This window comes from Bradyrhizobium sp. 153 (genome assembly GCF_023073835.1).
Taxonomy (GTDB): Bacteria; Pseudomonadota; Alphaproteobacteria; order Rhizobiales; family Xanthobacteraceae; genus Bradyrhizobium.
The window spans coordinates 111,976-166,772 of the sequence record NZ_JADPKH010000028.1 but is presented as its reverse complement, the minus strand read 5'-3'; the positions used below and the strand labels follow the sequence as shown (position 1 = coordinate 166,772).

General features: G+C 64.2%; 54 protein-coding genes, 1 tRNA gene and 2 pseudogenes (1 of these 57 running past the window's edge). 27 read left to right on the top strand and 30 right to left on the bottom strand.

Features of this window, described 5'->3' with window-relative positions; genetic code table 11:
• Position 1: 1 nt before the first annotated feature.
• The 6 genes from IVA91_RS07955 (at position 2) to IVA91_RS07930 (ending at position 4,531) form a co-directional block, all read left to right on the top strand.
• Positions 2–76, top strand: a tRNA-Glu gene (locus IVA91_RS07955).
• Positions 77–286: 210 nt separating this feature from the next.
• Positions 287–913, top strand: a complete 627-nt coding sequence (locus IVA91_RS07950) for a PilZ domain-containing protein (protein WP_247281000.1) — start codon at positions 287–289, stop codon at positions 911–913.
• A 97-nt stretch (positions 914–1,010) separates the two neighbouring features.
• The gene (locus tag IVA91_RS07945) at positions 1,011–1,283 is read left to right on the top strand and encodes a hypothetical protein (RefSeq protein WP_247280999.1); all 273 of its coding nucleotides are present in this window, start codon (positions 1,011–1,013) and stop codon (positions 1,281–1,283) included.
• A 238-nt stretch (positions 1,284–1,521) separates the two neighbouring features.
• Positions 1,522–2,562 carry a PrsW family glutamic-type intramembrane protease gene (locus tag IVA91_RS07940; RefSeq protein ID WP_247280998.1) on the top strand — a complete coding sequence of 347 codons (1,041 nt, stop codon included), beginning with the start codon at positions 1,522–1,524 and terminating at the stop codon, positions 2,560–2,562.
• A gap of 71 nt (positions 2,563–2,633) precedes the next feature.
• Positions 2,634–3,212 (top strand): HdeD family acid-resistance protein, encoded by a 579-nt coding sequence (locus IVA91_RS07935; protein ID WP_247417525.1) that lies wholly within the window; start codon positions 2,634–2,636, stop codon positions 3,210–3,212.
• 233 nt (positions 3,213–3,445) lie between these two features.
• Entirely contained in the window at positions 3,446–4,531 is a 1,086-nt protein-coding gene (locus IVA91_RS07930) for a 3-deoxy-7-phosphoheptulonate synthase (RefSeq protein WP_346015470.1), read from the top strand.
• Positions 4,532–4,602: 71 nt separating this feature from the next.
• Here IVA91_RS07930 and IVA91_RS07925 read toward each other — a convergent pair whose 3' ends face one another.
• The 3 genes from IVA91_RS07925 to epmA are packed head-to-tail and all read right to left on the bottom strand — an operon-like array spanning position 4,603 to position 7,044.
• Positions 4,603–4,857 (bottom strand): hypothetical protein, encoded by a 255-nt coding sequence (locus tag IVA91_RS07925; protein ID WP_247280996.1) that lies wholly within the window; start codon positions 4,855–4,857, stop codon positions 4,603–4,605.
• 43 nt (positions 4,858–4,900) lie between these two features.
• The gene (locus IVA91_RS07920; protein WP_247417527.1) at positions 4,901–5,995 is read right to left on the bottom strand and encodes a lysine-2,3-aminomutase-like protein; all 1,095 of its coding nucleotides are present in this window, start codon (positions 5,993–5,995) and stop codon (positions 4,901–4,903) included.
• On the bottom strand, positions 5,992–7,044 hold the full coding sequence (gene epmA, locus IVA91_RS07915; protein ID WP_247417529.1) for an EF-P lysine aminoacylase EpmA: 1,053 nt from the start codon (positions 7,042–7,044) through the stop codon (positions 5,992–5,994). Before epmA ends, IVA91_RS07920 begins: the two co-directional genes overlap by 4 nt.
• A gap of 162 nt (positions 7,045–7,206) precedes the next feature.
• Between epmA and efp the strand changes: the two genes are divergently transcribed.
• From efp to IVA91_RS07900, 3 genes are all read left to right on the top strand, one after another.
• Complete coding sequence (gene efp, locus IVA91_RS07910) at positions 7,207–7,773, top strand: elongation factor P (RefSeq protein WP_027572324.1); 567 nt, start codon at positions 7,207–7,209, stop codon at positions 7,771–7,773.
• 24 nt (positions 7,774–7,797) lie between these two features.
• Entirely contained in the window at positions 7,798–9,420 is a 1,623-nt protein-coding gene (locus IVA91_RS07905) for a M23 family peptidase (RefSeq protein ID WP_247458528.1), read from the top strand.
• An 83-nt stretch (positions 9,421–9,503) separates the two neighbouring features.
• The gene (locus IVA91_RS07900; RefSeq protein WP_247458525.1) at positions 9,504–10,490 is read left to right on the top strand and encodes a DUF808 domain-containing protein; all 987 of its coding nucleotides are present in this window, start codon (positions 9,504–9,506) and stop codon (positions 10,488–10,490) included.
• Between the two features lie 30 nt (positions 10,491–10,520).
• Here the strand turns inward: IVA91_RS07900 and IVA91_RS07895 are convergent, their stop codons facing one another.
• Both IVA91_RS07895 and IVA91_RS07890 read right to left on the bottom strand, forming a co-directional pair.
• On the bottom strand, positions 10,521–11,024 hold the full coding sequence (locus tag IVA91_RS07895; protein ID WP_247458524.1) for a cupin domain-containing protein: 504 nt from the start codon (positions 11,022–11,024) through the stop codon (positions 10,521–10,523).
• A 21-nt stretch (positions 11,025–11,045) separates the two neighbouring features.
• Positions 11,046–11,525, bottom strand: a complete 480-nt coding sequence (locus IVA91_RS07890; RefSeq protein WP_247280990.1) for a carboxymuconolactone decarboxylase family protein — start codon at positions 11,523–11,525, stop codon at positions 11,046–11,048.
• A gap of 54 nt (positions 11,526–11,579) precedes the next feature.
• On the opposite strand from IVA91_RS07890, the gene IVA91_RS07885 reads away from it, so the two are divergent.
• Positions 11,580–12,104: a MarR family transcriptional regulator gene (locus IVA91_RS07885; protein ID WP_247280989.1), complete on the top strand. Its 525-nt coding sequence runs from the start codon at positions 11,580–11,582 to the stop codon at positions 12,102–12,104.
• Here IVA91_RS07885 and IVA91_RS07880 read toward each other — a convergent pair.
• Both IVA91_RS07880 and IVA91_RS07875 read right to left on the bottom strand, forming a co-directional pair.
• Complete coding sequence (locus IVA91_RS07880; RefSeq protein WP_247280988.1) at positions 12,101–12,352, bottom strand: hypothetical protein; 252 nt, start codon at positions 12,350–12,352, stop codon at positions 12,101–12,103. The genes IVA91_RS07885 and IVA91_RS07880 overlap by 4 nt on opposite strands.
• A gap of 60 nt (positions 12,353–12,412) precedes the next feature.
• The gene (locus IVA91_RS07875; protein ID WP_247417539.1) at positions 12,413–12,673 is read right to left on the bottom strand and encodes a hypothetical protein; all 261 of its coding nucleotides are present in this window, start codon (positions 12,671–12,673) and stop codon (positions 12,413–12,415) included.
• 145 nt (positions 12,674–12,818) lie between these two features.
• Between IVA91_RS07875 and IVA91_RS07870 the strand changes: the two genes are divergently transcribed.
• Positions 12,819–14,048, top strand: coding sequence for a lytic murein transglycosylase (locus IVA91_RS07870; RefSeq protein ID WP_247417541.1), 1,230 nt, complete (start codon positions 12,819–12,821; stop codon positions 14,046–14,048).
• A 5-nt stretch (positions 14,049–14,053) separates the two neighbouring features.
• On the opposite strand, the pseudogene IVA91_RS07865 reads toward IVA91_RS07870, so the two are convergent.
• The 3 genes and pseudogenes from IVA91_RS07865 to recJ all read right to left on the bottom strand — a co-directional run bounded on the left by IVA91_RS07865 (position 14,054) and on the right by recJ (position 17,694).
• Positions 14,054–14,844 (bottom strand): annotated as a pseudogene (locus IVA91_RS07865) (aldolase).
• A 92-nt stretch (positions 14,845–14,936) separates the two neighbouring features.
• Positions 14,937–15,746 carry a glucose 1-dehydrogenase gene (locus IVA91_RS07860; protein WP_247417543.1) on the bottom strand — a complete coding sequence of 270 codons (810 nt, stop codon included), beginning with the start codon at positions 15,744–15,746 and terminating at the stop codon, positions 14,937–14,939.
• A gap of 106 nt (positions 15,747–15,852) precedes the next feature.
• Positions 15,853–17,694 (bottom strand): single-stranded-DNA-specific exonuclease RecJ, encoded by a 1,842-nt coding sequence (gene recJ / locus IVA91_RS07855; protein WP_247417546.1) that lies wholly within the window; start codon positions 17,692–17,694, stop codon positions 15,853–15,855.
• 272 nt (positions 17,695–17,966) lie between these two features.
• Here recJ and IVA91_RS07850 point away from each other — a divergent pair, with 272 nt between their 5' ends.
• From IVA91_RS07850 to IVA91_RS07830, 5 genes and pseudogenes are all read left to right on the top strand, one after another.
• On the top strand, positions 17,967–19,046 hold the full coding sequence (locus IVA91_RS07850; protein ID WP_247417547.1) for a methyl-accepting chemotaxis protein: 1,080 nt from the start codon (positions 17,967–17,969) through the stop codon (positions 19,044–19,046).
• A gap of 359 nt (positions 19,047–19,405) precedes the next feature.
• Positions 19,406–19,842 (top strand): annotated as a pseudogene (locus IVA91_RS07845) (hypothetical protein).
• A complete protein-coding gene (locus tag IVA91_RS07840; protein ID WP_247280980.1) occupies positions 19,835–21,067 on the top strand; it encodes a biotin/lipoyl-binding protein in 1,233 nt (410 codons plus the stop codon). The pseudogene IVA91_RS07845 and the gene IVA91_RS07840 overlap by 8 nt, the downstream one beginning before the upstream one ends.
• 204 nt (positions 21,068–21,271) lie before the next feature.
• Positions 21,272–22,015, top strand: coding sequence for an SDR family oxidoreductase (locus tag IVA91_RS07835; protein ID WP_247280979.1), 744 nt, complete (start codon positions 21,272–21,274; stop codon positions 22,013–22,015).
• Between the two features lie 48 nt (positions 22,016–22,063).
• Positions 22,064–22,480 carry a cupin domain-containing protein gene (locus IVA91_RS07830; protein ID WP_247417552.1) on the top strand — a complete coding sequence of 139 codons (417 nt, stop codon included), beginning with the start codon at positions 22,064–22,066 and terminating at the stop codon, positions 22,478–22,480.
• A 59-nt stretch (positions 22,481–22,539) separates the two neighbouring features.
• Here the strand turns inward: IVA91_RS07830 and IVA91_RS07825 are convergent, their stop codons facing one another.
• The 8 genes from IVA91_RS07825 to IVA91_RS07790 all read right to left on the bottom strand — a co-directional run bounded on the left by IVA91_RS07825 (position 22,540) and on the right by IVA91_RS07790 (position 30,385).
• Entirely contained in the window at positions 22,540–23,571 is a 1,032-nt protein-coding gene (locus tag IVA91_RS07825; RefSeq protein WP_247417555.1) for a glycosyltransferase family 4 protein, read from the bottom strand.
• Between the two features lie 125 nt (positions 23,572–23,696).
• Positions 23,697–23,912 carry a hypothetical protein gene (locus IVA91_RS07820; protein ID WP_247280976.1) on the bottom strand — a complete coding sequence of 72 codons (216 nt, stop codon included), beginning with the start codon at positions 23,910–23,912 and terminating at the stop codon, positions 23,697–23,699.
• 129 nt (positions 23,913–24,041) lie between these two features.
• A complete protein-coding gene (locus IVA91_RS07815) occupies positions 24,042–25,046 on the bottom strand; it encodes a 4-hydroxythreonine-4-phosphate dehydrogenase PdxA (protein WP_247417557.1) in 1,005 nt (334 codons plus the stop codon).
• Complete coding sequence (locus IVA91_RS07810) at positions 25,043–26,581, bottom strand: tripartite tricarboxylate transporter permease (protein ID WP_247417559.1); 1,539 nt, start codon at positions 26,579–26,581, stop codon at positions 25,043–25,045. Before IVA91_RS07810 ends, IVA91_RS07815 begins: the two co-directional genes overlap by 4 nt.
• 12 nt (positions 26,582–26,593) lie before the next feature.
• On the bottom strand, positions 26,594–27,076 hold the full coding sequence (locus tag IVA91_RS07805; protein WP_247417561.1) for a tripartite tricarboxylate transporter TctB family protein: 483 nt from the start codon (positions 27,074–27,076) through the stop codon (positions 26,594–26,596).
• A gap of 199 nt (positions 27,077–27,275) precedes the next feature.
• Entirely contained in the window at positions 27,276–28,268 is a 993-nt protein-coding gene (locus tag IVA91_RS07800) for a tripartite tricarboxylate transporter substrate-binding protein (protein WP_247280972.1), read from the bottom strand.
• A gap of 53 nt (positions 28,269–28,321) precedes the next feature.
• Complete coding sequence (locus tag IVA91_RS07795; RefSeq protein ID WP_247280971.1) at positions 28,322–29,581, bottom strand: CoA transferase; 1,260 nt, start codon at positions 29,579–29,581, stop codon at positions 28,322–28,324.
• 9 nt (positions 29,582–29,590) lie between these two features.
• Positions 29,591–30,385: an enoyl-CoA hydratase/isomerase family protein gene (locus tag IVA91_RS07790; RefSeq protein ID WP_247417563.1), complete on the bottom strand. Its 795-nt coding sequence runs from the start codon at positions 30,383–30,385 to the stop codon at positions 29,591–29,593.
• A gap of 116 nt (positions 30,386–30,501) precedes the next feature.
• Here IVA91_RS07790 and IVA91_RS07785 point away from each other — a divergent pair, with 116 nt between their 5' ends.
• A complete protein-coding gene (locus IVA91_RS07785; protein WP_247280969.1) occupies positions 30,502–31,167 on the top strand; it encodes a GntR family transcriptional regulator in 666 nt (221 codons plus the stop codon).
• Positions 31,168–31,371: 204 nt separating this feature from the next.
• The gene (locus tag IVA91_RS07780) at positions 31,372–32,343 is read left to right on the top strand and encodes an MBL fold metallo-hydrolase (RefSeq protein ID WP_247417566.1); all 972 of its coding nucleotides are present in this window, start codon (positions 31,372–31,374) and stop codon (positions 32,341–32,343) included.
• A gap of 64 nt (positions 32,344–32,407) precedes the next feature.
• Here the strand turns inward: IVA91_RS07780 and IVA91_RS07775 are convergent, their stop codons facing one another.
• The 5 genes from IVA91_RS07775 to IVA91_RS07755 all read right to left on the bottom strand — a co-directional run bounded on the left by IVA91_RS07775 (position 32,408) and on the right by IVA91_RS07755 (position 37,438).
• Positions 32,408–33,127, bottom strand: a complete 720-nt coding sequence (locus IVA91_RS07775; RefSeq protein WP_247417568.1) for a haloacid dehalogenase type II — start codon at positions 33,125–33,127, stop codon at positions 32,408–32,410.
• A gap of 163 nt (positions 33,128–33,290) precedes the next feature.
• Complete coding sequence (gene glpX / locus IVA91_RS07770) at positions 33,291–34,292, bottom strand: class II fructose-bisphosphatase (protein WP_247280966.1); 1,002 nt, start codon at positions 34,290–34,292, stop codon at positions 33,291–33,293.
• An 81-nt stretch (positions 34,293–34,373) separates the two neighbouring features.
• A complete protein-coding gene (locus tag IVA91_RS07765) occupies positions 34,374–35,690 on the bottom strand; it encodes a homoserine dehydrogenase (protein WP_247417571.1) in 1,317 nt (438 codons plus the stop codon).
• Between the two features lie 28 nt (positions 35,691–35,718).
• Positions 35,719–36,939, bottom strand: coding sequence for an LL-diaminopimelate aminotransferase (locus IVA91_RS07760; RefSeq protein WP_247417574.1), 1,221 nt, complete (start codon positions 36,937–36,939; stop codon positions 35,719–35,721).
• A gap of 223 nt (positions 36,940–37,162) precedes the next feature.
• On the bottom strand, positions 37,163–37,438 hold the full coding sequence (locus tag IVA91_RS07755) for a hypothetical protein (protein WP_247280963.1): 276 nt from the start codon (positions 37,436–37,438) through the stop codon (positions 37,163–37,165).
• A gap of 256 nt (positions 37,439–37,694) precedes the next feature.
• Between IVA91_RS07755 and phaC the strand changes: the two genes are divergently transcribed.
• Both phaC and IVA91_RS07745 read left to right on the top strand, forming a co-directional pair.
• Positions 37,695–39,515 (top strand): class I poly(R)-hydroxyalkanoic acid synthase, encoded by a 1,821-nt coding sequence (phaC, locus tag IVA91_RS07750; protein WP_247458521.1) that lies wholly within the window; start codon positions 37,695–37,697, stop codon positions 39,513–39,515.
• 64 nt (positions 39,516–39,579) lie between these two features.
• On the top strand, positions 39,580–39,978 hold the full coding sequence (locus tag IVA91_RS07745) for an MAPEG family protein (protein ID WP_247280961.1): 399 nt from the start codon (positions 39,580–39,582) through the stop codon (positions 39,976–39,978).
• Between the two features lie 153 nt (positions 39,979–40,131).
• On the opposite strand, the gene argC is transcribed toward IVA91_RS07745, so the two are convergent.
• From argC to IVA91_RS07730, 3 genes are all read right to left on the bottom strand, one after another.
• Positions 40,132–41,115 carry an N-acetyl-gamma-glutamyl-phosphate reductase gene (argC, locus tag IVA91_RS07740; RefSeq protein WP_247458520.1) on the bottom strand — a complete coding sequence of 328 codons (984 nt, stop codon included), beginning with the start codon at positions 41,113–41,115 and terminating at the stop codon, positions 40,132–40,134.
• Positions 41,112–41,777, bottom strand: a complete 666-nt coding sequence (locus IVA91_RS07735) for an FMN-binding negative transcriptional regulator (RefSeq protein WP_247417583.1) — start codon at positions 41,775–41,777, stop codon at positions 41,112–41,114. The genes argC and IVA91_RS07735 overlap by 4 nt, the downstream gene beginning before the upstream one ends.
• 225 nt (positions 41,778–42,002) lie before the next feature.
• Positions 42,003–42,533, bottom strand: a complete 531-nt coding sequence (locus IVA91_RS07730) for a DedA family protein (RefSeq protein WP_247277201.1) — start codon at positions 42,531–42,533, stop codon at positions 42,003–42,005.
• A 273-nt stretch (positions 42,534–42,806) separates the two neighbouring features.
• Between IVA91_RS07730 and parE the strand changes: the two genes are divergently transcribed.
• The 4 genes from parE to IVA91_RS07710 all read left to right on the top strand — a co-directional run bounded on the left by parE (position 42,807) and on the right by IVA91_RS07710 (position 47,343).
• Complete coding sequence (parE, locus tag IVA91_RS07725) at positions 42,807–44,855, top strand: DNA topoisomerase IV subunit B (protein ID WP_247417589.1); 2,049 nt, start codon at positions 42,807–42,809, stop codon at positions 44,853–44,855.
• Between the two features lie 446 nt (positions 44,856–45,301).
• Positions 45,302–46,132: a porin family protein gene (locus tag IVA91_RS07720; protein ID WP_247277204.1), complete on the top strand. Its 831-nt coding sequence runs from the start codon at positions 45,302–45,304 to the stop codon at positions 46,130–46,132.
• Between the two features lie 222 nt (positions 46,133–46,354).
• Positions 46,355–46,540, top strand: coding sequence for a hypothetical protein (locus IVA91_RS07715; protein WP_247277205.1), 186 nt, complete (start codon positions 46,355–46,357; stop codon positions 46,538–46,540).
• Between the two features lie 32 nt (positions 46,541–46,572).
• Entirely contained in the window at positions 46,573–47,343 is a 771-nt protein-coding gene (locus IVA91_RS07710) for a glucose 1-dehydrogenase (protein ID WP_247277206.1), read from the top strand.
• 111 nt (positions 47,344–47,454) lie between these two features.
• Here the strand turns inward: IVA91_RS07710 and IVA91_RS07705 are convergent, their stop codons facing one another.
• Both IVA91_RS07705 and IVA91_RS07700 read right to left on the bottom strand, forming a co-directional pair.
• Complete coding sequence (locus IVA91_RS07705) at positions 47,455–48,219, bottom strand: outer membrane beta-barrel protein (protein WP_247277207.1); 765 nt, start codon at positions 48,217–48,219, stop codon at positions 47,455–47,457.
• Positions 48,220–48,397: 178 nt separating this feature from the next.
• Positions 48,398–49,615, bottom strand: a complete 1,218-nt coding sequence (locus IVA91_RS07700) for an FAD-dependent oxidoreductase (protein ID WP_247458518.1) — start codon at positions 49,613–49,615, stop codon at positions 48,398–48,400.
• A 27-nt stretch (positions 49,616–49,642) separates the two neighbouring features.
• Between IVA91_RS07700 and IVA91_RS07695 the strand changes: the two genes are divergently transcribed.
• Positions 49,643–49,810, top strand: a complete 168-nt coding sequence (locus tag IVA91_RS07695) for a hypothetical protein (RefSeq protein WP_247277209.1) — start codon at positions 49,643–49,645, stop codon at positions 49,808–49,810.
• 12 nt (positions 49,811–49,822) lie between these two features.
• Here IVA91_RS07695 and IVA91_RS07690 read toward each other — a convergent pair whose 3' ends face one another.
• Together IVA91_RS07690 and IVA91_RS07685 are read right to left on the bottom strand one after the other, a co-directional pair.
• Positions 49,823–50,023, bottom strand: coding sequence for a hypothetical protein (locus IVA91_RS07690; RefSeq protein WP_247277210.1), 201 nt, complete (start codon positions 50,021–50,023; stop codon positions 49,823–49,825).
• A 261-nt stretch (positions 50,024–50,284) separates the two neighbouring features.
• Positions 50,285–51,799 (bottom strand): caspase family protein, encoded by a 1,515-nt coding sequence (locus tag IVA91_RS07685; protein WP_247277211.1) that lies wholly within the window; start codon positions 51,797–51,799, stop codon positions 50,285–50,287.
• 212 nt (positions 51,800–52,011) lie between these two features.
• Here IVA91_RS07685 and IVA91_RS07680 point away from each other — a divergent pair, with 212 nt between their 5' ends.
• Both IVA91_RS07680 and IVA91_RS07675 read left to right on the top strand, forming a co-directional pair.
• On the top strand, positions 52,012–52,989 hold the full coding sequence (locus tag IVA91_RS07680; protein WP_247277212.1) for a helix-turn-helix domain-containing protein: 978 nt from the start codon (positions 52,012–52,014) through the stop codon (positions 52,987–52,989).
• Between the two features lie 297 nt (positions 52,990–53,286).
• Positions 53,287–54,797 carry the 5' portion of a DEAD/DEAH box helicase gene (locus IVA91_RS07675; RefSeq protein WP_247277213.1) on the top strand. 19 nt of this gene lie beyond the right edge of the window, so the window shows 1,511 of its 1,530 coding nt (coding positions 1–1,511); the start codon lies at positions 53,287–53,289; its stop codon lies off the right edge, out of view.

Sequence of the window (54,797 nt, the reverse complement as noted above, 5' to 3'; positions counted from 1 at the left end):
TGCTCCCTTCGTCTATCGGTTAGGACGCCACCCTTTCACGGTGGAGAGAGCGGTTCGATTCCGCTAGGGAGCGCCACGCTCTATCGAGCTCCCGCCTCTTCAGCCTGCCATTTCGGGGCAAGGCGCGCCTGATGGCACGCCGCCTGCACGTCATCAGCCCAATGTCCGACCGATCCGCGCATTTACCGGAAATTTACCCCTGCTCCTGCGCGACGGTATCGTTTGCTTAGAATTTGGCCATTACCGTCGAACTACGGAAATCACCCTGAAACCCCGGTTGGCGTTCATGTCTGTTGCAGAGTTCCTGAGGCAGCGTGCAGTGGAAGTCACCTTGAACGGCAGCTACTCGCTGCCGCGCTGGTATGATTGCGAAGGCAAGCTGCGCAGCTTCGCCTGCCGCACTAAGCGCGTCTCGCCCTTCCGCATGATCGTCGACGTACCGGTGGTCGGAAAAGTCGGCGAGCGCTTGACCTCCTACTTCCAGGATTTCGGCGAATTCCAGTGCACGATCAGCGCGACGCTGAAGTCGGGCTTCCTGATGGAGCTCGAGATGACGCGGGCGCGGCGCGCCTGGATGTCCGAAAAGCTAACCTGGCTCGAGAAAAAACAGAAGGACGCCAGCGTCCAGGAGCTGCGGCAAGACGCGCGTTTCGTTCCGCAAGTCCCGCACACGTTCCTGACGCTTGCCAACGGCAGCACCCATTCGTGCTTCATCATCGACGTCTCCACCGCAGGCGTCGCGATCTCCTGCGAATACGACCCGCCGATTGGAACCCCGCTTGCGGTCGGCGCCTGCGTCGGGCGCGTGATCCGCAAATTCCACCACGGCTTTGCGGTCAAGTTCGCCGAGAAGCAGTCCCGGGACGACCTCGTCCGGCTGATTGTCCGCACGCCCATGCTCCAGTCGGCCTGAGAAGCCGGGCAGATCGCTGCCCTATCGCGGCCCCATTGCGGGATCAGTTTTTGCGGATCCGGATGTCACATTTGCAGACTTGCGATCGGGGGACCGAATGGCAGTCGACAAGATCACGATTGATAAAGTCACAGTTGATAAGATCACTTGGGACAGGGTTGGCCGGGTCACCGAGCCCGGACGCTACATGTATACCTTCGGCTGGCTCACCATCACCGCCGGCGATCTCGAAATCTGGAAGCAATACCCGCAGGCCGCCTTCACGCTGCTGGCGCAACCAGCCGAGCCGGACGATTCCGTTGGCGCGGAATTCCATCTCGGAGCCTTCGATATCGCCCCCAGCGGGCCATCGCCGTTCACCACCCATTGAGCGAACAAACCCACCCATTCGCTTGATCTGATTTATCAATCAGATCCGACGACGGGGCGCGCTGCGACAGGTGACGAGCTGGCTTTGCCATGCAATCGATGATGCTCACATTTGGCGTTGGGCGCCCTGATGAACGCTGGCTGTCGCGCTCGTTAAGCGAGCCGACAGCGAGCGCATGACACATGGTCGCACCGGTGAATGTAGATAAGCTCATCAAGGGAACCTATTTTCGGCGCCGATGTACCTGATTGAAGCGCTACCCACTGTCATCGGAACTGCCGCCGTCGCGCCTGCGCTGCTGATGCTGTGGCTTGTCATCGCCGCCGAGGAGCGCCCGGGCCCGCCCGCCCAGGTCTGGACCGCCTTCCTGCTCGGGGCGGCCAGCATCTCGCTGCTGGGCCTCGCCCGCGCGCCCTTCGCCAGGATGGTCGCAGCGCCCGACGATCCCTGGGCGGCGCTCGCCATGCATTCGGTCTTCGGTGTCGCGCTGCCGGAGGAAGCCGTCAAGGTGATCGCCATCGTGCTGGTCTCCTCGACCAAGCGGCGGACCTTCGCCAATCCGATGGACACCGTGGTCTATGGTGCCGCAGTCGGCCTCGGCTTTGCCGCTTACGAGAACCTTGCGTATCTCGTGCAGCATGCCGAGATGTGGCGCTCGCTGGCCGCCCTGCGCAGCGTGCTGACGGTGCCGTTCCACGGCGCGCTTGGCATCATCGCGGGCGCCTACCTCACCATTGCCCGCGCCGGCACAGCGCTCGGAGCCAACCGCCACCATCGCGACTGGGCCCGCCTGTCCAGCCGCCTGCTGATCTTCGCCGGCCCACTCGCGCTGCATTCGGCGTTCGATTTTCCGCTGCTGACTCTCCAGCGCATGCCGGATCTGGACCCGACGCTGCGGATGTGGCTGGGCGCGGCGAGCCTGTTGATCGGCTTCAGCTCGATCGCGTTCGCCATCCGCCTGGTCCGGCGGGTCGCGCGCCATCACGCGCCCCGGACCGACGTCGCCCGCGAGCGGCTCAGCCAGCTGCGCCGGATGTGGGCGCTGCTGCTTGCCGGCGGCGGCGTCGGCTTCCTGGGCCTCGCCTTCGTGCTGACCTCGCTCCATCACTGGCTGATCAATCCCGAGCGCAATCTGACGCTGGCGCTGATCCCGATCGGCCTCACCTCGATCCTGCTCGGTCTTGCACTTCTGATTGTCACGACCGCGATCTACATTCTCGGCCGCAACCGCATCCGCACCAGCGCCGAAGGTTTTTCCTCGGCGCCCGGCGGGGGATAACCCTCGCGGGATGGCCAGCGCGACATGCACCTAGTAGATTGAGCCCAGCCCTCTCGTCCCGGAGCCTGCCGATGACATCGCCCGAGGAGTTTTCACGGATGCAATCGGCGATGAGCCAAACGGTGAAGGCGCATTGGAAGGCCTTTCTGTTCGAAGGCATCCTCCTCGCCGTTCTCGGCATTGCCGCGCTGATCCTGCCGCCCCTCGCGAGCCTTGCGACCGCGATCTTCCTCGGCTGGATGTTCCTGATCAGCGGCATCGGCGGATTGATCGCGACCTACTGGGCGCGCAGCACGCCGGGGTTCTGGTGGTCGCTGATCTCGGCCGCGCTGGCGGTGCTCGCCGGCGGAATTCTGCTGGCGCGGCCGATCCAAGCGGTGCTGACGCTGACCATCGTGCTCGGTGCCTATTTTCTCGCCGAAGGCGTCACCACCATCATGTACGCACTGGAGCACCGTCGCGAGCTAAGCAGCCGCTGGTCATGGCTCCTGATCTCGGGCCTCGTCGACATCGCGATCTCCTTTATGGTGATCGCCGGACTGCCAAGCTCGGCGGAATGGGCGATCGGCGTCCTGGTCGGTATCAACCTGCTGTTCGGCGGCGCCACCCTGATCGGCATGGCCCTGGCGGCACGCAAGAGCAACACCTGACACGCTCGTTGCGCCGTGTTCTGTTTTGGGGGTGACAACCCGCCAGCGCCGCGCTATATGGCCTGCCATGATCACCGTCGCCACCAGCTATTTTTGGTACTTTAGCTACGACAGCTCGCTGGCGGCGGGAGGATCGCGCTCAATCTGACACATTGCAGCAAACGTCCGAACAAGCCGCCAGACCTGGCGGCTTTTTTATTGGCCGGCAGGTTCTTAACAGACAGGAGCCCGCCGTGCTGAGCACGACCGACGATCTTCGTATCCGCGAACTGAAAGAGCTGAACACGCCGGAAGAGGTGATGCGGGAGGTCCCGCGCACGCTCACCGCGACGCGCGTGGTGATGGCAGCGCGCAATGCCATCCATGCGATCCTCAACGGCCAAGACGACCGCCTGCTGGTCGTGGTTGGCCCGTGCTCAGTGCATGATCCCAGGGCCGCGCTCGACTACGCCGAGCGCCTCGTACGCGTACGCGAAGACCTCGCCGACCAGCTCGAGATTGTGATGCGGGTCTATTTCGAGAAGCCGCGCACCACGGTCGGCTGGAAGGGCCTGATCAACGATCCCGATCTCGACGGCAGCTTCGACATCAACAAGGGCCTGCGTCTGGCGCGCAACGTGCTGTCGGCGGTGAACAATCTCGGCCTGCCCGCCGGCACCGAATTCCTGGACATGACGACGCCGCAATACATCGCCGACCTGGTGTCATGGGCTGCGATCGGCGCGCGTACGACCGAGAGCCAGATCCATCGCGAACTGGCGTCGGGGCTGTCCTGCCCAGTCGGCTTCAAGAACGGCACCGACGGCAACGTGCGGATCGCCGCGGACGCGGTGAAGTCGGCCTCGCATCCGCATCATTTCATGGCGGTGACCAAGCTCGGCCGCTCGGCGATCGCCTCGACCGCGGGCAACGAGGACTGCCACATCATCCTGCGCGGCGGCAGCAAGCCGAACTATGACGCGGCAAGCGTCGCGGCCACCTGCAACGAGCTGACCAAGTCCGGCGTTGCGCCGCTCGTGATGATCGATGCAAGCCACGCCAATTCGAGCAAAAAGCCGGAGAACCAGCCGCTGGTGATGACCGATATTGCCGGCCAGATCTCAAGCGGCGAGAACCGCATCATGGGCGTGATGATCGAGAGCAATCTGGTCGCCGGCCGTCAGGATGTGGTGCCCGGCAAGCCGCTTACCTATGGACAGAGCATCACCGACGGCTGCATTGACTGGACGACCACGGCCGCCGTGCTTGAGCAGCTCGCCGATGCAGTCGAGATCCGCCGCAACACCCAGCGCGCTGGTCTGCACGAGCGATCGGCTTAGGACGTGACGAGGCGAAGTGTCAGTCGGGGGCTCAATTCTTCACCTCTCCCCGCCGGGGAGAGGTGCGGTTCCTAGCAGCCCCGGCAGATGCTCTTGATCTTCTTGTCGAGCGCCTGGTTTTCCTTGCTCAAAGGATCATTGGCGTCGCTCAGATTTTTTTCGCTCGGCACGTCAGCCGCGCGCGGCTGGCGGTGACCGACGGGTGCCGGCAACACCGTTCCAGAGGTGGCGCCGCCCGATGTCGAGCCCTTGGAGCCGCCGGTCTGTGCAACCGCCGCGCCACCGAGCAAGACCACGAGCGATGCTGCCACCATGATCTTTTTCATGTCCGCTTCTCCATTCTCAAACCGACGCACGCTCCAGCACCGCTCATGTTTCCGGCGGATAGAGATGAACGTCGCCGCAATAGTCCATGATACGATAGCGCGTTTCGGCTCCCGCTTCACCCGCATCGCCTGCGGTATTTTGTGCCACCACCACATAATTCGGCCCGACCGGCGACTTGCCGGCGCCGCCGGGAATATCGACGACATAATCAGGCTGACACAGCCCTGACACCCGCCCACGCAACTGCCGCATCAACTCCTGCCCCTGCGCCAGCGTGGTTCGCAGATGCGCAGTGCCCGGCGCGAGATCGCCATGATGCAGGTAATAGGGTTTGATCCGGCATTCGACGAAAGCTCGCATCAAATCCGATAGAGCAGCGACGTCGTCGTTGACGCCGCGCAAAAGCACGGACTGGCTCACCATGGGAATGCCGGCATCGACGAGCCGCGCGCAGGCGGCGCGCGCCGTTCCGGTCAGTTCCCGCGCATGGTTGGCGTGCAACGCGACCCAGGTGGTCGCTCCCTCGACCTTGAGCGCGGCGACCATCTCCTCGCTGATGCGCGCGGGATCGGCCACGGGCACGCGGGTGTGAAGACGGATGATCCTGACGTGATCGATTCCCGCCAGATCGGCCATGATCTCGCTCATGCGACGTGGCGACAGCATCAGCGGATCGCCGCCGGTGAGGATGACTTCCCAGATCTCGCCATGCGCGCGGATGTAGTCGATCGCTGCGCGATAGGCGCTGTCCGAGAGTGCGTTTTCCTTACCTGGCCCGACCATCTCCCGGCGGAAGCAGAAGCGGCAATAGACCGCACAGACGTGAACCAACTTGAACAGCACGCGATCCGGATAGCGGTGCACGATTCCGGGAACCGGCGAGTGCGGATGATCGCCGATCGGATCGGCGCTCTCGCCCGGCTGTGCGTCCAGTTCGGCCGCGGTCGGAACGAACTGCCGTGCGATGGGATCGGCGGGATCGGCGGTGTCAATCAGCTCGACCAGCGCCGGCGTAATCGCCACCGCATAGCGCGCGGCAACGCGCTCCAGCGCCGGCAGCGTCGCTGCGGGCGCCAGGCCTTCGGCGACGAGCTCAGCCGGCTCGCGCAAAGTGCGTGCAAGATTGGTCTTCGTCATGCCTCACCCGCAGGCGGTGTCCACACCACCTGATCAATTCGCGATGCGCCGCTCGCCAGCATGACCAGCCGGTCGAAGCCGAGCGCGACGCCGCTCGCCTCCGGCATCGCAGCGACCGCGGTCAGAAAGTCCTCATCCAGCGGATAGGCCTCTCCGTAGCGGCGCTGCTTCTCCGTCATCGATTCCGCGAAGCGCTTGCGCTGCTCCTCGGCGTCGGTGAGTTCGCCAAAGCCGTTGGCAAGCTCGACGCCGCAGGCATAGACCTCGAACCGTTCCGCAAGCCGCGGATCATCAATCTTCACCCGCGCCAGCGCCGCCTCTGGAGATGGGTATTCGAACAGAATCGTCAAACGGCCCTGCCCCAGATGCGGCTCGACATGTTCAACCAGAACCTTGCTGAAGATGTCCGACCAGGTGTCGTCCTCGGCCACACGGACCTTGGCACCGGCCGCCTCGGCGAGCGCGGCACGGTTACCCTCGCCGCCCGAGATTGTCGACAGCAGGTCGATGCCGGCGAACCGCTCGAACGCCCCCGCGACCGTCACAACCTCTGGCTCGGCGAAGGGATCGGCGGTCCGGCCTCGGAACGAGAAGGTTCCGATGCCGGTCGCCCGCGCCGCACGGGCAATGACGACGACGGTGTCCGCCATGATGGCGTCATAGGGGGCGCCTGAGCGGTACCATTCCAGCATGGTGAATTCGGGCAGGTGCAGGTCGCCGCGCTCGCGGTCTCGGAACACACGGGCAAACTCGAAAATCCGCGTCTCGCCCGCCGCCAGCAGCTTCTTGCAGGCGAATTCCGGCGAGGTTCGCAGGTAACGGCTCGCGCGGCTGCCGTCCGGCCGCATGATCTCGGTCCGGGGCGCGTGCAGATGGGTCTCATTGCCGGGCGAGATCTGGAGGACGGAGGTTTCGACCTCGACGAAGCCCTGCTCGGCGAAAAATCCCCGGAGAGCCGCGGTAATGGCCCCCCTGGCCTGGAGGAAAGGCTGCCGGTCGCGGTGCCGCCCGGGCGACCAGAACGGCGAAATCGGCTTGTCCCCAGCCATTAGCCGATTGCCCCTCGGAACAGCAAAATGCTGGCATCCAACGGCAAAATCAGTATGTTGCGGCCCGAAACGGGCGCCGAGGTCCGATTTGAGGCCCCAAGTCCCCCATCCATTCGACCACGTCCTGGCCGGTGCCGGGCCAAGCAAGCAGGAAATACAGCTTTGAGAGTCATCGCCAGTTCTATTCGCAAGGGCAACGTGATCGAGCAAGACGGCAAGCTTTATGTCGTCGTCAGCGCCGAGAACATCCATCCCGGCAAGGGCACCCCGGTCAGCCAGATCGAAATGCGCCGAATCTCGGACGGGGTAAAGATCTCCGAACGCTACAAGACGACCGACCAGGTCGAAAAGGCCACGATCGAAGAGCGCAACTACACCTACCTCTATGAGGACGGTGACGGCTACCATTTCATGAACCCGGAGACTTACGACCAGGTCCAGGTCTCCAAGGATGTCGTCGGCGACGCTGCTGCCTATCTTCAGGAGAGCATGACGGTCAAGCTGTCCATGCACGACACCAACCCGGTCTCGATCGCGCTGCCGCAGCGCGTGACGCTGGAAGTGGTCGAGACCGAGCCGGTGACCAAGGGCCAGACTGCCTCCTCCTCCTACAAGCCCGCGGTGCTCTCCAACGGCGTGCGCACCACCGTGCCGCCGCACATCACCGTCGGCACCCGCGTCGTGGTGATGACCGAAGACGGCTCCTACGCCGAACGCGCCAAGGACTAACGGGGAACAGAGCGATCGCAACAGGTGCCGCCGGGGGGCGAGACAGTGGTTGGGAAAGCTTTCCGCTTCGTCTCGCAACTCCTGGCGTCGCTTTCGCTCCTCATTGCCACCCCGCTTGCTGCGGAAGAATTTCGCAGCCCCTCGCTCACGGCCCTGCGCGTCGATTGGCGCGCAGCGCTCGACCAGTTCCGCGCCGAGATCAATAGTCGTCCGCGGGTCGCGGACGATTTCATTGTCGCGCCCCGCCGTTCGGTGCCGCGCCATGATCCGCGCGCAATACCCGCGTTGGTTCAGCTCAACGCGGTCTCCTCGCAATTCTTCACTGGCATCGCCCGCAGCCCCGTGCCGGTGCTGCTACCGTTCGACGCCGCCGCGTATCTCGAGGCGCAGCGCAACGGCGCGCCGGCTATGCTCGCGCTGTCGCGCTACCAGGCTGAATTCAATCCCGTCGACATGTTCGACGCCGGCCCCGCCGGCTACAGCGCGACGTTCTCGTTCGAGCCTGGCGCCGGCGACGGCATGCCGAGCCGGGTGTACGCAAGGCCGGTTGAGGTGCAGATCACGGGCTCGGCGCTCGTCTATGACATCGCCGATCCCTCTGGCGGCAAGGGCGAGCCGGTCAAACCCCTCGCAGCAACCTATCCAGACCTGCGCAGGTTCATCCGGGAAGGCTATCTGCGCTATGCCTTCACCCGTTTCGGCGTTGCCTATGTGGTGTCGATCCAGTGCCTTGACAGCATCGCCAAGCCGCGGCGGCTCGCCTGCAAGGAAGCCTATCCGGTCGCAGAACGCTTCCTGAAGGCGCTCCGGATCGCGGGCGGGCAACGGATGCGGCCTCTGATGGACGTTGCCTCTAACGTCCTCGATCGTCCGGCCGGACGCTCGGCAGATTTCAGCTATCGACCGAGCGGCGATATCATCCCGAATACGGGCTATCGCAAGCAAGGCGGCCATCCCGACGTGATGGCCTATGCACAGATCCGCTTTCCGCTCGAAAAGGCGCCGGCCTTCGTGCGCTCGCAATCCCATGGCAGGCGTGACAGGAGCGACAGCCCGACCGCCTATCCCTGGCGCGACAATTTCTGCGAGTCCCGCAGTTTCGAGGTCTGGCAGTGCGCCGGCGGATATGGTCACCAGGGCGAGGATATTCGCGCCGCCGATTGCCCGCCGCCCGGCGACGGCCGCGAGCCCTGCGATCCCAAGCGGCGCGGTGTCGTCGCCGTCCGCGACGCGATCGTGATCCGCTCTGCCAAGGACCAGGCTGTGACGCTGCAAGTCAACAGCCGCACCGAGCACATCCGCTTCCGCTACATGCACATGAACCCGCAGGCGCTGAACGCCGATGGCGTGCTCAATGGCCGCATCGTCACCGAAGGCGAGAAGATCGGGGTGATCTCGAACTATCTCGACCATCCCGCCGGCACCTCGATGCATTTGCATTTCGACGTGCAGGTGTTCACCCGCGACGGTTGGATCTGGGTCAGTCCCTACGTCACGCTGGTCTCGGCCTATGAGCGCCTGATCCGCGCCCGCGGCCGCGAGATCGGCCCGGAGGTCGCAGGCACTCCGCAGCCCGTGGCACACGCGCTGCCGGAAGATGTGATCAAGCAGGACCTGCGCGAGGGCTCGAGCGGCGAGGAGAATTGAGGACTTGCTCGTTCCAAGCCCAGGCGGAGCAAGAGCGTGTCGTCGCGCACACCGCCGGCTCGAACGAAGAAGGGAAAGGGTTTATGAGTGTCGGACTGATCGGTCTTCTCGACGATATCGCGGCGATTGCAAAGGCGGCAGCAGCCTCGCTCGACGATGTGGCGAGTCAGGCTGCCAAAGCGGGCACAAAGGCGGCTGGCGTGGTCATCGATGACGCGGCGGTCACGCCTAACTTCGTCACCGGTTTTGCCTCGAAACGCGAACTGCCGATCGTCGCTAAGATTGCGGTCGGATCGCTACGCAATAAGTTGCTGCTTCTGCTTCCCCTTGCCCTGCTGCTTGGCTATTTCCTTCCTGCCGCGGTCACGCCGCTGCTCATGCTGGGCGGAGCCTTTCTCTGCTACGAGGGTGCCGAGAAGGTGCTCGAGGCCATGATGCCGCATCATGCGCGCCACCACGAGGCTCAGCTCCAGCCGATTGCGCTGAATGCCCGGTCGGTCGAGGACGAGAAGGTCGCGAGCGCCATCAAGACAGATTTCATCCTGTCGGCGGAGATCATGGCGATCACGCTGGCAGCCCTCCCGGCGGGGAGCATCTGGACGCAGGCGCTGGTGCTTGCGCTGGTTGGCGTCTGTATCACTGCCGGGGTCTACGGTGTGGTAGCCCTGATCGTGAAGGCGGACGATGTCGGCATGGCCCTTGCCCGCTATGACAGCGCCTCCGTCACTGGCGGCGCGATCCGCTTACTTGGACGCGCGCTCGTCCGCGGTATGCCCACCTTCCTGGCGGTGCTAAGCACCATCGGCACCGCCGCCATGATCTGGGTCGGCGGCGGCATCATCCTGCACGGCATTGAGAAATATGGCCCACCCGAGGTCGGCCGCACGATCCATGTCGCAACCGAGGCTGCCGCACATGTCCTTCCATCCGTTGCCGGCATCATCGAATGGTCGGTCGAAGCAGCCATCTCAGGCGTACTCGGACTGCTTGTCGGCGCACTTGCGATTCCGGCAGTCGAATACGGTCTCTCACCCCTGTGGAAACGGTTGAGGCGATCGCAGCCAACCTGAACAAATGCGGTCGCGGGCTAGGAGTGCCAGCTACTCCAAGAACGTCGTCAACTGCGCGCCCTCATCCGCCACGAACACCGCGATCAATTCCGCCGGCTCTGTTGTACTGGCATTGGCGGAGACGAGATGTGTCGAGGCCGGCGGCTCGAAGAAGGACTCGCCGACGCCGAACGTCTCGATCGGGCCGCCGCCGAGTTGCGAGCGGATCTCGCCCTTGGTGATGTAGGCCGTCACAGAGCCCGCGTGACGATGCGGCCGCGAAAACCCGCCCGGACCGTAGGACACACGCACGATGGTGACGCGCTTGCCCGGGACGTTCGGCAGCGCGTAGGACCCGATCGGCTCGACCTTGTCGAGCGGCGAACCGTCCGCAGCCGTGGCGCAGAGCGGCGCCAGTGCGCCTGCCACAGTGTCGATCGTCACCGGCAGCGCCTTGCCGATTGCGACTGCGCAGGCGAGCCCGCCGAGGGCGGCGATCGCCATTGAACGAGATGCTATCGGGCGCTGCGCAGCGGCCAAACTCATTGCTGTCATGCTGACCTCCCCGCGCTGCGATCAGGATGCCGCGGCATTCGTGGCCACAGGCCGCTTGGCCGGCGTCCAGCGATACGCCGCACCAAACCGATTCCAGACGTTGATCGAGGCAACCGCCGAGGTCAGGTAGGTCAGCTCGGTTTCGGAGAACTCGCGCTTTGCCTCCGAATAGACCTCCTCGCTGACGCCACCGGGAAGCATCGTCAAGGCCTCCGTCCAGGCCAGCGCCGCGCGCTCGCGCGCGGAAAAGATCGGCGCCTCGCGCCAGACCGCGACCAGATGGAGCTTGTCGGTGGAAACCCCGATCCGTTCCGACAGAAGGACGTGATGCTGCACGCAGAAGGCACAGCCGTTGATCTGCGAGGCGCGCAGCTTGACGAGTTCGATGAGCTGCTTGTCGAGACCGGCCTTGGTTGCAAGCTGACCCAGCGCCAGCACCAGATCATAGACATCGGGCGCGAGGCGCTTGAAATCCTCGTATTCGCTGCGGGCCTGTGACATTGCCGTTCACCTCGTATTATTGTAAGCGTGCTTATATCTTATAAGAGCTCTTATATGTCACACAAGACCGCTGCCATCACAAGATCGAAAACCGCGCGCACGGCGCCCGCCGGCGACGTCGCCGTGCGTGTACCCGCTCCCGGCGAAGGCAAGCGCGGCGAGCAAGGCTATCTCGGCTATCTGCTGCGCCAGGCCCACGCCGCGGTGCGGCTGAAAATGGAGCGCACCCTCGCCGATCTCGGCGTGACCTCGCCGCAATTCGCGGTGCTGACCATGCTCAACGCCTATCCCGGCCTGTCCGGCGCCGACGTCGCCCGCCTCACCTTTCTGACCCCCCAGACGGTCGGCGTCATCATCCGCAACCTCGAACGCGACGGCGCCATCGCAATGACGCCGCATCCGGTCCATGGCCGCATTCAGCAATGGACGCTGACGCCGCGGGGCGCGACGCTGCTAAAGGCGTGCCGGCAACGTGTGCTCGAATTGGAGAAGCGCCTCGCTCTGGGTTTGGACAGCAAGACGGAAACGACGATCCGGCGCTGGCTCGCCGGGGTCGCGGCCGAGCTGCAGGAGGATTAGCCGCCCTTCAACGCGTTCTTGACCTCGCCGTCGGGCCAAGTCTCGCCTGCGGCAATCACCCGCACGCGGGTTCGGTCCGCGGCATTGACCAGCACATGCGAACTCACCCGGTCGCGGCTCGGCTCCAGGTGCAGATCGGTTTCGGGCTTCCAGCTCAGCGTAGTCGCAAGATCGCCGGGAAAGATCTGCCATTGCGATCCGTCGTCGAGTTCGACGACATGGCTTTCCGCGTGTGCGTGTATCTTCATTCCACCCCGATTCTATTCGCCGAGTGCGGGCCCCGGCCGCAGGCCGAGGCCCATGCTCCGTCAATCGTTGTCGTGATGAATGACAGTCTTCTCGCGATTGCCGAATTCATCTTCCTTCTTGATCACCGTGGTGCGGTCGGCGGGCTCACGCTCTTTGATGACCGTGGTGCGGTCGCGATCTCGGTCGCGCTCGCGATATTCAGGGGACTGACCAACCGTCACGCCGGCGCCGGCCGGCCCGACGTGAACGCCGACCTCGTCCGCGAATGCGGGCGCCGCGATGGCGGTGGCCATGGCGGCGGCAAACAGATATTTCCTCATCTTCTCCTCCTCGTTGTCGCAAGGGGAATGCGAGGCTGCGACGATTTGTTCCGACGGAACGATTGATCCTGCCGCGCAAGATCAGCCGCAGCATCTGTTCCCGGAACCGACTCACGCACGCCATGTTTCAGGCTAGAATGTGCCCATGACGCACGCTGATTCCTCATCCTATCCAACTCGCCGCGCCCTGCTGCAATCGACGTTCGGTGCAGCGGCGTTGCTTGCATTCCCAAAACGCGCCCTCGCCGCGCCCCCAGGCTTCGATGAATGGCGCGAAGCCTTTCGCGCGCGCGCATTGGCCAAGGGCATTTCGGCAGCGACCTGGCAGCGCGCGATGGCGCGGCTCGAGCCGGACATGAGCGTGTTCAAGCAGATGCGCAACCAGCCGGAATTCCACGAGCAGGTCTGGCAATACATCAACCGCCGCGTCTCGGACTGGCGCATCATCAACGGAAAGATCGCGCTGAAAAACAACGAAGCGCTGTTCGCGCGCATCGAGCGCGATTTCGGCGTCGAGCGCGGCACGCTGCTGGCGCTGTGGGGCGTCGAGTCCGCCTATGGCGATCCCCTGGTGCAGCAGAACCATATGACCCCGGTGTTTCCCTCACTCGCCGCGCTCGCCTGGAACGAACCGCGGCGCAAGGCCTATTGGGAGACCGAGCTGATCAACGCACTGCGCATCGTCGACAAGGGCTGGAGCACGCCGGAGCAGATGCAGGGATCCTGGGCCGGTGCGATGGGCCATTCGCAATGGATGCCGGAAGTCTGGCTCAATGTCGGCATCGACTATGACGGCGACGGCAAGGTCTCGCCCTTCGGCAAGCCCGATGACGCGCTGGGCTCGACCGCAAAATATCTCGTCAATCGCGGCAAGTGGCATCGCGGCGAGCATTGGGGCTACGAAGTGCGCGCGCCCGGCAACATCAGCGGCAGCCGCACCTATGCGGCTTGGCAAGCGGCCGGTGTCACCCGCGCCGACGGCCAGCCATTCCCGCAACCGAATGCGTCGGCGCAGCTGTGGACGCCCGTTACGGGCGGGCCGAGCTTCCTGCTCGGACCGAATTTCTACTCGGTGAAGAGCTACAACCCTTCCATGAACTATGCGCTGGCGATCTGCCACCTCGGCGACCGCTGCCTGGGCGCGCCCCCCTTCATCCAGCCCTTCCCCGGCTCCGAGCGCGCGCTGACGCTTGCCGAGGTGCAGGAGATGCAGACGCGCCTGACCAAGGCCGGCTTCGATACCGGCGGCACCGACGGCCGCGTCGGCAACGACACGATGAAGGCGGTCAAGGATTTTCAGCAGCGCGCAGGGATCACGCCGGCGGACGGCTATGGCGGGCTGAAGGTGCTGGCGAGACTGCGGCAGGGATTGTAAGCGGCTCAGTGCCTATACTGCGGTTCTTCCGCGTCGAGCTGGCGGCGGATCGCGGCGAGATGCAGCCGCGCGGATTCGGAATCGCCTTCGCGCATCTGCCTGTAGGTTTCGGCGGCAACAGCCGGATCGACCGGCAGCACCTTTCGTCCGGTCGACATCGCCAGCACCTGCACCTCGGCTGCGCGTTCGAGGTAATAGAGATCGTCCCAGGCCTCGGCGATGGTCGGGGCCAGTACCATCACGCCGTGGTGCTTCATGAAGACGATATCCGCATCGCCGACGGCGGAGGCGATGCGCGCGCCCTCGCGGTTGTCGAGGGCAAGGCCGTTATAGTCGCGGTCCACCGCGGTGCGGCCGTAGAATTTCAACGCAGTCTGGCCGGCCCAGATCAGGGGCTCGCCCTCGGTCATAGAGAGCGCCGTCGCATAGGGCATGTGGGTGTGGAAAGCGACCTTGGCGCGCGGCAGGCGCTTGTGCATCTCGGCATGGATGTAGAAGGCCGTCGCCTCGGGCACGCCCTCGCCGTCGAGCACGTTACCGTGGAAGTCGCAGATAGCAGCTTTGACGCGGTCAGCTCGCGGAAGGCGTAGCCGTACGGATTGACCAGGAAGAGATCGTCATGTCCCGGCACCACGGCCGAGAAATGATTGCAGATGCCTTCCTCAAAACCGTTGCGCGCGGCCATGCGGAAGCAGGCGGCAAGATCCTCGCGCGCGGTGCGGATCGCCTCGGTGGCGAGGTCCGGCCGGTTCGAACGATGGGGCGCGGGAGAGGAAGCGTGAAGACTATGCGCCATGGAAGGACACCTATGTCGGTCGGAGCTGGCGCGTTGTACAGGGGCTGCGCCTGCGCGTCAGCCCCTGCCGGCGCCGCCCTGCCCTGCGCGGCTCATGCGCGCCGCGGCACGCCGCCGGCATTCATGCCGCCGTCGATGACGAGTTCGCTGCCGGTGACGTAGCGCGAGGCATCGGAGGCCAGATACAGCACGCCAGAAGCGATCTCCGCAGCCTGGCCGGCACGGCCGAGCGGCGTGACGACCTTGGCGCGCTCTTCTGGATCGATCGGCGCGTTCTGGCCGGCACCGGTCGCGCCGGTCGGGATCTTGCCCCAGATCGGCGTGTCGATGATGCCGGGATGCACCGAGTTGACGCGGATGCCGTCGCCAGCGGCCGCGCATTCCATCGCGATTGATTTCGCAAACAGCCGCACTCCGCCCTTGGTGGCCGAATAGGCCGACAGCCCGGGGGCACCGCGCAGGCCCGCCAGTGACGACATCATCACGATCGAGCCGCCGCCGGTCTTGCGCATCAAGGGCAGGCAACGCTTAACAGAGAGGAACACGCCATCGAGGTTGATGGCGTTCTGCTTGCGCCAGTCGGCCAGCGTCATGTCGACGATCGAGGGCACGGAGATGCCGATGCCGGCATTGGAGACCATGATGTCCAGCCGGCCGTAGCGCTTTGCGACCTCGGCGACGACCTCGATCCAGCGTTCCTCGCTGGTGACATCCTGCGCCAGGAAGATCGCCTTGCCGCCGGCCCTTGTAATCCGGTTGGCAAGCTCTGGGCCGCGCAGCTCGTCGATGTCTGTCGCAATGACGGTGGCGCCCTCGCGCGCGAACAGCTCGACGATGGCCTCGCCAATGCCGGAGGCGCCGCCCGTCACCAGCGCGACCTTGCCCTCAACCTGCCCTGCCATGTTCACTCCCTTTTTTGTTGTTTGAGCGATCTATTTTTTCGCATGATCTTGCCGAAAACCGCGTCGCACTGTGCGCTCACGAGGCCCTTCGGGTCCGGCTCGCGCGCTATCTAATCACGGATGGCCCCTGGTCCGGTAGCGCGACGTCGACGACGCGGAATTGCACACGCTCGACGCCCTGGTAGCGATCGACCGACAAAGATCCCGCGACATGCAATTGCTGACCACGGTTGGCGAGCAGCGCATTGCCGAGCTTCTGGCCGACCGAACGGAACGCGATGCCGTTGACGATGGCGCCGTCACCGGACTTGAAGCGCAGCCTCAAGTGCGCCTGGCCGACCTCATCGGCATAGACGAGCTGATGCGCCGGCAGGGCCAGCACGACTTCCGGATTGCCGCTGCCGAACGGGCCGGCGCGATTGAGAGTCGTCGCAAGCTCCGGCGTCACTGCGCGCGCGGAGACTGCGCCGTCGACATAGAGCTCGTTGACGTGCCGCGCCTCCGCGACGTCGCGCGCCAGCGCGCTCTCCAGATAGGCACGGAATTCGGCGAGCTTCTCCTTGCGCAGCGTGACACCCGCAGCCATCGCGTGGCCGCCGCCCTTGAGCAGAATGCCGTCAGTAACCGCTTGCCGCACCGCCTTGCCGAGATCGACGCCGGCGATCGAGCGGCCCGAGCCGGTGCCGATGCCGCCGGGCTCGAGCGCGATGGCAAAAGCAGGCCGGGAAAACTTCTCCTTCAGGCGTGAGGCGACGAGGCCGACGACGCCGGGATGCCAGCCTTCGGAGGCCGTGACGATGACGCCGAGCTTGTCTTCCAGGCCGATCGAGGCAAGCGCCTCGGCTTCCGCCTGCGCTTCGGCCGCCTGCTCGATGACGCGGCGCTCACTGTTGAGGCGGTCGAGCTCGGCGGCGATGCGTGCGGCCTCGACGCTGTCACCTTCGAGCAAAAGGCGCACGCCGAGATCGGCCCGACCGATCCGACCGCCGGCATTGACGCGCGGCCCCAGCATGAAGCCGAGATGCCAGGCCTCCGGCGGGCCGTTAAGCCGCGCCACGTCCATCAGCGCGGTATGACCGACATGGTCGCGCCGCCGCATCGCGATCAGCCCTTTTGCAACGAAGGCGCGGTTGAGGCCGATCAGCGGCGCAACGTCGGCGACGGTGCCGAGTGCGACGTGATGCAGCATGCCGAGCAGATCGGGCTCGGGCATCTCGGCGCCCCAGAAACCGCGCTGGCGCAGCTCGCGATTGACGGCAACCAGCGTCACCAGCACGAGGCCGACGGCGGCGAGATGTCCGAGGCCCGAGAGATCGTCGGGGCGGTTCGGATTGACCAGCGCATCGACCTCGGGGAGATCGAGGCCGCATTGGTGGTGGTCGATCACGACAACGGACATGCCGAGGCGCTTCGCCTCGGCCAAGGGCTCGATACTGGTGGTGCCACAATCGACGGTGACGAGCAGCGTGGCGCCCTTTGCCGCCAGCGCGCGCACCGCTTCGATGTTGGGGCCGTACCCCTCAAAGATCCGGTCCGGAATGTGGATCAGCGGATCGAGCCCGCAATGGCGCAGATGCCAGGCCAGCAGCGCCGCCGAAGTGGCGCCGTCGACGTCGTAATCGCCGAAGATCGCGACCCTTTCGCCCTTCCCCGCGGCATCCGCGATCCGCTGCGCGGCAGCTTCCATCTCCGTCACCGTGAACGGGTCCGGCAGCAGTTTTCGGATGGTCGGATCGAGGAAGTCCGGCACGGTGTCGATATCGACGCCGCGGCCGGCCAGCACCCGCGCCAGCAATTCCGGCAATTGGTGACGTTGCACGATCGCAAGCGCCTTGGCCGCGCCGCGCGCGTCGAGCCGGTCACGCCAGAGCTTGTCGGTGAGCGAGCGCGTCACCCCCAGGAACGCCTGGGGCGCTTCGACAGGCAAGGCAGTTGCGGGCGGGGTCATGAATGTTGATTGATTGAGGAGCCCGGACGGGTGGCAGCAGATTTGTCGGCAGGGACGATTGGCCCGGAATCGCCCTAGATATGCAATGCCTGCGCCGCACAAAGCGGTGGATTGCCTTTTAGCGGCGCGGAACTGACTATCATTTGGGCATTCCACGGAACCGCAAATTAAGCGGGCGTTAGGTGGAATCCTCGAAAAAGCTTTCCGTTCGATCTGTATCTTTGTTCCGGGTTCATTGCAGGTCAGACCTCATTGCCAAGGGAAGCTCCCCGATGTCTGCTGCGCTGGGTCTGAAAGCCAAGCCGATCACCGCCACCGAACCCGCTGATGATGATTCCGACATCTCCGCGCTGATCAACCGCCTGACCGCGGAGGTCAACCAGATCGCGGTCGACAAGACCAAGGCGATCCAGCAGATCACCAATCAGATGAAGATGCTCGCGCTGAACGCCCTGATCGAGAGCTCGCGCGCCGGCGCGCAGGGCGCGGGCTTTGCGGTCGTGGCGCAGGAGGTACGTGGCGTCGGCCAGCAGGTCGAGACCATCGCCCGCGAGCTCGAGACACAGCTGACCAAACGAACCGGCGACCTCGTCGCCTCGATCGACCGCATGAGCCAGCGCTCGCGCGGCGAGCGCATGGTCGATCTGTCGCTCAACGCTATCGAGCTGATCGACCGCAACCTCTATGAGCGCACCTGCGACGTGCGTTGGTGGGCGACCGACTCCGCCGTGGTCGATTGCGCGGCCTCGCCGGCCGCGGCGGCTGTAAACCACGCCTCGCAGCGCCTCGGCGTGATCCTCGGGGCCTACACCGTCTACCTCGACCTCTGGCTTTGCGATCTCGACGGCAACGTCATCGCCAATGGCCGCGCCGACCGCTTTCGCGTCGTCGGCCAGAACGTCGCCCACACCAAATGGTTTCGCGAGGCGCAATCCTTGCGCTCCGGCGACGACTATGTTGCCGGTGACGTCGAGAACCAGCCGCTGCTCGGCAACGCCCAGGTCGCGACCTATTGCGCCAGCGTCCGCAGCGGCGGCCAGGCCAACGGGGTGCCGATCGGCGTGCTCGCCATTCATTTCGACTGGGAGGCGCAGGCCCGCGCCATCGTCCAGGGCGTGCGCGTCGGCGACAGCGACAAGGCCCGCGTACTGCTGGTCGATTCGAACCTTCGCGTGATTGCCGCCTCCGACGGCCAGGGCATCCTCAGCGAGCGCATCTCGATCGCGCTGAACGGCCAGCGCTCCGGCTTCTACCACGACCGCACCGGCGCGCTGGTCGCCTTCCATGCCACCCCGGGCTATGAGACCTATCGTGGGCTCGGCTGGCACGGCGTGATCATCTGCGGGGCGTGAGGCGCCCCGCAAAGGCGGCGAATAGCCCCTTTTATCAAAACTCGCGAAAACAACCCCATGCACAGTAGCCAAAGGGTTGTCTTCCCTAATAGTTTTTGCACTCGCCAAAACTCTTTGACACGTCGGGCAAAACAGGAGCAATCTGTGACGATCGCCAAGGGTGCCAACACGGCACATTTGTCCTTGTCCGACAGCGGCCGTCTCAGGAACATTTCGTTGGACGCGGCGATCTAGTACACACCGAACGCAACGGCAGTCTCGACACGATCCTTGCTCCAGTTCCCGTCTTGGGAAACAATGCTGGGCAAAGTACGAGCCTCGCTCTGGGCTCTCAGGCTTCTTCTGGCAGGGGGACGAGCTTGAGCGAACAAATGCATCCGGCAGCGCCTCATCATCTGCCATTCTTCGTGCCTGGACCTGATGGATCGGACGCCCTGATGGTCGTCATGGCCATCTTCCTCATCGCGTCGTGTTGTGGGTGGGCACGCTCTATTGGAAGCTGCACAGCCTTCCGGAGCGCATGGCGCACCGATCGCAGAAGCTGCAATTCGAGATCGTCGCCGTTCTCGGCCTCATCTCGCTGTTCACGCACATGCACATCTTCTGGATCGCGGGCCTCCTGCTCGCGATGATCGACCTGCCGGACTTCTCGACGCCGCTGCGCACCATCGCCGGCTCGGTGGAGCGGATCGCCGATGCAGCGCCGCAGACGTCGCAATCAGCATCCGAAACCGAGCTGACCGGCAATTCCGGCACGAAGAGTGCGTCGAACGAGGGAGTCCAAGGTCATGCTTGAGCTCCTGCTCTGCTCGCTCGTGACGATCCTTCCGGACTACCTCTATCGGCGCTATCGGCAAGGTAAGCGGTTCGGCAAGGAGATCACCCTCTACTCGGTCTGGTTTGAGCTGAGGTGGGGCATTACCGGCTGCCTGATGCTGACCGTCGCGCTGATCACCATGATCTTCTACTATCATCCCTCGACCACGTCCGCGGCGCTCTACTTCCGCACCGTGCCGATCCTGCCCGAAGTGGCCGGCCGCGTCGCCGAAGTGAACGTCGATTACAGCGCGCCTGTGAAGAAGGGCGACGTCCTCTTCCGGCTGGACAGCGCCAAGCAGCAGGCGGCGCTCGAGACGACAAAACGAAAGGTCGCCGAGATCGATGCCTCGCTGATCAGCGCGCGGGCCGATGTGGTCAAGGCGGAAGCCCAGATCGCAGAAGCGAGGGCGGCCTGGCAGCAAGCGAGGGACGAGCTCGACACCAAGAGCGAATTGCAGCGGCGCAATCCTGGGATCGTGCCGCAGCGTGACATCGAGAAACTCCAGGTCGCCGTCGATCAGCGGCAGGCGGGCATCGATTCCGCCAGTGCCGCCAGGGAGGCTTCGGCGCTGCGGATCTCAACGCTTCTGCCGGCTGAGAAGGCGAGCGCAGAGGCCGCGATGGCAGAGGCGCAGGTGGACCTCGACAAGACTTCCATTCGGGCGGGGGTCGATGGGCGAGTGGAGCAATTCCTTCTGCGCACTGGCGATGTCGTCAATCAGATGATGCGGCCCGCCGGCCTCTTGATCCCAGAGGGCGCGGGCCGGCGCGTATTGCAGGCTGGCTTCGGCCAGATTGAAGCCCAGGTCATACGACCCGGCATGCTCGCAGAAGCGACTTGCATCTCGAAGCCCTGGGTCATCATTCCGCTCGTCATCACGGGCGTTCAGGACTATATCGCCGCCGGTCAATTCCGCTCGGGCGAACAGCTCATCGATCCGCAAAATCTTCGGCAGCCGGGCACGATCCTGGCATTTTTGGAACCGCTCTATAAGGGCGGGCTCGAGGGCGTCACGCCAGGCTCGACCTGCATCGTCAATGCCTATACGAGCAACCACGATGCGATTGCAGACCCAAAGACCGGCGCGCTCAAGGGATCTGCTCTGCATGTCGTCGATGCCACGGGGCTTGTACATGCCCTTCTGTTGCGCATTCAAGCGCTGCTGTTGCCAGTGAAGACGCTGGTGCTGAGCGGCCACTGATCTCCGAGATTTAAGGGAATGCTCCCAGACGAATTGTGTCGTATCGTAACGATCTCTCTGGAGCATTTTTCGGCAAGTCAGGCGCGTTCCAGGCAAGGGCCTGCCGATTGCTCCCGATAGAACAGGCGTTGGATCGTGATGCACGTAAGCGCGAGAGCAGGAATTGGCCTTTTCCCGCGCTCCGAAACACCGAGGAGACGTGCCATGAAGATCGTCGTGATCGGCGGGACCGGATTGATCGGATCTAAACTGGTGGCGAAGCTCAAGCAGCAGGGCCACGAGGCGGTGGCAGCCTCGCCAAGATCAGGCGTGAACGCCGTGACCGGGGAAGGTCTCGCTGCGGTGCTGGCCGGCGCCGATGTTGTCGTCGACGTCGCCAACGCGCCGTCCTGGGAGCCGACCGCCGTGCTCGATTTCTTCCAGCGTTCGAGCAAGAATCTCGTCGCGGCAGAAGCCGCAGCGGCCGTGAAACATCATGTGGCGCTCTCCATCGTCGGCACCGAGCGGTCGCCCGACAACGCCTATTTCCGTGCCAAGCTCGCCCAGGAGACCGTCATCAAATCCTCTTCGGTCCCCTACTCGATCGTGCGCGCCACCCAGTTCTTTGAATTCCTCGGCGCCATTGCCGAAACGGCTGTGACGGGCGGCAGGATTGTCGTTCCATCGGCGCAGTTTCAACCGATCGCGTCCGACGATGTGGTCGATTGTCTCGCGGAGATCGCAACGGGCCGGCCGCTCAACGGCACGATCGACATTGCTGGACCCGAGAAGGCCCCCTTCAATGAATTCATCGCGCGGCGCCTGAAGGCGTCCGGCGATGTCCGACCTGTGGTGGGAGACCCAAAGGCGCCCTATTACGGCGCTCTCATTGACGACACATCGCTGAATCCGCTTGGCGAGGCGCGGCTCGGGAAAACACCGCTCGCAACATGGCTCGCGAGTCTCTGAAGCTCCGTCAGCCTCAATCACGACGGAAATGACAATGAAGGGAATCCCATGCGCAGATTGCTGATCGCAACGGCGGTTTACGCCGCGTCTTTCCTGACGGCCCATGCAGCCGAGACGGCAGCACCATTGGCCAAAGTAACCGTGGTGTTCGACCAGGCCCTGCCCAACGTCCCCGGCAAGAGCATGAAGGGCGTGCTGGTCGAATATGGTCCGGGAGGCTCCTCACCGGCGCACATGCACCCGCGCTCCGCGTTTATCTATGCGACCATCCTGGAAGGAGCAATCCGCAGTCAAGTCAATGACGAGCCCGCGAAGGTCTATCGCAAGGGAGCGAATTTTTTCGAGAAACCCGGCGACCGCCACGCCATAAGCGCGAATGCCAGCGATTCCGAGCCTGCGAAGCTGCTGGCCGTCTTCGTCGTGGATACAGCAGACAAGGAGCTCGTGACGCCTATCGCGAAGTAACGCCCCGGGGCAGCAGGCGAGACGCGCGTCAACCGGAGCCCGTCGCGCCTATCGAATTCTCAAGCCGCGGCGGCAACCAGCTTGCTGTACTCGCCTTCGTACTCTCGCGCCATTCGGCGCGCCGAGAAACGCTCCTCGAACCGTGCGCGCACCTGCCTTCGATCCAACTTGCCCACCTCGCCGACCGCCTGAACGGCTTGCTCCTCGTTCTCGACGATGAAACCAGTCAGGCCGTGCTCGATGACCTCAGGGACGGCGCCTGAGCGGTAGGCGATCACGGGAGTTCCGCAGGCCATTGCTTCGATCATGACCAGCCCGAAGGGCTCCGGCCAATCGATCGGGAACAACAGAGCGGCGGCTCGACCAAGGAACTGCTGTTTTCTGTCATCATCGACTTCGCCGACAAGCTTGATCTTCTCGTCGTCAATATGGGGCTCGACATGTTTCTTGAAATAGGCGGTCTCGGCGCGCGGGATCTTCGCGGCGATGCGCAGGGGCATACGGGTTTGATGCGCGATGCGGATGGCATCCTCCGGACCTTTGTCTTTCGTCAGGCGGCCAAGAAATGCAAGGTAGGATCCCTGCTCGTAGCATGGGCGAAGCAGGTCGGACGGCATCCCGTGCTGGATCGTTCTAATCCATTTCGCATTTTGAAGCGGCAGGCGCTGACGGTCGGAAATCGACACGAGCGCTGCTTCGGGGAATTGCCGAACCACGTCGGGCAACCCAGGCAAGTCGAGGCGGCCGTGCATGGTCGTCAGGAACGGCACGCCCAGGCGACTGAGCAACGGCAGATGCAGCCAATCGATATGCGCGTGGATCACATCGAAATCCCTCGCTCGCTTCGCGATCGCTTCCAGCAGCATCGCGCAAGCTGCACTCGGATCGGCGCCCTTCCGCCCGAGACGCAACGCACGGGACCAAACCGGATAGAGTCTGCCGGCCGTCCGGGAATCGCCGCTCGCAAACAGCGTGACGTCGTGGCCGAGCTGCACCAGCTCATCCACCAGCCAGGCTACTACCCGCTCGGTGCCGCCGTAGAGCTTCGGAGGAACGCTTTCGGCCAGGGGAGCGAGCTGAGCGATACGCATGTGCTAAACTGCCAAGCGCACGATCAGCACGATCAATGCCGCCAGAAGGTTCGAAATCGCGAGCAAGGTCCAATTCGGCCTTGCGGTCGCGGCCGCCAGGCAGCAGGCCAGTTCCTCCACCAGCCCTAGCATTCGTCATCGTGAAGCCGCTCGAGATAGGCAAGGCCAGATGCCGTAAGGTCCTGGGCATCACCGCCACTCTCGCGCGCTTCCCGCCTCCCTTGTAGATGACGCTCGAGCAGACAGCGACGACCATCCGCGGCATCGACGTGACGATGCCGGGCGCGGTAGACGGACCAAGCAGTATCCACGGCCGTTCGTAGCGGGTCGTAGTCGACCATGTTCCAGCTCCCAGATGGAGACGTTCATGGGACGCAACTCGTTACCACGCCGGAAGTTTCCACTTTTTCCCGAAACTCGCAGGCTTTGCGCGTACGAACTTCATGAGCGGGCTCCCCTGGTGCGCGCCATCAGGCGGCGCGACGCGCGGCCATCTCCGCTGCGAGCAGCACAGCGGCGCGGCTAGCGCCAACCGATGCGATGCCCTGCCCGGCGATATCATAGGCGGTGCCGTGCGCGGGCGTGCAGATCGGGAAAGGGAAACCACCGAGCAAGGTGACACCGCGATCAAAACCCATCAGCTTCATCGCGATCTGACCCTGGTCGTGATACATCGTCAGCACCGCATCGAAAGCACCGCCCTTGGCGCGCAGGAACACCGTGTCGGCGGGGAACGGTCCCTCCGCGGCGATACCCTCGCGCTGGGCGGCCGTGACCACCGGCGAGATGATATCGATCTCCTCGCGACCAAAATTGCCGCCGTCGCCGGCATGCGGATTGAGACCTGCGACTGCGATGCGGGGGCGCGCGAAACCGGCATTGCGCATACAGGAATCGGTCAGCTTGAGCGCGCGATGGATGCGCTCGCTGGACAGCTTTGCAGCGACGTCCTTGAGAGGGATATGGGAGGTGACCCGCGCATTCCAGAGCCGGTCCAGCACGTTGAACTCGCTTGCCGCGGTCTTGAGCCCGACCACCTCGGCGGAGAACGCGATCTCGTCGTCGTATTCGGTACGGGCAAGGCGCATCGCCTGCTTGTTGAAGGGGGTAAAGCAGACGGCATCGACGCGGTGGTCACGGCCGAGCTCGAGCGCGTGCCGATAATTGGTCAGCGCGAATTTTCCGCCGGCAAGCGTCGCGGTCTTCGGCTCGACCTCCCTGGGGTCGAGGTGGCGGAGATCGACAAACAGCGTCTCGCCCTGCGCCGCGCCAAGGTCGGCGCCCTGCTCTACCATGGTCAGCTCCGGCTTGACGCCGGCGACGCGCGCGCCTTCGTCGAAGATGCGGCGGTCACCGATGACGACGATCCGGCTGCGGGCGCGGACGTCATCCTGCACCGCGAGCTTCGCCGTCAGCTCCGGGCTGATGCCGGCGGGATCTCCCATTGCCAATGCAATGAGCGGCTTTGCGGTCATATGATCACCTTTTCCTCAGCTGTCGTCCGATCGGTAGACGGCGCGGGTTTGCGCCAGAGCCGCGTGAGCTGCAGCACGAGCGGAAGCAGCAACAATGCGATGCCGGCAACGATCAGGCATGTCACCAGCTTGTTTGCAAAGAATATCCCGAGCGATCCCTTGGAGATCAACATCGACTGCCGGAACGCGTCCTCCGCCTTGTCGCCGATGACGATCGCGAGCACGAGCGGCGCCAGCGGATAGAACAGCTTCTTGAAGAGATAGCCGACGATCCCGAAGCCAAGCATCATGACGACGTCGAGATAGGAGTTCGACACCGAATAGGCGCCGACGACGCAGATGATCACGATCAGGGGCGCGATCACCACAAACGGAATCCGCATCAAGGCCGCGAAGACCGGAACGGTGAGCAGCACCAGCGCGACGGCGACGATGTTGCCGACATACATCGAGGCGATCAGGCCCCAGACGAAATCCTTACTGTCGACGAACAGCATCGGCCCGGGATTGAGGCCCCAGATCATCAGCCCGCCCATCATGACCGCCGCGGTCGCCGAGCCGGGAATGCCTAGCGAGAGCATCGGCAGCAGCGCGCTGGTGCCGGCGGCATGGTCGGCCGTCTCCGGCGAGATGATGCCTTCGACCTCGCCGGTGCCGAAATATCGGCCGCGGCGCGAGAAGCGGCGCGCGATGCCGTAGCTCATGAAGGAGGCCGCGGTCGGGCCGCCCGGCGTAATCCCCATCCAGCATCCGATCGCGGCGCTGCGCAACAGGGCAATACCATGCCGCGGCAGGCGGCCGACCGCGCGGAACACCTCACGCCAGTCGATCTTCGAGGAGACCGCGCGCGCGTGAAACTCCTCTTCGACTGCAACCAAGAGCTCGCCGATGCCGAACAGACCCATCACGGCGACGACGAAGCTCACGCCCTTGACGAGTTCATCGACCCCCATGGTGAGGCGCACGCTGCCGGACACCGTGTCGATGCCGATGGCAGCGATCGCAAAGCCGATCGCCAGCGCCACGACGGTCTTGATCGGCGCCGCACCGCCCATGCCGACGAAGCTGGCAAAGGCCAGGAAATAGACCGCAAAATACTCGGCCGGCCCGAACGCGAGCGCAACCTGGGCCACCCAGGATGCAAGGAAGGTGATCAGGATGACGCCGATCAGCGCGCCGAACGCCGCCGAACCGAAGGCGGTGGCGAGCGCCGTCGTTGGCCGGCCGTCGCGCGCCATCGGGTAGCCGTCGAACGTGGTCGCGACCGAGGACGGCTCGCCGGGAATGTTGAACAGGATCGAGGTCACGGAGCCGCCGAACAGCGCCCCCCAATACATGCTGGAGAGCAGGATGATGGCCGAGACCGGCTGCATACCGAAGGTCAGCGGCAAAAGCAGCGATACTCCGTTTGGCGCGCCCAGCCCCGGCAGCACGCCGACGAGAATGCCGAGCAGCACGCCGATTACCATGAGCAGCAGATGTGGCGCGGTGACCGCGATGGTGAAGCCGTGCAGGAGCTCTGCGAGATTATCCATCGGACCTCTCCATCAGAACCCGAACGCGGCGGCGAGCGCGCCATGCGGCAGGCTGACCTGGAACATGCGCTCGAACACGACGTAGAGCGCGAGTGCCGTCGCCCCCGCCATCGCGAGCGCACGCGGCACGGATTGATACCTGGGGATCGCCAGCACTGCGAAAACGTACAATGCTGAAGCGACGTACATCCCGGCCAGCGGGATCGCGGCAACAAAAATCGCAGCCGGCACGAACAGGCCGGCGAGCCTGCGCAGCTCGAGGGACGTGATGGCGATGGGGACATTTGCCAGTGTCGCGGCCGGTAGCACGCCCCGCACCAGATTGTAGAGGCTCCCGATCACGATGATGACCCCGGTCAGGAACGGAAACGTGCCGGCGTCCACCCCGGCGCTCGACCAGCCGATGCCGTTGTCGAGGCTGGAGATGACGACTGCCACACCGAAGGTCCCGGTGAGGACAGCGGTCGCAAGTTCAAGCGCGCGGCGGGAGATCATGGTCCGTTACCTCTGAGCTATCCCATGTGACGGCGGTGAGACCTGCTGAACGAGCTCGGCCTGCATGGTTCGAGACGCCCGCTTTGGCGGGCTCCTCACCATGAGGGTTGGATATCTTGCCACGGCGCGCGACCTCACCCTGAGGGCCCGCCGCAGGCGGGCGTCTCGCAGGATGGCCGCAGGCGACCTGCCCGCCGCCTCACTTGACGAGCCAGCCCTGCTCGCCCGCGACCTGCTTGACGTGCTCGAGGTCCTCCTTGATGAATTTTTCGAACTCGGCGCCGGTCAGGAAGGTGTCGACCTGTGAGGTCTTCTCGATGTAGTCCTTCCATTCCGGCGTTGCCTGCACCTTCTTCATCAGGTCGACATAGAACGCCGCCTGGTCCGGCGTGACCTTGCCGGGCAGCCACACCGTGCGCGGCTGCTCATACTGCTTGATGTCGAGGCCCTGCTCGACGCAGGTCGGAACGTCGCTCCAGCCTTCGGTTGCGGTGACCTTCGGACCCTGCGGCAGCCGTTTCGGGCTGAAAACGCAGAGCGGGCGCTGCGTGCCCCCGCGCCATTGCCCGAGGCTCTCGCTGGGATTGTTGACGTGGGAATCGAGATGTCCGCCGGCGAGCTGCACGGCGGTCTCGGCGCCGCTCTTGAAAGGGATATAGGTCAGCTTGACCTTGCCAGCCTTCTCGATCATGCGCGTCAACACCTCGTCGGTGTCCTTGGATTGCGCGCCGCCCATCTTGAATTCGCCCGATGCGGCCGCCTTGAGATAGTCGCCCGCTGTCTTGTACGGCGCGTCCTGCTTGACCCAGAGCAGGAACTCGTCCTGCGCCATCGCCGCGATCGGAGTGAGATCGGTGTAGTTGAAGGCGACCTTGGAGACGAGCGGCTGCTGCCAGGCGTTCGAGGTGCCGAAGATCACCTTGTGGGGATCGCCCGCGGAGGCCTTGCCGTAGACATAACCTTCGGCGCCGCTGCCGCCGCCCTTGTTGACGACGACGATCGGCTGGTCTGTCAGCTTGTACTTGGTGATGATGTTCTGGACCGCGCGCGCGAGATTGTCAGTGCCGCCACCCGGCCCGGCCGTGGCGACGAACTCGATCGGCTTTTGCGGTTGCCAGGCGGCGAGCGCCGGCATCGTGCCGGCGAGCACGATCGCGGCCGCGGGGAGCAGAAGTGTTGACGTCCGACCCATGATGTTCCTCCAGCTGATTTTTTGTCTTTTGTTGTTGTCTTATCGACGTCCGCTCAGGCGACGCGTTCCTCGCGACTTGCTGAGGCCAGCACGATTGCGCCTTCTTTTTCGAGCGCTTCGATCTGCTTCTGGTCGAACCCGTGCTCGGCCAGCACCTCACTTGTGTGCTCACCATAGACCGGCGCGCCTGAGCGAACTTTGCCTGGGGTCTCCGAAAACTTGATGGGAAGTCCGATCGTCTTTACGGGGCCGAGCGTGGAGTGCTCGACCTCGACGACCATCTCGCGCGCCAGCGTCTGCGGATCGCTGAGCGCTTCCAGCATGTCGTGCACGGGGCCGCACGGCACGCCCTTCTCGTCCAGCGCCGCAAGCCAATGCGCGCGCGATTTGGTGCGGAAGCGTTCGCTCAAGACGGCTTCCAGCTCCTTCAGATGCGCCATACGGTCGGAGCCGGTGACGAAGCGCGGATCGGCGGCGAGTTCGCTGGCGCCGAGTGCTTCCAGCATCAACAGCCAATGCTTCTTGTTGGCGCCGCCGACGACGAGCCAGCCATCCGAGGCTTCGAACGCCTGATAGGGCGCATTGAGCGGATGGGCCGAGCCCATCGCGCGCGGTGCCGTGCCCGCGGCCAGCGCGATGGTGGACTGCCAATAGGTCTGCACCAGGGCCGCTTCATAGAGCGACGTCTCCACCCACTGTCCTTCGCCGGTCTTGAGACGGTGCGTATAGGCCGCGAGGATGCCCATGCTCGCCAGCAGACCGGCGGTGATGTCGGACAGTGGCGGGCCGCATTTGACGGGCGGACCGTCGGGGCGTTCGCCGGTAAAGCTCATGATGCCGCTCATGGCCTGCGCGACCAGGTCGAAGCCGCGGCGGTGCTTGTACGGGCCGGTGCGGCCGAAGCCCGACAGCGAGCAGTAGATCAGCGCGGGAAATTCCGCGTGCAGTGCCTCGTAGCCGAAACCGAGACGCTCCATCGCGCCGGGCGCAAAGTTCTCCACCAGCACGTCGGCGCTCGCGATCAACCGCCGAAGCACCTGCTTGCCACCGTCGGTCTTCAGATCCAGCACGATGCCGCGCTTGTTGCGGTTCATCATCAGGAAGGAGGCCGCCTCATCGCCGATCTTCGGCGGCACCGAATGGCGGGTATCGTCGCCATTGGGCCATTTCTCGATCTTGATGACGTCGGCGCCCATGTCGGCGAGCATCAAGGTGCAGGTCGGCCCGGCCATGACATGGGTGAGATCGATGACCTTGAGACCGGCGAGCGGTCCCGAACGGCGGGAGGTGGATTGCGATCGATCGCTCTGCATGGGCCCGTCCTATTGGCCGCGCCATTGCGGCGCGCGCTTGTTGAGGAAAGCATCGAGCCCTTCGCGAAAATCCTGGCTCGTGTAGCACATCAGGATGAGGTCTTCGCCCTCGTCCCGCGTCAGCCGTCTTTGCAGGCGCGTCACCGCCTGCTTGGTCGCATTCAGCGTCAGCGGAGCATGACTGGCGAGCAGCCGAGCGACCTCGTCAGTGCGCCGATCGAGCGCGGCAAGATCGTCCACGACCTCGCCAAGCAGACCGATGCTTGCGGCCTCGGTGGCATCGACCAGGCGCGCGGTAAAGATCAGATCCTTGACGCGCGCGGCGCCGATGAGCGCCGTGAGACGGCTGACATTGGACATCGACAGGCAATTGCCGAGCGTGCGGGCGATGGGGAAACCGATCTTGGCGCTCCTTGTGCCGATGCGGAGGTCGCAGGCCGCAGCGATGCCGGCCCCGCCTCCGGTACAGAACCCGTTGATCGCCGCGATCGTCGGCACACGGCACTGCTCCAGCGTTGTGAGCACGCGATCGATGCGGTTCTCGTAATCGATGGCGTCCTGCGGCGTCTTGAATTCGCGGAACTGGTTGATGTCGGTGCCCGAGGCGAACGCCTTGTCGCCAGCCCCGCGCAGCACCAGCACCTTGATCGCAGGGTCGCGGTCGGCCTCCTCGCAAATCGCAGCGAGCCGCTCGTACATGGCAAACGTGAAGGCGTTGCGGGCCTGCGGGCGGTTAAAGGTGATCCGCCCGATGCCGTCCTGGCGCTCGAAGACGAGGTCTTCTGCCCCCACTTGCAGGTCCATTCCCACACCCTTTCTGCTTTTTTACAGTTTTGAATGCAAAACTTGGAATTTTCAAGCCGGAACTTGCAATTTTTCGTTTGTAGGCCCATTTTTGCATGCAAATAGAGTTTCAGACTATGCTTCACGAAGAAGTCGTCGGCCGCATTCGCGCCATCCTGCTCGACGGTGAAATCCCGCCAGGGGCGCGCATTCCGGAGCGCGAGCTGTGCGAGCGGCTCGAGATCTCGCGCACGCCGCTGCGCGAGGCACTCAAGGTGCTGGCCGCCGAAGGCCTCGTGCAGCTGCTGCCGCATCGCGGCTCGCGCGCTGCGAAGCTGACCGACCAGGACATGCGCGACCTGTTCGAGGTCTGCCAGGGTCTCGAAGCCCTTGCCGGCGAGCTTGCCTGCGAGCGCATCACGGACGCCGAGATCGACGCGATCGCCACCGCGCATGCGGACATGGTGCAGCATTATCGCGAGGGTGACCTGATCCAGTACTATCGCGGCAACCGCGCAATTCACGAAGCCATCGTCAACGCGGCCGGAAACCCGGTGCTCGCGAGCCTTTACACCTCGGTGACAGCGCGGATCCGCCGCGCGCGCTACGTCACGCCGATGACGCCGCAGCGCTGGGCGCTCGCCGTCAAGGAGCACGAGGCAATCCTCAATGCGCTCCAGCGCCGCGACGGCGCCGGCCTCGCGCACATCCTGCGTGCGCATCTGCGCCATAAGCGCGAAGAGGTCTTACAGGCCGGCTTTGCCGAAACGGACGGCAATGACCTCACGCTGAGAATTGCGTAAGACGCAATTCCGCGGTGCTTTGTTTTTGCGGAACGTGCCTCTGGACGCCGTGTCCCTGCCCGGCATGCGTCCGCGGACCAATTCCACTTGCTAGCTCATCGCAACCGGCGCAGCATGCCTTCCGCCGACCTCCGGCCTCATGGCCGACCGGGGCCGGTCACACCGCGCCAACAATCGCGCAGGTCAAAAAAGCGGAGGAAACGCATGACAATCGATGTCTCACGTCGATCCCTTCTCGCACTCGGGGCCGGCCTTGGCGCCAGCGCGCTGCTCGGCAGCAGCGCGATGGCCCGGGCACCCAAGCTCGGCACCCAGACGCCCTACTGGCATCGCTTCATTCTCGGCGATGCCGAGGTGACCGTCGTATCCGATGGGCCGCTGCCGCTCGGCGATCCCTCCGGGACCTTCACCGGCGTTCCCAAGGAAGAGGTCAAGAAGATGCTGGCCGACAATTTCCTGTCGCCGGACAATGTCGTGCTCGAGCAGAACTCGCCGATCGTGAACACCGGCGACAAGCTCATCCTGTTCGATACCGGCATGGGCAGCTCAAAAATGTTCGGCGCCAGCACCGGACGGCAGCAGAAGAGCATGACCGAGGCCGGAATCAAGCCGGAGGACATCGACGCCGTGGTGTGCTCGCACGCCCATATCGACCACATCGGGGGCATCGTGGACGAGGGCGGCAAACCGTTGTTTCCGAACGCGCAGGTCTACATCTCCCAGTCCGATTTCGACTTCTGGACCGATGAGGGCAAGCTCGGCAGCCCGGCCAAGGACTTCGTCCTCCACGCCCGCAAGAACCTGCTGCCGGTCCGCGACCGCATCGTGTTCTTCAAGGACGGCCAGGAATTTTTGCCGGGCGTGCAGGCGATCGCCGCGCCCGGTCACACTGTCGGCCACACCATCTTCATGGTCTCCTCGGCGGGCAAATCGTTCGCCTTCCTCGGCGATCTCTCGCACCATTCGGTGCTGCTGCTGGAGCGGCCGAGGATGGAGTTCTCCTACGACACCGACCCGAAGCAGGCGGCAGACTCGCGCGTCAAGCTGCTGACGATGCTTGCGGCAAACAAGACCCCCGTGATGTCCTATCACTTCGCCTGGCCGGGCTACGGCCATGTCGCCAAGACAGGCGAAGGCTTCCACTACTATCCGGAGCCGATGAAGATGACCTTGTAGTTTCGAAATCAGGTCCGGGCGGCGCGCGCTGCCCGGACCGGCGTTGCCGCGTACAAGGACGTCGCTAGCACCCGAGCTTGTCGGCGATCCCGCCAAAATCCTTTGCGACGATGTCCCAATTGCCGGTCGCCTCGAAGTCGACCTTCTGCAACGGTCCGTACTCGGTCGGCCGCGCCACGAATGCGGTCTTCAATCCGTTCTTCTGCGCAGCCGCAAGATCGCCGTTGTGGGCGGCGACCATCATTACCTCTTGCGGCTTGAGGCACAGCAAGCGCGCGGCGCCGAGATAAGTCTCGGGATCAGGCTTGTAGTGCTCGAACAGCTCCGCCGACATGATGAGGTCCCAGGGCAGCCCAGCGAACTTCGCCATGTTGGTGAGCAGCGCGACATTGCCGTTCGACAGCGGCGCGATCACGAATTTGGTCTTCAGCCGGGCCAGGCCGCCGACGCTGTCGGGCCAGGGATGCAGGCGGTGCCAGCCTTTGGTGAGATAGTTGAGATCGGCTTCGGTGAGGCCCTTGATCGAGAATTGATCGACCAGCTTTTCCAGCGAGCGGCGGTGCAGATCGTCGAGCATGACGTAGCCGCGCTCGGGATGTTTGCGCACGTCGTCCATCGAGGCCATGTACATGCCGCGCCAGCCATCGACGAGCGCGGTCCAATCAGCGCTGATGCCGCGCTGCTTGCCCCACCACATGAAATCGGTGATCAGGCTGGTGCGCCAGTCCACGACGGTACCGAACACGTCGAAGACGAGGGCTTTGACGGCGGAGAGATCGGACATGGCGCTTCCCCTCTTTTTTCTTATCGTCATTCCGGGGCGATGCGCAGCATCGAACCCGGAACCCATTGCGCGTCGGAGACTGTCGCCCGATGGATTCCGGGCTCGCGGGCCGCGCGTTGCGCGGTCCCGTCGCCCCGGAACGACGACAGTGGTGTTGCCTGGATCAATCCAGATGGAACTTGGCCAGCTCGCGGTGCTCGGCCTTGATGTAGCGCACGGTGCCGGTGACGGAGCGCATCACCACCGTCTCGGTCTCGATCACGCCGTCCTTGCGGAATTTGACGCCCGAGAGCAGCGAGCCCGTGGTGACGCCGGTGGCGGCAAACAGGCAGTCGCCGCGCGCCATATCCTCGATGCCGTAGATCATCTTGGGATCGTTGACGCCCATCTTGGCGGCGCGCTCGCGCTTCTCTTCGGAGTCGAGGATGAGGCGGCACTGCATCTGACCGCCGATGCAGCGCAGCGCCACGGCGGCGAGCACGCCTTCCGGCGCACCGCCGGTGCCGAGATACATGTCGACGCCGGTGTTGTCGGGGTCGGCGCAATGGATCACGCCGGCTACGTCGCCGTCGGTGATCAGGCGCACGGCGGCGCCGGTCGAACGCACGCTCGCAATGATGTCGGCATGGCGCGGACGATCGAGCACGAGAACGGTAATGCCATCAGGCTTGACGCCCTTGGCCTTGGCGAGGCGGCGGACGTTGTCAGCCGGCGAGGCATCGAGATCGACGACGCCCTTGTCGTAACCGGGTCCGATCGCGAGCTTCTGCATGTAGACGTCGGGGGCATGCAGCAGCGTGCCGCCGTCGGCCATCGCCATTGTGGCGATCGAGCCCGGCATGTTCTTGGCGCATAGCGTGGTGCCTTCGAGCGGATCGACCGCGATATCGACCTGGGGACCGGCATTCATGCCGACCTTCTCGCCGATGAAGAGCATCGGTGCCTCGTCACGTTCGCCTTCGCCGATCACGATAGTGCCTTCGATCGGCAGCTTGTTGAGCTCGCGGCGCATGGCGTCGACGGCAGCCTGGTCAGCCTGCTTCTCGTTGCCGTGCCCGCGCAGCCGCGCCGAGGACACCGCCGCCCGCTCCGTCACCCGCACGATCTCCAGCGTGAGGATGCGCTCGAGCAACGCTTGCGGCGGGACTGAAATATGGGTCGACATCGGCTCACTCCTTCGAAACGGTTTTGGACGGACATCTCCGTCCGCATCAACTCGTAACACCCACAGTTCGTTCGAACCGTGTCAGTTCTTCTCGATCCGGATCACCTGCGGCCGTCCGCTGATCACCTTGTCGCGCTGGACTGCGGAGAGCGCGCGGCGCACGGCGTCCTCATGGGTCGCATAAGTGATCAGGATGACCGGCACGGGGACCGTCTTGCCGTCGCTGGGAGCAGCGCCGCCATTGGGATGACGCTGCACGATCGATTCGATCGAAATCTTCTGTTCTGCAAGCCGCGTGGCGATCGCAGCCGCAGTACCGGGAAAATCGCGGGCGAGCAGGCGGATGTAATAACCGCCCTCATGCCGCTCCATCGGCGCCTTCTTGGTGTCGCGCAAGTGCGAAATCGGCCGTCCGAACGGATTCGCACGAATGCCGCGCGCAACGTCGGCGATGTCGGCTACCACGGCGGAGGCGGTCGCGGCACCGCCTGCGCCGGGGCCGACCAGCGTGATCGGCGGAATCCCCTCGCCATCGATCGTGACCGCGTTGGTGACACCCATCACCTGCGCGATCGAGGAGGATTTTGGCACCATGGTCGGATGCACGCGCTGCTCGATGCCCGTGGCGGTGCGAACCGCAACGCCGAGCAGCTTGACGCGGTAACCGAGATCAGCCGCCGCGCGCAGGTCTTCCGGCGCGATGGATGAGATGCCTTCGACATACACCGCGCTTTGAGCAACTTTCGTGCCGAAGGCCAGGCTGGCCAGAATGGCGAGTTTTTGCGCGGTGTCGTGGCCGTCGACGTCGAAGGACGGATCGGCCTCGGCATAGCCGAGCCGCTGCGCGTCCTTCAGGCATTCGGCAAAGGACAGGCCCTCCTGCTCCATCCGGGTCAGGATGTAATTGCAGGTGCCGTTGAGGATGCCATAGACGCGGTTGACGCCGGTTCCAGCAAGCCCCTCGCGTAACGTCTTGATGACAGGGATCGCGGCGCCGACCGCTGCCTCGAAATTCAGCGCGCCGCCGTGCTTTTCAGCCGCCTTGGCGAGCTTGAGGCCATGCTTGGCGAGCAGCGCCTTGTTGGCGGTGACAACCGACTTGCCGGCATTGAGCGCGGCTTCCACCGCCGACAGCGCGGGATCGCCGGCGCCGCCCATCAGTTCGACGAAGCAATCGACCTCGGCATGGGTGGCAAGCGCCATTGGATCCCTCGCCCATTCGACGCCGCGCAAGTCGACGCCGCGCTTCTTCGCCTTCGAGCGCGCGGTGACGGCAACGACGCGGATGCCCCGGCCGCTGCGTCCCGTGAGCACGCGCGCTTGCGTTTCGATCAAACGGACGACTTCGGCACCCACGGTGCCGAGCCCCGCTATGCCCACTTTCAGGGGTGCGACCATGATAGTTCAGAAAACCTGCAGAAGAGAATTAGCGCCGATTGGCGAGCGGAACCACGTTGTGCAACGTTTCGACGCCGCTTTCAAGGAAGCGGCGCACGCCGCGCGCGGCCTGCCTGATCCGTTGCTCGTTTTCCACCATGGCGATGCGGACATATCCTTCACCATGCTCGCCAAAGCCGACGCCGGGCGAGACCGCGACGCCGGATTTCTCCACCATCAGGGTCGCGAACTCCATGCTGCCGATGCTGCGGAAAGCCTCTGGCAGCGGCACCCAGGCGAACATCGAGGCCTCCGGCGGCGGAATCTCCCAGCCGGCGCGGCCGAACGATTCCACCAGCGCGTCGCGGCGCTTGCGGTAAGTGTCGCGCATCTCCTTGATGCAATCGTCCGGGCCGTTTAATGCGGCGGTCGCCGCGACCTGGACCGGCGTGAACGCGCCGTAATCGAGATAGGATTTGACGCGGGCGAGCGCCGCGATCACGCGCTCATTGCCGACCGCAAAGCCCATGCGCCAGCCGGCCATCGAATAGGTCTTCGACATCGAGGTGAACTCGACGGCGACGTCCATCGCGCCGGGCACCTGGAGCACCGAGGGCGGCGGGTTGCTCTCGTCGAAATAGACTTCGGCATAAGCGAGATCGGACAGGATCAGGATCTCGTGCTTCTTCGCGAACGCGACGAGGTCCTTGTAGAAGTCGAGGCTCGCGACATAGGCCGTTGGGTTCGAGGGGTAGCAGACGACGAGCGCCAGCGGCTTGGGGATCGAATGGATGATCGCCCGCTCGGCCGCCTCGAAGAACTGCGGCGTCGGCTCGGAAGGCACCGAGCGGATCACGCCGCCCGCCATCAAAAAGCCGAAGGCGTGAATCGGATAGCTCGGGTTCGGACAGAGGATGACGTCGCCCGGCGCGGTGATGGCCTGCGCCACGTTGGCAAAGCCTTCCTTGGAGCCGAGCGTCGCGACGACCTGGGTATCGGGATTGAGCTTCACGCCGAAGCGGCGGGCGTAGTAGGCAGCTTGCGCCCGGCGCAGCCCCGGAATGCCGCGTGAGGCCGAGTAGCGGTCGGTGCGCGGCTTGCCAAGAGTCTCCTTGAGCTTCTCAAGCACGTGCGGCGGCGCCGGCAGGTCCGGATTGCCCATGCCGAGGTCGATGATGTCGGCGCCGGCGTTCCGCGCGGCCGCCTTGGCCCGGTTGACCTGTTCGAACACGTAAGGCGGCAGGCGGCGGATGCGGTAAAACTCTTCCATGGCTCTCTGGGCTCCGGGCAACCGGTCAGGACGGAATCGACAGGCCATGACGGCCGTTCGGAAACGCGCCCAGTCCCTTCACGAAAATTACTCGAAATCAAATACTTAGAGCAATTATCGACGTTGGCGGCTGAGGTCGTTCGCCCTGACTATTGGCTGAACTGAGGTCTTTTAGCACGGCAAGACGGGGGCGCCAGCGATTACCTTGCACCGCCCCATTTGCTCACTTGGCGTCCTTGGCGGCCAGGGCTTGACGATCGCGCGCCGCGGCAAGCTCGGCCTCGATCTTGGCGCGCTGGTCCGGCGGGATGGTCGCCTGATCGCGATCCGGCGGCAGATCATGCACCGGCAGATAGCTGCCGGGCTCCCTGGGATGCGCCTGCGCATCCGCGGGCGTCATATCCGCGAGCTGGCTTGAGCAGCCGCCCAAGGCAAGCGCCGCGATCAACAGCGCTCCACAGATCGGCAGCGTCTTTTGCAGGTCCCATAACACCAACACTTGGGAAATCCCCTACTCGTCCCGAAGCACGGCCCCCAGGGCAACTTACCCAAGACCGCGCCCAAGCTCAAACCATGGCTGCCCAAAATGGTATGAGCGAGAAAACCGCCCGGCGCTACCAAGCCGAGCGGTTGCGGCTCGATTGTGACGGAACCAAGAAAATTTGTCGCGCTGCAACACATCTTCGAGAGTGTTTAACGCCAAACATGCGAGCTTCGCGGTGACGAATACAGAATGAATCGTTACTGTTCTGCGCATGAGTACCGTCACAACCGACACGCCCAAATCCGGCACCCCGTTCGAGACGAAGTTCGATGCCGAAGCTTTCGCGATGAATGTCGCGCGGGCGATGGAGAGCGGTGGCAAGGCGCTCGCTGCCTACCTCAAACCGCGCGAGACCGGCGAGGTGCAGGATCGCCCGCCGCCCGAGCTTGCCGAGATCGTCAGGACCTTCACCTCGGTCGCCGAATACTGGCTGTCGGACACGTCCCGTTCCTCCGATCTCCAGACCAAGCTCGCCAAGGACTATCTCGACCTCTGGGGCTCGGCGGTCCGCCGCATGGCAGGTCAGGACGCCCCGCCCGCGATCACGCCCTCGCCGCGTGACAAGCGCTTTGCCGATCCCGAATGGAAGTCGAACCAGTTCTTCGATTTCGTCATGCAGCTCTATCTGCTCACGACCAAATGGGCGCAGGAGCTGGTGCGCGCTGCCGAAGGGCTCGATCCGCATACCCGCCGCAAGGCCGAGTTCTACGTCCAGCAGGTCACCAACGCGCTGTCGCCGTCCAACTTCGTGCTGACCAATCCGGAGGTGCTGCGCGAGACACTTGCCACGTCCGGCGATAACCTCGCGCGCGGCCTGAAGATGTTGGCCGAGGACATCGCGGCCGGCAAAGGCATGTTGAAGATCCGCCAGTCCAATCCGGACAATCTCGTCGTCGGCGTCAACATGGCGACGACGCCGGGCAAGGTGATCTACCAGAACGAGATGATGCAGCTGATCCAGTATGCGCCGACCACCGAGAAAGTGCTACGCACCCCGCTCCTGATCGTGCCGCCCTGGATCAACAAGTTCTACATCCTCGATCTCAAGCCGGAGAAATCCTACATCAAGTGGTGCGTCGACCAGGGCATCACCGTGTTCGTGATCTCATGGGTCAATCCCGACAAGCGGCTCGGCAACAAGGGCTGGGAAGACTACATGAAGGAAGGCCCGCTCGCGGCGATGGACGTGATCGAGAAGATCACCGGCGAGATGAAGGTACACACTGCCGGCTATTGCGTCGGCGGCACGATGCTCGCGACCACGCTGGCCTGGCTCGCCGAGAAACGCCGCCAGCGCGTTGCATCGGCGACGTTCTTCGCGGCCCAGGTCGACTTCACCCATGCCGGCGATCTCCTCGTGTTCGTCGACGAGGAGCAGATCGCAGCCCTCGAGCAGGATATGAAGGCGGCCGGCGTGCTCGAAGGCTCGAAGATGGCGATGGCCTTCAACATGCTGCGCTCCAACGATTTGATCTGGTCCTATGTCGTCAGCAACTATCTGAAGGGCCAGCAGCCGAGTGCGTTCGACCTGTTGCACTGGAATTCGGACGCGACACGGATGACCCAGGCCAACCATTCCTATTATTTGCGCAACTGTTATCTGGAGAATCGGTTCTCGACCGGCACGATGGTGCTCGACAATACCCTGCTCGATCTCTCCAAGGTCAAGGTCCCCGTCTACAACCTCGCCACCCGCGAGGATCACATCGCACCGGCGGAATCGGTGCTGTACGGCTCGCAGTTCTTTGGCGGCCCGGTGAAATACGTGCTGTCGGGCTCGGGCCACATCGCCGGCGTGGTCAATCCGCCGGCCTCGAACAAGTATCAGTACTGGACCAACGACAACATCAAGGACGTCAGCGTCGCCGAATGGATGAAGGGCGCGGTGGAGCACAAGGGCTCATGGTGGCCGGACTGGCGCCAATGGCTCGGCGAGCTGGATCCGGAGGAGGTCCCGGCGCGTCCGGTCGGCAGCGCGACGTTCCCCCCGATCGAGGATGCGCCCGGCAGCTATGTCAGGGTTCGCGCATAGCGGAATCGTCCGCGCTTTCGTATAGACTCGCTCTCACCACAGCGACGACAGAAGGGACCGGACCATGACGCGCGAATTGTTCTGGCTGACACTGACGGTGATCCTGACCGGAGTGCTCTGGATCCCCTACATCATCAACCGCTGCCAGGTTCGCGGGCTCAGCGGTGCGATGGCCAATCCGTCGCGCAACGACAAGCCGCAGGCGGATTGGGCCAACCGGCTGATGTTCGCGCACGACAACGCGGTCGAAAACCTCGTGATCTTCGCGCCGCTGGTGCTGATCCTCAACGCAATCGACTATTCGACGAAATGGACGGTGCTCGCCTGCGCGGTGTATTTCTGGTCGCGCGTCGCACATATCATTGTCTACGCCATCGGGATCCCGATCTTCCGCACGCTCGCATTCACCGTCGGCTTCCTCGCCCAGGCCGTGCTGGCGCTGGCGATCTTCGGGGTACTTTGACGCGATTTCACTGTCATTGCGAGGAGCTTTTGCGACGAAGCAATCCAGACTATTTCCACGATGGGAGCTCTGGATTGCTTCGCGGAGCCTGTCATCGGGCCGCGCTTCGCGCGGACCCGTTGGCTCGCAATGACGGTTGGATAGGTCCCAGCCCTACTCCTCCGGCAATCCCAGCATCAGCCGCATGTTCTGCACCGCTGCACCCGAGGCGCCCTTGCCGAGATTGTCGAGCCGGGCGACCAGCAACGCCTGGCGATATTTGTCGCTGGCGAAGACGTAGAGCTCGAGCATATTGGTCTCGTTCAGCGCCTCCGGCTCCAGCCGACCACCCTTGGTCGCCTCGTTCTGAAGCGGCATCACCTTGACGTATTTCGAGCCGGTGTATCGCTTGGCGAGCGCCGCTTGCAGGTCGGCGCCGCCCGGCTTGCCGGGCAACGTGTCGAGTTGGAGTGGCACCGAGACCAGCATGCCCTGCCGATAATTGCCGACCGATGGAATGAAGATCGGCCGCCGCGTCAGGTTCGAGTAGAGCTGCATCTCCGGCAGGTGCTTGTGCTCGAAGCCGAGACCGTACAGCTCGAAGGACGGCGCGCTGCCATCCTCGAAGCTCGCGATCATCGACTTGCCGCCGCCGGAATAGCCGCTCACGGCGTTGACGGTGACGGGATAATCCTGCGGCAGCAGGCCATCATCGACGATCGGCCGCAGCAGCGCGATCGCGCCGGTCGGATAGCAGCCGGGATTGGAGACCTTTTTCGCGGCCTTGATCTTGCCGGCCTGATCGGGCGTGAGCTCGGGAAAGCCATAGGCCCAGTCGGGCGCCACGCGGTAGGCGGTCGAAGCGTCCAGCACCTTCGGCGCCGAGGCGCCCATGCTGTCCACGAGAGCAACCGTCTCCCTGGCGGCATCGTCGGGCAGACAGACGATGACGAGATCCACCTCCTCCATCAGCGCCTTCTTGGCCGCGGGGTCCTTGCGCTTGTCGTCGGCGATGGTCTTCACCGCGACGTCGCCCTGGAGCTTCAGCCGCTCGTTGATGCCGAGCCCGGTGGTGCCGGAGCCGCCGTCGACGAAGACGGTGGCCGGCTTTTTCGCCGTGCCGGGGGTCGGGGCTTTGGTGGTGTCAGCGAGGCTCATGGCGCGCTCCCTTCGAGCATGTTCGTATCGTCTGCAAAAGCCTGCGGCCGGGCCTGCCGCATCAAATGTGCGATCTGCTTCGCATCGGCGTCGCCGGCGCCAAGCGCATTGGCGATCGCCGTATAGTCGGCGTCCGATTTGTGCTGGTTCAGCTTGAAGCTGCCTTCGACCTCCTCAACCGTCATCACCAGCCCAACGATCGCCTTCTTCATCGTCTCCAGCCGCCCCGCCGTCATCTTGCCTGATGTCCACGGCTTTTTCGGCAGCAGCCAGCTCTCGAACTTGTCGCTGAGCGTATCGATCTGCACCGCCAGCTCGTCGTCCGACAGCAGCCGTACCGGCCCGCTGAGATGCACCGACTGGTAGAGCCAGGTCGGCACCTGGTCGGGCGAGACGTACCAGTCCGGCGATACATAGGCATCGGGGCCGTTGACCGCGAGCAGCCAGGACGCATCACCGCCCGCGAGCTTTAGCAGCGGATTTTGACGGGCGACATGAAAGGCGGCCTGCGGCGTGCCGTCAGCGGCGTAGGTCAGATAGAACGGCAGCGGGGAAGCAACTGGCTTGTGGCCGTCGAAGGCGCACATCGTGCCGAAGCCGCGCTCCTCGGCGAATTTCAGGCTCGCGGCGCGGTCCTGCTTAAAAAAGGCTGGCGTGTACATCGTGGTCTCCTGCTGGGCCTCCTTGGGGGCCGCCGGATCAGATCGCGCTGACAGGAGAGAGAATGCCGCGGACCGGATCCAGCGGCACAGACGATGATCTCAAACGCGATCGACCGCCCAAACCGCAAAGGAGCGGCGGCGGCGACGGGCGAACAGAATGGTCGCGGCGTTGATCATGGCGCGCGGCTATAAGGCCAGATTCGGTTCCGGTCAAGGTTCATGGCATCAGATGAGGCGCCAGATCCATTCCATCAGCTTCGCGATCACGTCGCCGAACAGCAACAGTGCCGCCGACCAAACCAGGGCCGAGACGAAATTGGCGACCTGGAAGCTCCAATACGGCATCTCGAAGATGCCGGCTGCGAGCGGCACCGAGGCGCGCAAGGGGCCGAAAAAGCGGCCGATGAAGATGCTGGGCACGCCCCAGCTGCGCACGAAAGCCTCGCCCTTGGGCAGGAGTTCGGGATAGCGCGAAAGCGGCCACATCTGCGCGACCCTCTCCTTGTAGCGGTAGCCGAACCAGTAGGAGACCCAGTCGCCCAGCGCCGCGCCAATACCGCCGGCGATCCAGACCGGATAGAAGCTGATGCCGCTCGCTCCGATCAGCGCACCGATCCCCACCAGCGCGCCCCAGGCCGGGACCAGCAGCGAGATGAAGGCAAGCGATTCCCCGAAGGCGAGCAGGAACACGATCGGCGCGGCCCAAGCCTGGTGAGCGCGCACGAAGTCGGCCAGGGCGTGCGCAAACTGCTCCATTCCAGATTAGCCTTCCCGCCCTGTCTCAAGGTGCTGCTCGATGAAAAGGACTGGTAAGCCAAGGGCTTGTGTGACATCAAGTCACAAAGCCCGGCCCAAGGCAGGCGGGACGTCAAATTGCCGGGAATTGGCGGGCCTACGGCGTAAAATCGCCGGGATTGCCTCCCAACCACACGGCCCGGCCCGCCCAGCGGTAACCTTTCCAAGCCAGAAGTGGCATAGTCGGCCTAACCGATTCGCCGCCCATGCGGCCTTCAAAGCGCATCAAGATATATGTCCAAGCAATTGAAAACCAAAGCGAAAGACGACCTGTTCGGCGCCGACGAGGCAAAGTCTCGCGCGCCCGCCGCCAAGACGGCCTCGCGCGGCGGTGGCGGGGAAGCCGACTATACGGCGGCCGACATCGAGGTGCTCGAGGGCTTGGAACCGGTGCGGCGCCGACCCGGCATGTATATCGGCGGCACCGATGAGAAGGCCCTGCATCACCTCTTCGCCGAAGTCATCGACAATTCCATGGACGAGGCGCTGGCCGGGCACGCGACCTTCATCGAGGTGGATCTGAGCGCCGACGGATTCCTGACCGTCACCGACAACGGCCGCGGCATCCCGATCGATCCACATCCGAAGTTCCCGAAGAAGTCGGCGCTCGAAGTCATCATGTGCACGCTGCATTCGGGCGGCAAGTTCGACTCCAAGGTCTACGAGACCTCGGGCGGTCTGCACGGCGTCGGCATCTCCGTGGTGAACGCCCTCTCCTCGCGTCTCGAGGTCGAGGTCGCGCGCAGCCAGAAGCTCTACCGCATGACGTTCGAGCGCGGGCACCCCAAAGGCAAGCTCGAGGATCTCGGCAAGGTCAACAACCGCCGCGGCACGCGCGTGCGCTTCAAGCCCGACACCGACATCTTCGGCGCCAAGGCCGCGTTCAAGCCGCAGCGCCTTTTCAAGATGACGCGCTCGAAGGCGTACCTGTTCGGCGGAGTCGAGATCCGCTGGAACTGCGCGCCCGAGCTGCTCAAGGGCGTCGAGGACGTGCCGGCGGAGGCGACGTTCCACTTCCCCGGCGGTCTCAAGGATTATCTTGCCGCGGCGATCCACGCCGACACGCTGGTGCATCCCGACATCTTCTCCGGCAAGTCCGGCCGCAACGGTGCTCATGGCGCCTGCGAATGGGCGGTGGCGTGGACTGCGGATGCCGACGGCTTTCTCTCCTCCTACACCAACACCGTGCCGACGCCCGATGGCGGCACGCATGAATCGGGCTTGCGCAGCGCGCTGCTGCGCGGTCTGAAGGATCACGCCGAGCGCGTCGGTCAGGGCAAGCGCGCGGCCTCCATCACCTCCGAAGACGTGATGGTGGGCGCTGCCGTGATGCTCTCGGTGTTCGTGCGCGAGCCTGAATTCCAGGGCCAGACCAAGGATCGCCTCGCCACCGCCGAGGCCCAGCGCATCGTCGAACAGGCGATCAAAGATCCGTTCGATCATTGGCTGTCGGGCAATCCGAACATGGCCAACAGGCTGCTCGATTTCGTGATCGACCGCGCCGAGGAGCGGCTGCGCCGTCGCCAGGAAAAGGAGACGGCGCGCAAGACCGCCGGCAAGAAGCTGCGCCTGCCCGGCAAGCTCGCCGACTGCACCGATGCCGGCACCGACGGTTCCGAGCTCTTCATCGTCGAGGGCGACTCGGCCGGCGGCAGCGCCAAGCAGGCGCGCGACCGCAAGACCCAGGCCGTGCTGCCGCTGCGCGGCAAGATTCTCAACGTCGCCTCAGCCGGCAAGGACAAGCTGACGGCGAATGCCCAGCTCTCCGATCTCGTGCAGGCGATCGGCTGCGGCACGCTTGCCCATTATCGCGAAGAGGATCTGCGCTATCAGCGCATCATCATCATGACCGACGCCGACGTCGACGGCGCGCATATCGCTTCGCTGCTGATCACTTTCTTCTACCGGCAGATGCCGCGGCTGATCGACGAAGGGCACCTCTTCCTCGCGGTGCCGCCGCTCTACAAGCTGACCCACGGCACCAAATCGGTCTACGCGCGCGATGACAAGCACAAGGAAGAGCTGATCAAGAGCGCGTTCAATGCCAACGCCAAGGTCGAGGTGAACCGCTTCAAGGGCCTCGGTGAGATGATGCCGGCGCAGCTCAAGGAAACCACCATGGATCCGGCCAAGCGGACGCTGCTCAAGGTGGTGCTGCTCGCCGACGATCGCGACACCACGGCGGATTCGGTGGAGCGCCTGATGGGCACCAAGGCCGAGGCACGTTTCGCGTTCATCTCGGACAAGGCCGAATTTGCCAGCGAAGAGCTGCTGGACGTCTAGAGCGAGAAGCAGCGGGCCAGCCGCTTGCGGTTTCCATCTGCTCATCGCGTCGCGATGGCGAGAGATGAACAGTCCAGCCGAATTCCGGCTCCGACTCACCCCTGACCGCGCCGCAAAGATAAGAATCGGGGGCGATTTGATTTTCGCTTTTTCGCCGGCGGCTGAAGCAACTTTCTCCCTCTACGTCGAATATGGTGATTCTCGCGACGACCTTCATCTTTAGCGTGTAATGGAAGTCGTCGTGTAAGTTATTGTACGCCTTCACTTTTAGGACGGACGACATCACTCCCGCGTCGCTGTGTCCTCCGTACAACACCGGATCGTTTTCAGTTATCTGTGTCCGCTCAGCAACAGCATTTCAGCAGAATCCGTCTATAGTCCAACCATCGAATTTGAACGGAACGGCGCTCGCACCTGCTAAGCGAACCAAGGTTGGGGATTTGGAAATGAAGAAGATTTTGCTTGCTCTGACCGCGGTTGCGGCTTTGACCGGTTCGGCCTCGGCGGCCGACCTTGGGGCCCGTCCGTACGTGAAGGCTCCGGCGCCCGCGCCGGTCGCCAACTGGACCGGCTTCTACATCTTCGGCGGTGCCGGCGGCGGGCTCTGGAACGCGGACAGCAACGTTCAGAGCACTGGTGTTGTCGGGCCGTTCGGCGCCTTTGGTGCGGCAGGCACTGCGCTAACCCGCGATCAGCGTTTGGGCGGTAGCGGCTGGTTCGGAACGGTCGGTCTTGGTTATGACTGGCAGTTCACCCCGAGCTGGGTGGCGGGCGTCTTCGCCGATGGTCAATTTGGTGACATTCGTGGTTCCCTCAGCGATCCCTTCAATTTCGTGGAAGGACGCGAAAAGCTCCGGACCAGCTACGCCGCTGGCGTCAGGCTCGGTTATTTGGTTGCCCCGAACGTCCTTTCCTACGTGAACGCCGGTTATTCCGGATCGGAATGGTCTGGCACCAGCCTGTCCACACTGACTGCCGGTGGAGGCCCGACCCTCCTGAATACGTCGTCTTTCCGGCGTGACGGCTGGTTCGTGGGCGGCGGTGTTGAGAACAACCTCAACATCTTCGGGATCAGCGCCCCTGGTTGGTTCATGAAGACCGAATATCGGTCCGCCTTCTACGATCGGATCAGCTTGCCTGAGACCTGTACTGTTGCCGGTTGCGGTGTTGTTGCGCCGCTTGGCACGGCCGCCACCTTCAAGCCCTGGGTCCAGACTATCAGCACCTCGCTGGTCTATCGCTTCAACTGGAGCGGCCCGGTCGTCGCGAAGTACTGATCTGGTCTCAGGACCAAACGTCAAAGCCCCGGCATCGTCCGGGGCTTTTTCGTTGTGATCTCCTCACCGTCAATGACGTTCCTGCATGAGCCGGCGCCCCGCGTGTCAATCGCGGCCCATTGTATCGGAGCCGAAGCTACGGCTAGTCTGCGTCCAAGTTCGCGGGTGCACGGCAATCGTTCATGCCGCGTCGCGACAGAAGCGGACTGATGGGAGGAACGCATGCGCCGATTTCTGCTGATCGCAGGCCTGTTTGCGACTGCCGTCGGGCTGCTCTGGATCGGACAAGGCACGGGCACGCTCGCCTGGCCGGGATCGAGCTTCATGGTCGACCAGCTGCAATGGGCTGGCTATGGCGCAGCCATGGCCGGCTTCGGGCTGGTGCTGATCTGGCAGAGCAGCCAATAGAACAAACCAGGACAAGAAAAGGTACTGAGAGCATGACATCCAGCCGATTCGACCTTCGCGGCAAGGTCGCTGTCGTAACAGGAGGCAATGGCGGCATCGGGCTTGGCATGGCCCGCGGCCTTGCCGATGCCGGAGCCGACATCGCCGTGGTGGGACGCAATGAAACCAAGTCCGCCGCAGCCGTGGCCGATCTCAGACGGCGCGGCGTGAAGGCGATCGCGGTCACCACCGACGTGACCGACAAGGCCGCCGTGGCGGCCATGGTCGACGGTGTCGTCAGCGAGCTCGGCCGGATAGACATCCTCATCAACAATGCCGGCATGAGCATCCGCAAGCCCCCGCACGAACTCGAGCTCGACGAGTGGAACAAGGTGATCGACACCAACCTCACCAGCGCCTTCGTCTGCTCGAAGCTGGCCTATCCAGCCTTGAAGGCGTCCGGCAACGGCAAGGTGATCAATATCGGCTCAATGATGTCGATCTTCGGCGCGAGCTTCGCGACCGCCTATGCGGCGAGCAAGGGCGGCATCGTGCAGTACACACGCGCCTGCGCCAATGCGTGGGCGCCCGACAACATCCAGGTCAACGCCATCCTGCCGGGCTGGATCGACACCGACCTCACCCGCGGCGCACGACAGCAGGTCTCAGGGCTGCACGAGCGCGTGCTGGCGCGCACGCCTGCAGGACGTTGGGGCGACATCGACGACTTCGCCGGCATCGCCGTGTTCCTCGCATCGCCCGCCTCGAACTTCCTCACCGGCACCGCGATCCCGGTCGACGGCGGCTTCTCGGTGATGGCCTGAGGCCGGCCGTGGCCGCAATCCACCAACGCAAAAAAGAAGCCCCGGACCATGCCGGGGCTTTGAATTTTGGCCGTGCTTTTTTTGATCGTTGGTCGCGTTGCGTCGACGTGCTCAGTAACGGGCGATGGTCGGGGCGTCGAACTTGTAGCTCGCGCGCACGACGGCCCACTGGATGTCGCGCGGCTTGGCATCGAAGGTGTAGTTACCCGAGGTGCCGCCGAGCTGATAGGTCTGGCTGCCGAAGGCCGCGTAGTTGTATTCGAGGCCAACGATCCAGTTGCGGGTGACGCCGTATTCCCAGCCGGCGCCGACGGTCCAACCGTTGGCCCAGTGGGTCTGTCCGCCCGAGCCCGACACACCGACGGTGTCGCTGACCGACAGACGGTTGTTCGCGCCGGCATAGCCACCCTTGATGTAGAAGAGGTTGTTCTGCACGGCGAAGCCAGCGCGGCCGACGATGGTCGCGAGCACGTTGGCACGCCAGGAGAACACGTCGTCCGCGGCGCCAAACACGTTGTTTACCACCGTGCCCTTGTTGTCGAGGCCGGAGATCGTGCCTTCCATGCCGAACACGTAATTGTTGGCCTGCCAGTTGTAGCCGATCTGGGCGCCGCCCATGATGCCCGACTTGCGCTGGCGGAAGCCTTCGCCCGGCGAAAGATCGCCGAACGGCGCGCCGGTTCCGTTGTTGATGAACTGCTCGTTGGTCCACGCGCCACCGATGTGGCCGCCGACATAGAAGCCGGTCCAGTTGAACAGCGGCTCGACATAGGCGGGCGCCTTCGTGTAGCGCGCACCGAGATCGGCAGCGGAAGCCGCGCCGATCGAAACCAGAGCGGTCGTGCAGGCGAAGGCGGCAATCAATTTGGTACGCATGGTAGACCCCGTGTCCGTTGATGGGCGCACGCTCACAGACGGCCCTTACCAAAATTGAAATCAACACGGTTAATGTGGCGGATGAGCACACGTTGCGCCTTGAATGCATTCGCGATGTTGCAAGCGTGCAACGCACCGAGCGTAATTTAATGCAGCGTTATCCCTACCGAGTCTTGCGCTACGATGGCGGCGCCGCCTTCGACTGCACGTGCTCGGGCCGAACGCCGAGCGCAAGCAGGCGCGCCGGAATGCCCTGGAGCCAGGGCAGCGCAGTGATGAGGCGCACGATCAGCGGCACCTTCAACGGCCGGTCGCTGCCTAGCAAGGCGCCGCTGATGATGTTGTTCTGCACGACGACCTGCATTCGCTGCGTCATCTTCACCGGGAACTCGCGCCGGCGTCGCACCGCATCGAGCTCGTTCTCCGAGGGACAACCGTGCTGCAGCTCATCCGCCAGCAGGTTTGCGGTTGCGACCGCGTCCTGCACGGCGAGATTGACGCCGACGCCGCCGACCGGCGACATCGCGTGCGCGGCGTCGCCGATGAGAAGCAGGCCGGGCCGCGTCCAGCGCGTCAGGCGGTTGATCGCGACGGTGAGCAGCTTGATGTCGTCAAAGCTCTTCACGTCCGCGATGCCGCTTTTCAGGATCGGCGCCATGCGCACGACGTCGTCGAGCAGCGCCGTCAATCCCCTCGCCTTCACCGCATCAAATTGCCCCTTGGCGATGACGTAGGCGCATTGCCAATAGTCGCCGCGATCGAAGGTGATCATCATCTTGCCGGGCTCGACGCGCGCGAACACATTCTCCGTCTCGTCGGGTCTGCGGCCGGCGCGGAACCACAGCACGTCCATCGGCGCGCCGATCTCCTCGACGGCAAGGCCGGCGCGCTCGCGCACCGTCGAATGCCGGCCGTCGCAGGCAATGGTGAGATCCGCCTCGATGTCGATAATGCCCTCAGGCGTCCTCGCCCGCACGCCGGCGACCGTCTCGCCGCGGCGGATCAGATCGACCGCCTCCGTGCTCATCATCACCTTGAGCGAGGTAAAGCGCCGGCCGGCCTCGCGCAGGAAATTCAGGAAGTCCCATTGCGGCATGAAAGCGATGAAGGGGTACTTGGTGTGGAGCCGGCTGAGATCGGCGATGCGCACCGGCGTGCCACCGAACAGGCCGTCCATCTTCTGCAAGCGCTGATGCGGCAGCTTCAGGAAGCCGTCGATCAGGCCAAGTTCGTCCATCACCTGAAGTGTTGAGGGATGCACGGTGTCGCCGCGGAAATCGCGGAAGAAATCCGCATGCTTCTCCAGTACCACGACCTCGATGCCGGCGCGGCCCAGGAGATAGCCGAGCATCATGCCCGCTGGCCCGCCGCCGACGATGCAGCAGCGGACCTTCATGGTCCGGTTGATTGTTGGTCGGATGTCATGGCAGCCGCGATCCGCGATGTGAGTATCGATGAAGATATGCCGGACGATACTAACGCGATCCAGGCCGAGTGCAGTCTCAATTTGCAGACAAAAGCTCACCGGGGCCGCTTTGCTGCAGCAAACAAGCGCCAAAAAAAAGGCCCGCAGAGCGCGGGCCTTGGGTGAGGACGGGATCGACTATTTCTGGTCCTCGTTGCTGGTCCCGGTGCCTGGACTGCCGATCGGCAACCCATTGGTCGCATGACCGACACCCATGTTCCGCTCGGCTTGTGCTGCTGACGGCGTCTTACCATTTGCGGTTGGGGACTGAACGTTCGGGTTGACCGGGCCGGTATTGGTGTTGACGTTGGCCCCCGTGGTGGTGTCATGCGTCCCCATCCCCGAGGGAGCCGACGGCCCGGAGTTGGCGCTGCTGGGTGACGTGCCCACCCCTGCACCTGAGCTGGCCCCCGATCCGGCGCTGGCGCCACCGGCGCCGCCCGCCGCACCACCGCCCCCTTGGGCAAAAGCCGCCGTCGAAAGTGCAACGCAAGCGATCGTTACGAAGATGGATCTGCGGATCATGGATCGTCTCCCTGGTTTGACTGACAATCCAGGTCAGCAGGAGTTGTTCCTCTCCTGTCGCGGCCGACGAAGATCTCAATTATTGCTGCGGTTCGCGCTGCGAAAGCTCTTGATCTCCGACACGCTGCCGTCGCGGTAGGTCAGCTCAACCGAGACGGACTGCGTCGCCGGGGCGAGCTTCATGTAGAGCGGCATGCCGGCGCTGATCGCGCTGGGATCGCGCATGTCGCAAGGAGGCATCTTCAGCACCTGGTTCGGCACGGCAGTGTCGACACCAATGCGCACCTCGCGAATGGCGCAGCGGTAGGACACGAGATGCGTGTAGTAGACCAGCAGTCCATTGAACTCGCGGAATGACAGCCAGCTTGTCGCGGTCATGTCGAGGATCTTGCGTTGGTCGCGGATCAGCGCGGCCTCGGGATCGAACCTGATCGGGAACGGCCCCTGCATCTCGCCGGACTGATCGACATAGCGGACCTCGATGGTGCCGGCTTGCGCATCCGGCGGCAATTCGACCGACGGGTTCGGCATCCGCTTGCGCGTGCGCGGATCGAGCGTGTCGATGAAGCCGGTTTCGCGGAAATCGCCCTTGCCGGCCATGCGCCAGGAGATGCCAAGCGTCGGATCAGCGAAGGAGAACACCACGCTCCAGCCGCCATTGTGCCGCGAGAAGCTCGCGATCGGCGCGTTGGTGGTCTCCTCCTTCGGCAGGTGCGGCACCGATACCGGCGGGAGCGCGGCGAGCTTCTGCGGCGGCGGATCGTCCGCGCGCGCGGCGGCATCCTTGGCGAGGCCGCTAAGGAAGACGTCGTCGACCATCTGATCGAAATAGACCGGCACCTGCTTGTGCTTCACGGTATCGGCCATCTCACTGACGGCACGGCGGGTGCGCTGCGCCACCTGCACGAGGTTCTCGCCGGGCTTGAGCAGCTCCCTGGCGAAAGTGCGCGTGAACACTGAATTGGGGTTGGCGTCGTCGTTGGAGAGGCGATCGAGCGCGGTCTGGCGGGGACCTGCCGAAAACACCGAGAACACGCCTTCCGGCAGTTGCGTCATCGGCGCGAGCCCGCCGCCACCGGCGACCGCGCGGGTACCTTTGCGCTCGAACGGGTTGTTGCGGCAGGCGTCGAACACCAAGATCGAGGTCCGCGCCCTCTTGTTCTGAAGGCGCTCGACGATGCGGTCGGCCAGGATGGAGGCGTCGCGCACGAGCTCTTCCTGCCCTTCCGTCGCCGCCGGAACGTCGGTCGGCAGCAAGTAGTTCTGGCCCGCGATCTCGAAACCGTGGCCGGCATAGAAGAAGAACGCGGTGTCGCCGGGCTCGATCGCCTTGTCGAAGGCGAGCAACGTCTCGGAGAATTGCTGCCGGTTCTGATTCTCGGCGACCATCACCGAGAACCCGAGCTGCTTCAGCGTGTCGCCCATGGTGCGTGCGTCGTTGACGGCCTTGAGCAGCTTCGGCACGTTCCTGTAGTCGTTGTTGCCAACGACGAGCGCGACCCGCTTCTCGGCATGCGCGGGAAGCGCGAATCCGCTCAGGCCCGCTGCGAGGCCGAGTGCCGCCAGAATTCTGAAAAGCCGACGCGTCATTGGAATACCCCGTTGCAGAACGGCCCTCCGCCGGCCCCCTCGAAAGGTCGTTCATGGGAAACCCAGCCGTTGATGTGATAGTCGGTCCAGACATATCGAGGGTTCAAGGGCCTCGGTCCCCGATTCCATCGTCGGTCCTATGGCAGATTCCGCTGGAATCTGCTCTTCCTTAGCAATGTCTCTGGGTAATCCCATTGGAAGCGAGAGGTATCGTGTATCGCTGGTGCACCGACGAGGTCGAGCCGCATGACCGCTTCGACTATTGGCGCGAGGTGCGCGCCAAGGGTCTGTTCGGCGTCACGGCCGAGCTCGAGCGCGAACGCCGCGCCGATTTCTTCGGCGAATTCTCGCTGCGCCAGCTTGGCGGCGCCAGCCTCGTCGAGTTGAAGGCCTCCGCCTACACGGTCGAGCGTAGCGCATCCGACATCGCCTCCGCACCGGGCGACGCCATCTGCGTCTACCAGCAGCTTGGCAGCGGCGGCTGGTTCGGCGGCATGCGCGGCAGCGACTTTGCGATCGCAAACGGCGGCTTTGCCACCAGCCATATCGACCTGCCCTATCGTACCGCGCCGCTGGGCGCAGGCGGCTTCCATTTGCGAATCCTGAAGATCCCGGTGAGCAACATCCCGGCGCAGGACAAACGCATGCGCGAGCTTGCACCGCGGACGTTTGACGATCCCACCCTGGCGCCCCTGCTCGGCACCTGCTTTGCCGATCTCGACGATGTTGCCGGCAATGACGGCTGCTTCGACGCCGCCTCCCCGGTGCAGGCCTCCCTTGTTCAGGTCCTGGCCCACCTGGCGCTGATCGAGCGCGGCATCGTGCGGCCCGGCGGCCGCCGCGGGCAGGCCGCGCTGCGGACCGCCCGTCTGTCGCAGGCCCGGCGCCTGATCGCGCGTCACCTGCAAGACCCCAATCTCGCGCCGACGATGGTGGCCGACTGGCTCGGCATTTCCGTGCGTCACCTGCATATGCTGTTCGAGACGGCGGAGAAGAGCTTCTCGCAGACGATCACCGAAGAGCGGCTGAAACAGAGCCGCCGCCTGATCCGCGAGGCTCCGGAGCGGCTGATTGCCGACATCGCGGCCGCCTGCGGCTTCGAGAGCTTGGCGACCTACTACCGAGTCTTTAACGCTGCCTATGGCATCGCCCCAGGCGACTTCCGGGCCCAGGTTCGGGCGGGGCATTAGCCGCCGTTTGCCGGCTCTGGTCAGTCCGCCGCTTGGGCGGAAAACCGCAGCCGCGCCCGCTATTTGGGCAAAAACCTCAGGTTTTTTAGGGTCTTCCCGCGCCCGCTCCATTGACTTTGGCGGATTCCTGCCTATGTTCCGGGGCGACGCGGCTCAAATCGAAGATCGATTCTCGAGCCTGGCGCTTTGTTCGCGTGAGTCAGCACCCCCAGCTTCTTTGAGAGCACGCCGTTTTGGGGTGGAACGCGACAGCCTTTTTACCCTCGATTCCGAACGGCGGTTTCGACCAGAGGCTCAATGTCCTTCACCAATCTCGGACTATCCGAAAAAGTCCTCGCCGCAGTGGCGGCCACCGGTTACACCACCCCCACTCCCATCCAGGAACAGGCGATCCCCCACGTCCTCGCACGCAAGGACGTGCTCGGCATCGCCCAGACCGGCACCGGCAAGACCGCGGCCTTCGTGCTGCCGATGCTCACCATCCTCGAAAAGGGTCGAGCCCGGGCGCGCATGCCGCGCACGCTGATCCTCGAGCCGACCCGCGAACTCGCGGCGCAAGTGAAGGAAAACTTCGACCGTTACGGCGCGGGCCAGAAACTCAACGTCGCGCTTCTGATCGGCGGCGTCTCGTTCGGCGACCAGGATGCCAAGCTGACGCGCGGCGTCGACGTGCTGATCGCAACGCCGGGCCGCCTGCTCGACCATACCGAGCGCGGTGGCCTCCTGCTCACCGGCGTCGAGCTGCTCGTCATCGACGAAGCCGACCGCATGCTCGACATGGGCTTCATCCCCGACATCGAGCGCATCTGCAAGCTCGTCCCGTTTACGCGGCAGACCCTGTTCTTCACCGCGACCATGCCGCCGGAGATCCGGCGCATCACCGAGGCCTTCCTGCACAATCCGCAGAAGATCGAGGTCTCCAAACCCGCCACGACAGCCGTGACCGTCACGCAGGCCCAGGTGCCCGCTGGGCGCGAGGCGCACGAGAAGCGCGAGTTGCTCCGCCGCCTGCTGCGCGAGGCCAAGGATCTCAAGAACGCGATCATCTTCTGCAATCGCAAGCGCGAGGTCGCCATCGTTCACAAATCCCTTCAGAAGCACGGCTTCAGCGTCGGCGCCCTGCACGGCGACATGGACCAATCGGCCCGCACGGCGGCGCTCGAACAGTTCCGCAAGGGTGAGTTGCCGCTCTTGGTCGCCTCCGACGTCGCCGCTCGCGGCCTCGACATTCCCGAGGTCAGCCACGTCTTCAATTTCGACGTCCCCCACCACGCTGACGACTACGTCCATCGCATCGGCCGCACCGGCCGCGCCGGCCGCACCGGCACGGCGATCTCGATCGTGACACCGCTCGACCAGAAGTCGATGGCGGCGATCGAGAAGCTGATCGGCCAGAGCATTCCGCGCGCCGAGGGTGACTTCGAGGTGCACGGGAGCACGACCGAACACAGCGAGCGCCCGCGCGAGTCTCGCGGACGGGACCGCGAGCGCTCCCGTGGCGGACGGGGCAAGCCGCGTCGCGGCCACGAGCCGCGTGGCGACGCGCCGCAGCCCTCCGAGGCAAGGCCTTCGGTCGATGCAAGCCCCGCGGCCGAAGCCCGGCCCGCTCGCGAGCCAAGGGCTGCACGCCAAGCGCGGCCTCCCCGCGAAGCACGGCCGTCATCTGAGCCGCGTCAGAGCGCGCGCCATCAGGCCAATCCGTCGCACGTGCCCTCGATCGGCCGTCCCGAACCGCGCCGGCAGCGGGAGGTCGACGCCGAGCCGGGCGATCACTCGCATCTGCCGGCATTTCTGCTGCGGCCGGTTCG

Bases quoted from the DNA above. Each gene is read 5' to 3' on its own strand.
- IVA91_RS07945 (WP_247280999.1), top strand. From the start codon at position 1,011: ATGGCAGTCGACAAGATCACGATTGATAAAGTCACAGTTGATAAGATC.
- IVA91_RS07920 (WP_247417527.1), bottom strand. From the start codon at position 5,995: ATGACGAAGACCAATCTTGCACGCACTTTGCGCGAGCCGGCTGAGCTC.
- IVA91_RS07840 (WP_247280980.1), top strand. From the start codon at position 19,835: ATGCTTGAGCTCCTGCTCTGCTCGCTCGTGACGATCCTTCCGGACTAC.
- glpX (WP_247280966.1), bottom strand. From the start codon at position 34,292: ATGTCGACCCATATTTCAGTCCCGCCGCAAGCGTTGCTCGAGCGCATC.
- IVA91_RS07780 (WP_247417566.1), top strand. From the start codon at position 31,372: ATGACAATCGATGTCTCACGTCGATCCCTTCTCGCACTCGGGGCCGGC.
- IVA91_RS07810 (WP_247417559.1), bottom strand. From the start codon at position 26,581: ATGGATAATCTCGCAGAGCTCCTGCACGGCTTCACCATCGCGGTCACC.
- IVA91_RS07705 (WP_247277207.1), bottom strand. From the start codon at position 48,219: ATGCGTACCAAATTGATTGCCGCCTTCGCCTGCACGACCGCTCTGGTT.
- IVA91_RS07935 (WP_247417525.1), top strand. From the start codon at position 2,634: ATGACATCGCCCGAGGAGTTTTCACGGATGCAATCGGCGATGAGCCAA.
- IVA91_RS07925 (WP_247280996.1), bottom strand. From the start codon at position 4,857: ATGAAAAAGATCATGGTGGCAGCATCGCTCGTGGTCTTGCTCGGTGGC.
- parE (WP_247417589.1), top strand. From the start codon at position 42,807: ATGTCCAAGCAATTGAAAACCAAAGCGAAAGACGACCTGTTCGGCGCC.
- IVA91_RS07820 (WP_247280976.1), bottom strand. From the start codon at position 23,912: ATGGTCGACTACGACCCGCTACGAACGGCCGTGGATACTGCTTGGTCC.
- IVA91_RS07790 (WP_247417563.1), bottom strand. From the start codon at position 30,385: ATGGACCTGCAAGTGGGGGCAGAAGACCTCGTCTTCGAGCGCCAGGAC.
- IVA91_RS07710 (WP_247277206.1), top strand. From the start codon at position 46,573: ATGACATCCAGCCGATTCGACCTTCGCGGCAAGGTCGCTGTCGTAACA.
- IVA91_RS07765 (WP_247417571.1), bottom strand. From the start codon at position 35,690: ATGGTCGCACCCCTGAAAGTGGGCATAGCGGGGCTCGGCACCGTGGGT.
- IVA91_RS07685 (WP_247277211.1), bottom strand. From the start codon at position 51,799: ATGACGCGTCGGCTTTTCAGAATTCTGGCGGCACTCGGCCTCGCAGCG.
- IVA91_RS07830 (WP_247417552.1), top strand. From the start codon at position 22,064: ATGCGCAGATTGCTGATCGCAACGGCGGTTTACGCCGCGTCTTTCCTG.
- IVA91_RS07745 (WP_247280961.1), top strand. From the start codon at position 39,580: ATGACGCGCGAATTGTTCTGGCTGACACTGACGGTGATCCTGACCGGA.
- IVA91_RS07850 (WP_247417547.1), top strand. From the start codon at position 17,967: ATGTCTGCTGCGCTGGGTCTGAAAGCCAAGCCGATCACCGCCACCGAA.
- IVA91_RS07835 (WP_247280979.1), top strand. From the start codon at position 21,272: ATGAAGATCGTCGTGATCGGCGGGACCGGATTGATCGGATCTAAACTG.
- IVA91_RS07950 (WP_247281000.1), top strand. From the start codon at position 287: ATGTCTGTTGCAGAGTTCCTGAGGCAGCGTGCAGTGGAAGTCACCTTG.
- recJ (WP_247417546.1), bottom strand. From the start codon at position 17,694: ATGACCCCGCCCGCAACTGCCTTGCCTGTCGAAGCGCCCCAGGCGTTC.
- IVA91_RS07900 (WP_247458525.1), top strand. From the start codon at position 9,504: ATGAGTGTCGGACTGATCGGTCTTCTCGACGATATCGCGGCGATTGCA.
- IVA91_RS07870 (WP_247417541.1), top strand. From the start codon at position 12,819: ATGACGCACGCTGATTCCTCATCCTATCCAACTCGCCGCGCCCTGCTG.
- IVA91_RS07815 (WP_247417557.1), bottom strand. From the start codon at position 25,046: ATGACCGCAAAGCCGCTCATTGCATTGGCAATGGGAGATCCCGCCGGC.
- IVA91_RS07880 (WP_247280988.1), bottom strand. From the start codon at position 12,352: ATGAAGATACACGCACACGCGGAAAGCCATGTCGTCGAACTCGACGAC.
- IVA91_RS07890 (WP_247280990.1), bottom strand. From the start codon at position 11,525: ATGTCACAGGCCCGCAGCGAATACGAGGATTTCAAGCGCCTCGCGCCC.
- IVA91_RS07860 (WP_247417543.1), bottom strand. From the start codon at position 15,746: ATGGCAGGGCAGGTTGAGGGCAAGGTCGCGCTGGTGACGGGCGGCGCC.
- IVA91_RS07735 (WP_247417583.1), bottom strand. From the start codon at position 41,777: ATGTACACGCCAGCCTTTTTTAAGCAGGACCGCGCCGCGAGCCTGAAA.
- IVA91_RS07805 (WP_247417561.1), bottom strand. From the start codon at position 27,076: ATGATCTCCCGCCGCGCGCTTGAACTTGCGACCGCTGTCCTCACCGGG.
- IVA91_RS07720 (WP_247277204.1), top strand. From the start codon at position 45,302: ATGAAGAAGATTTTGCTTGCTCTGACCGCGGTTGCGGCTTTGACCGGT.
- IVA91_RS07730 (WP_247277201.1), bottom strand. From the start codon at position 42,533: ATGGAGCAGTTTGCGCACGCCCTGGCCGACTTCGTGCGCGCTCACCAG.
- IVA91_RS07885 (WP_247280989.1), top strand. From the start codon at position 11,580: ATGTCACACAAGACCGCTGCCATCACAAGATCGAAAACCGCGCGCACG.
- IVA91_RS07690 (WP_247277210.1), bottom strand. From the start codon at position 50,023: ATGGGGACGCATGACACCACCACGGGGGCCAACGTCAACACCAATACC.
- IVA91_RS07775 (WP_247417568.1), bottom strand. From the start codon at position 33,127: ATGTCCGATCTCTCCGCCGTCAAAGCCCTCGTCTTCGACGTGTTCGGT.
- IVA91_RS07695 (WP_247277209.1), top strand. From the start codon at position 49,643: ATGGCAGCCGCGATCCGCGATGTGAGTATCGATGAAGATATGCCGGAC.
- epmA (WP_247417529.1), bottom strand. From the start codon at position 7,044: ATGGCTGGGGACAAGCCGATTTCGCCGTTCTGGTCGCCCGGGCGGCAC.
- IVA91_RS07800 (WP_247280972.1), bottom strand. From the start codon at position 28,268: ATGGGTCGGACGTCAACACTTCTGCTCCCCGCGGCCGCGATCGTGCTC.
- IVA91_RS07795 (WP_247280971.1), bottom strand. From the start codon at position 29,581: ATGCAGAGCGATCGATCGCAATCCACCTCCCGCCGTTCGGGACCGCTC.
- IVA91_RS07715 (WP_247277205.1), top strand. From the start codon at position 46,355: ATGCGCCGATTTCTGCTGATCGCAGGCCTGTTTGCGACTGCCGTCGGG.
- IVA91_RS07875 (WP_247417539.1), bottom strand. From the start codon at position 12,673: ATGAGGAAATATCTGTTTGCCGCCGCCATGGCCACCGCCATCGCGGCG.
- phaC (WP_247458521.1), top strand. From the start codon at position 37,695: ATGAGTACCGTCACAACCGACACGCCCAAATCCGGCACCCCGTTCGAG.
- IVA91_RS07940 (WP_247280998.1), top strand. From the start codon at position 1,522: ATGTACCTGATTGAAGCGCTACCCACTGTCATCGGAACTGCCGCCGTC.
- argC (WP_247458520.1), bottom strand. From the start codon at position 41,115: ATGAGCCTCGCTGACACCACCAAAGCCCCGACCCCCGGCACGGCGAAA.
- IVA91_RS07760 (WP_247417574.1), bottom strand. From the start codon at position 36,939: ATGGAAGAGTTTTACCGCATCCGCCGCCTGCCGCCTTACGTGTTCGAA.
- IVA91_RS07700 (WP_247458518.1), bottom strand. From the start codon at position 49,615: ATGAAGGTCCGCTGCTGCATCGTCGGCGGCGGGCCAGCGGGCATGATG.
- IVA91_RS07825 (WP_247417555.1), bottom strand. From the start codon at position 23,571: ATGCGTATCGCTCAGCTCGCTCCCCTGGCCGAAAGCGTTCCTCCGAAG.
- IVA91_RS07895 (WP_247458524.1), bottom strand. From the start codon at position 11,024: ATGACAGCAATGAGTTTGGCCGCTGCGCAGCGCCCGATAGCATCTCGT.
- IVA91_RS07785 (WP_247280969.1), top strand. From the start codon at position 30,502: ATGCTTCACGAAGAAGTCGTCGGCCGCATTCGCGCCATCCTGCTCGAC.